A 57,671-nucleotide genomic window follows, 5' to 3' on the forward strand; every position below is an offset into this window, starting at 1 on the left:
ACCTGCGCCGGGTGGTGGAACACTTCCCGACACTCAAGGTGGTGTTCGAACACATCACCACCCGTGAAGCGGTGCAGTTCGTCAATGAGGCCCCGGCCAACGTTGGCGCGACCATCACTGCTCACCACCTGCTGTACAACCGCAACCACATGCTGGTTGGCGGGATTCGTCCGCACTTCTATTGCTTGCCGATTCTCAAACGCAATACCCACCAGCAAGCTTTGCTCGACGCCGCCACCAGTGGCAGCGAGAAGTTTTTCCTTGGCACCGATTCGGCCCCCCACGCCCAACACGCCAAAGAAGCGGCCTGTGGCTGTGCGGGTTGCTACACCGCTTATGCAGCGATCGAGATGTACGCCGAAGCCTTCGAACAGCGCAATGCACTGGATAAACTCGAAGGCTTTGCCAGTTTGCACGGCCCGCGCTTTTATGGCCTGCCGGTCAATACCGATCGCATTACCCTGGTTCGCGAAGAGTGGACCGCCCCTACCAGCCTGCCCTTCGGCGAGCTGTCTGTCATCCCGCTGCGCGCCGGTGAAAAACTGCGCTGGCGTCTGCTGGAGAAACACTTGTGAGTGAAGACCATTTCGACGACGAACAAGACGGCCACAACGGTGGCGGCGGTTCGCGCCATCCAATGGCAGCCCGGTTCCGTGGTTACCTGCCGGTAGTCGTCGACGTTGAAACCGGTGGTTTCAACTGTGCCACCGATGCCTTGCTGGAAATTGCCGCCGTCACCATCGGCATGGACGAAAAAGGCTTCGTGTTCCCTGAACACACCTATTTCTTCCGGGTCGAGCCTTTCGAAGGCGCGAACATCGAAGCGGCAGCCCTGGAGTTCACCGGGATCAAGCTTGATCATCCGCTGCGTATGGCGGTCAGCGAAGAGACAGCCCTGACTGATATCTTCCGTGGCGTACGCAAGGCCCTGAAGGCCAACGGCTGCAAACGGGCGATTCTGGTGGGGCATAACAGCAGCTTCGACCTGGGCTTCCTCAACGCCGCTGTCGCGCGCCTGGACATGAAGCGCAATCCGTTTCACCCGTTCTCCAGCTTCGACACCGCTACCCTGGCTGGCCTGGCTTACGGTCAAACCGTGCTGGCCAAGGCCTGCCAGACCGCCGATATCGATTTCGACGGTCGTGAGGCCCACTCGGCGCGCTACGACACCGAGAAGACCGCCGAGCTGTTCTGCGGCATCGTCAATCGCTGGAAACAAATGGGTGGCTGGGAAGACTTTCACGACTGATCAGGTCGCCTGACCAAATCGCGCCCATAAAAAAACCCGGCCTCTCAGCCGGGTTTTTTATGCCTTACGCGTGGCTTACAGCTTGCCAGCGTTTTCGGTCAGGTAAGCTGCGACGCCTTCGGTTGAAGCGGTCATGCCTTTGTCGCCTTTTTTCCAGTTGGCAGGGCAAACTTCGCCGTGCTCTTCGTGGAATTGCAGAGCGTCGACCAGACGGATCAGCTCTTCCATGTTACGGCCCAGCGGCAGGTCGTTGATGATCTGCGAGCGGACAACGCCTTTGTCGTCGATCAGGAACGCGCCACGGAAAGCCACGCCGCCTTCAGACTCAACGTCGTAGGCCTTGGCGATTTCGTGCTTCATGTCGGCAGCCATGGTGTATTGAACCTGGCCGATGCCGCCATTGTTCACCGGGGTGTTGCGCCATGCGTTGTGAGTGAAGTGCGAGTCGATCGACACCGCGACCACTTCAACGTTACGTGCCTTGAAGTCAGCCATGCGGTTGTCCAGAGCGATCAGCTCGGACGGGCAAACGAAGGTGAAGTCCAGTGGGTAGAAGAACACCAGGCCGTATTTGCCTTTGATGGCCGAGGACAGGGTAAAGCTGTCAACGATTTCGCCATTGCCGAGGACGGCCGGTACGGTGAAGTCAGGGGCTTGTTTGCCTACGAGTACGCTCATTGGATATCTCCTGGTGTAATAACGTGAAGAACTGGGTTCGCACCAGCCTGTCACCCTCAGGCGACAGCCCTGTGACACGAACCCGCTTCGCAAGGGCCGACCATCATACACCGCGTTTTTGACCTGGTCCTTAACGGTTTTTTCCAGGCGGGTAAAATGGCCATACTCAGTTTTCCTTACAAATTGAAGGGGAAACCATTCGTCAGTCACATGCCTCTCTGACCCCATGCTTGGCGAAACCACTTTGACAATAATTCTCGTTAACATTAAGATCCATCGCAAATGAGCCACAACCAGCGACGGTTCTCACTTATGTATGTATGCCTCTGCACAGGCGTCACCGACGGGCAAATCCGCGATGCGATCTTTGACGGTTGCTGCAGCTACCGTGACGTGCGCCAAGCCACCGGTGTTGCCAGCCAATGCGGTAAATGCGCCTGCCTTGCCAAGCAAGTGGTACGCGAAACCCTGACCGAACTGCAAAGCAGCCAGGCGTCGATCTCCTACCCCGTAGAATTTTCTGCCGCTTAAATAACGAATTTTAAAGAACCGGACTTAGTGTCCGGTTTTTTTATGTCTGGAAATCAATCGCTTAGCACCGCGATGCGGAACAAAAACATTCTTATTCCGATTAATTTTCATATATTATTCAATAACTTAGGTTTGACACTAGTAGTTACGCGGCTCAAACTATATTCATAAACCGCGAATATAGGGCAGGATTCCCACCATGAAAGGCGACGTTACAGTCATCCAGCATCTCAACAAGATCCTTGCCAATGAGCTGGTCGCGATCAATCAATACTTCCTGCATGCGCGCATGTATGAAGATTGGGGCCTGGCCAAGCTCGGCAAGCACGAATATAACGAATCCATCGACGAAATGAAGCATGCGGACAAACTGATCAAACGCATCCTGTTTCTCGAAGGCCTGCCGAACGTACAGGACCTCGGCAAGCTGCAGATCGGTGAACACACCAAGGAAATGCTCGAGTGCGACCTGCGCATCGAGAAGACCGGCCACGCCGATCTGAAGGCGGCCATCGCGCATTGTGAGACGACTGGCGATTTCGGCAGCCGTGAACTGCTCGAGGATATTCTCGAATCCGAAGAAGAACATATCGACTGGCTGGAAACGCAATTGGGCCTGATCGATAAAGTCGGCCTTGAGAACTACCTGCAATCGCAGATGGGCGAGTAAGCTGGCACCCTGATCTCGATGCAATAAAAAGCCCCGCCTTCTTTCGAGAGGCGGGGCTTTTTTACATCTTCAAGATCAAAAGATCGCAGCCTCCGGCAGCTCCTACGAGAGAAGCTGCGGCGGCAATCAGGCTTCTGTCTTGTTCGCTGCGGCTTTTTCGACAGCAGCTTTGATCGTGGCCTGCAATGAACCGTCGGCGGCCATTTCAGTCATGATGTCGCTACCGCCGACCAACTCACCACCGACCCACAGTTGCGGGAAGGTTGGCCAGTTGGCGTACTTTGGCAGGTTGGCGCGGATTTCCGGGTTCTGCAGGATGTCCACATAAGCGAACTTCTCACCACAGGCCATGACAGCTTGAGCGGCTTTCGCGGAGAAGCCACACTGCGGGGCATTCGGCGAGCCTTTCATGTAAAGCAGAATGGTGTTGTTGGCAATCTGCTCTTTAATAGTTTCGATGATATCCATGGAGCACCTCGGCTGAACTTTCCGACTCAGTTGTCGGCACGGTGGCGCATTGTAACGGAAAGCCGAGCGCCATGCTCGGTCTCACCGACAGAGACGCACTACCGCGCACTTTACCCCTTGGCGATCAGGCCGCCGCCACCTTGACCGGTACTCCATTCAACGCCGCATTGCCCGACAGCTCATCGAGTTGCAGCTCATCCGTCAGGTCATTGGCACTGGCACCCGGCTGGCCGCTGGCGATCCCCATCAGCACGCCTGGCCGCGCATGCCCCCAGCCATGCGGCAGGCTGACCACTCCCGGCATCATCTCGACACTGGCCTGCACCTCGACCTCGATCGCGCCAACCCGCGAGCTGACACGCACCCGCTGCCCATCGCTGAGACCACGGCGGGCCAGATCATCGGGGTGCATCAACAACTGATGACGCGGCTTGCCTTTCACCAGGCGATGATAGTTGTGCATCCAGGAGTTATTGCTGCGCACATGTCGACGGCCAATCATCAGCAACTCGTCAGCCACCGGAGCCTGCAACGCGGCAAACCGTGCCAGGTCCGCCATAATCGCCGCTGGCGCGGCCTGGATGCGCTGATTGGCGGTTTTCAAACGCGGCCCCAGGTTCGCCTTCAGCGGCCCCAGATCGACTCCATGAGGATGGTCGAACAAGGTCGCGACCGACAACTTATGTATCGAAGCATCGCCATACAGGCCCGCACGCAGCCCGCGATCGATCATTTGCGCCGGGGCAATGGTCGGCTTGAGCTCTTTGCCGGTCTTCACGGCAAAGGCTTGTGCGAGGCCGACAAAGATCTCCCAGTCGTGCAACGCACCCTCAGGCTTGGCCAGAATCGCCCGGTTGAAGCGAGTGACATTACGCACCGCGAACATATTGAAGGTGGTGTCGTAGTGATCGTTCTCCAGCGCCGAGGTCGACGGCAGGATCAGATCGGCGTAACGGGTGGTTTCATTGATGTACAAGTCGATACTGAGCATGAACTCCAGCCCGTCCAGCGCCTGCTCCAGTTGCCGGCCATTGGGCGTCGACAGCACGGGGTTGCCGGCCACGGTGATCAATGCGCGAACCTGCCCCTCCCCTTCAGTCAGCATTTCTTCGGCAAGGGCCGACACCGGCAACTCACCGCCATACTCCGGACGCCCCGAGACCCGGCTTTGCCAGAGATTGAAATGCCCACCCGAGGTGGAGGCCACCAGGTCCACCGCAGGTTCCGTGCACAAGGCGCCGCCTACTCGGTCGAGATTGCCGGTCAGCAGATTGATCAGCTGTACCAGCCAATGGCACAAGGTGCCGAACGCCTGGGTAGAAACGCCCATCCGGCCATAGCAGACGGCTTTGTCCGCCGCCGCGAAATCCCGCGCCAACTGACGGATCTGCTCGGCCGTTACGGCGCAGAGCGGGCTCATCGCCTCGGCACTGAACGCCGCGATTGCCAGACGAACCTCATCAAGCCCATCCACCGGCAAATGGCTCTCGCGAGTCAGACCTTCAGCGAACAAGGTATTGAGCAACCCGAACAACAGCGCCGCATCGCCACCCGGACGAACAAAAATGTGCTGATCGGCCATCGCCGCTGTTTCGCTACGCCGCGGATCGACCACGACCACCTTGCCGTCCCGCGCCTGGATCGCCTTCAAGCGTTTTTCCACATCCGGCACAGTCATGATGCTGCCGTTTGAAGCCAACGGATTGCCGCCCAGGATCAGCATGAAGTCGGTGTGATCGATGTCCGGAATAGGCAGCAACAGGCCGTGGCCGTACATCAGGTGGCTGGTCAGGTGATGAGGCAACTGGTCGACCGACGTGGCGGAAAAACGGTTGCGGGTTTTCAGCAGCCCGAGAAAGTAATTGCTGTGAGTCATCAGCCCATAGTTATGCACACTGGGGTTGCCCTGATAGACCGCCACTGCGTTCTGTCCATGACGCTCCTGAATCGCCCCAAGGCGCTCGGCGACCAAGGCAAACGCTGCGTCCCATTCGATCGGCTGCCACTCGTTGCCAACCCTGAGGATGGGCTGGCGCAGGCGATCCGGATCGTTCTGGATATCCTGCAGCGCTACCGCCTTGGGACAGATATGGCCGCGACTGAAGCTGTCCTGCGGATCACCCTTGATCGAGGTGATCTGCACGCCAGCGCCGTCGACCGCAGTGGTTTCGATGGTCAAGCCGCAGATGGCTTCACACAGGTGGCAGGCACGGTGGTGGAGAGTCTTGGTCATGGCCAGTCTCTTTTTATTCGGGCAGCCAGCGAGGCCGCGGGAACAAAACTATGGCGCCAGTCCGGCCACTGCGCCAGCGACGTTCGTCTTGTGAATCGAAGGGCATCAGGCCAACCGATGTCGACCCGCCAAGGCTCAGCCCAGTGACGGTCCCGGTGGTCTTTGCAACTGGATTTCCTGAATGGTTTCGATCTGCTCGTGAGCCATATGGACGCCGGTCAGTTCGCCGATCAGTCGCCAGTGCTCATCAAGCCCGGCACTGATGGTCGCCATGCGATCGATCATGCGGCGACCCGCGGCCTTGGTCACGCCGTCTTCGCTGCGCAGCAACTCGAAGGACATCGAGGTCATGGAGGCAGTGAGGTGGGTCAGGGCGCGAGCCGTGAGTCCCAGCAGTTCCATCAATTGCTGTTCTTTTGCTTCCATTGCAAAAACTCCCTGTTCGCTCGTGAGACCTTTATAGCCCAACACCTTGCATCAGGAAATGCTTGCGTTGGGTCAGCCGTAATCGATCCTGCACGCAAAAGTCTTGGCTGGCGAGCGCAAAACCGACTGTTTGCCTGCATTGTCGGTGCCGTTCGATTGCCAAGGCGCGCGAGGGCAGTGTACAAATGACGGGCTACTGTAAGGAAACAGGCTTCAAAAGCGCTACCGCGACATCCTCGTAGCCCCTCTGAACTCCCCTAAGAACCGTAGCCCTATTGGAAAGACGCGACATTTAATGTCAATATCGCGCCTTCCCCTATTTCGTCGCCCCGTGCGGCTTACGCCGCAGGTCTCGCCCGTTTTTCAGTTAAACAAGGCTTTGAGTATCTGCGGTCTGTTGCAAAAAGGTAGTCAATGATGAGCGCAAGGCACTTTCTCTCCCTGATGGATTGCACGCCCGAAGAGCTGGTCAGCGTGATCCGTCGAGGCGTTGAGCTCAAGGACCTGCGTAACCGCGGCGTACTGTTCGAGCCTTTGAAAAACCGCGTCCTGGGGATGATTTTCGAGAAGTCCTCGACCCGCACCCGGATCTCGTTCGAAGCTGGCATGATCCAGCTCGGCGGCCAGGCGATCTTCCTCTCGCCCCGTGATACCCAACTGGGCCGTGGCGAGCCGATCGGCGACTGCGCCATCGTCATGTCGAGCATGCTCGACGCAGTGATGATCCGTACCTTTGCCCACAGCACCCTGACCGAATTCGCTGCCAACTCCCGCGTGCCCGTGATCAATGGCCTGTCCGATGACCTGCATCCGTGCCAGTTGCTGGCCGACATGCAAACTTTCCTCGAGCACCGCGGTTCGATTCAAGGCAAGACCGTGGCCTGGATCGGCGACGGCAACAACATGTGCAACAGCTATATAGAAGCGGCGATCCAGTTCGACTTCCAGTTGCGCGTTGCCTGCCCGGAAGGCTTCGAGCCCAACCCTGAGTTCGTGGCCAAGGCCGGCGATCGGGTGACTATCGTCCGCGATCCGCAGGATGCCGTGCGCGGCGCCCACCTCGTGAGCACCGACGTCTGGACCTCCATGGGCCAGGAAGAGGAAACCGCCAAGCGCCTCAAGCTGTTCGCGCCGTTTCAAGTCAACCGCGCCCTGCTCGACCTGGCGGATCCGCAGGTATTGTTCATGCACTGCCTGCCGGCCCACCGTGGCGAAGAGATCAGCCTGGACCTGCTCGACGACCAGCGCTCCGTCGCCTGGGACCAGGCGGAAAACCGTCTTCACGCGCAAAAGGCCCTGCTCGAGTTTCTGGTCGAGCCGGCGTATCACCACGCATGAGCCAGACATTACTGCTCAACCTGCGAAACCTGGCCTGCGGTTACCACAACCAACGAGTCGTGCAGAACCTCAATCTGCACCTCAACACTGGGGATATCGGCTGCCTGCTCGGCTCGTCCGGTTGCGGCAAGACCACCACCCTGCGGGCGATTGCCGGTTTCGAACCGGTGCACGAAGGGGAAATCACACTGGCCGGCGAAGTCATTTCCAGCGCTGGTTTCACCTTGGCGCCGGAGAAGCGACGGATCGGCATGGTGTTCCAGGACTACGCACTGTTTCCGCACCTTAGCGTGGCCGAGAACATCGCCTTCGGGATCCGCAAGCATCCGCAAAAGGACCGCGTGACCGACGAGCTGCTCGAACTGGTCAACCTGAAAAGCCTCGGCAAGCGCTTTCCTCACGAGCTCTCAGGCGGCCAGCAGCAGCGTGTCGCACTGGCTCGGGCCCTGGCGCCGGAGCCGCAATTACTCTTGCTCGACGAACCCTTTTCCAATCTCGATGGCGAACTGCGCCGCAAGCTCAGCCATGAAGTGCGGGATATTCTAAAGCTGCGGGGCACCAGCGCGATTCTGGTGACCCACGATCAGGAAGAAGCCTTCGCGGTCAGCGACCATATCGGCGTATTCAAGGAAGGTCGACTGGAGCAGTGGGATACCCCCTACAACCTGTACCACGAGCCGTTTACACCCTTTGTCGCGAGCTTTATCGGCCAGGGTTATTTCATTCGCGGCCAATTGCAGAGCCCTGAATCGGTGCAAACCGAACTGGGTGTATTGCGCGGCAATCGCGCCTACACCTGGCCGACTGGCTGCGCGGTCGACGTGCTGCTGCGCCCGGACGATATCGTCTATGCGCCGGACAGCGAGTTGAAAGCGCGGATCATCGGCAAGACCTTCCTCGGCGCTTCGACCTTGTATCGCCTGCAGTTGCCAACCGGCAGCCTGCTGGAGTCGATCTTCCCGAGCCATGCCGATCATCTGGTGGGCGCCGATGTCGGCATTCGCGTGGCGGCGGAGCATCTGGTGTTGTTCCAGGCGTCCGGCAGCATCGCGGCGCAGATACCACCCGCGGATTCCGGGGTTCGGCGGTACAGCGCCGCCAGCTGAATTTACGCTAAAAGATCGCAGCCTGCGGCAGCTCCTACGCCGATCGAGTACATCCGAAAATTTTCGGGTGTACGCCTATCTTGGAGGAGCTGCCGCAGGCTGCGATCTTTTCAAGGTCTACGCAATATCACATCAACCCAACATCAACTTCCCACTCGCCACCAGCGTCGCATAACCGCCGATCTTCACCCGATCCCCTTCCAGGCGGCAGAACAACTCTCCACCCCGCGCCGAACATTGATACGCCGTCAGGCTCGTCTTGCCCAAACGCTGCGACCAGTAGGGGATCAGGCTGCAATGGGTCGAGCCGGTCACCGGGTCTTCATTGATCCCGATCGCCGGGGCGAAATAGCGCGAGACAAAATCATGCCGACTCCCCCGCGCCGTAACGATCGCACCCGGCCAAGGCAGCCTGGCCAAAGCCGCCATGTCCGGCTTGCAATCAAGCACTGCCTGCTCCGATTCGAGGACCACGAACAACTCGTTGGAACCTAATACATCCACCACTTCCAGACCCAGCGCCCGCTCCACATCCAGGGTCACGCCCACCTCGCGAGGCACCATCGCCGGAAAATCCAGCCACAGCCGATCACCTTCCTTGCTGACACTCAACGGGCCGGACTTGCTGATGAAGCTCAGTTGCTCGAGCGGCTCCTGATACACCTCGAACAAGACGTGGGCACTGGCCAGCGTGGCATGACCACAGAGCGGCACCTCAGTGGTCGGTGTGAACCAGCGGATATGCCAGCCGTGGCTTTCGCGCACCACAAAGGCGGTTTCGGCCAGATTGTGCTCGGCGGCGATTTTCTGCATCAGCTCATCGGCGAGCCACGCATCGAGCCGATAGACCATCGCCGGGTTGCCACTGAATGGCCGCTCACTGAACGCGTCGACCTGATGAAACTCAAGTTGCATGACCACACCTCTCCTTGAATATGCGACAGCGAGCATGCGCCCGGATACGGACCAGGGCTAGCTACAGAGCAGCATCATTTGCGCCATACAGAGCCAGCATCAGGCCCGACCAATATCGGTGAATCTGGCCTGGGTATATTCGGCCAACACCGCTGGTGCCAACTCGACCTCAAGGCCTCGACGCCCGGCGCTGACGAAAATGCTGGTGAAGGATTGCGCACTGTTATCGACGAAAGTCCGCAGGCGCTTCTTCTGCCCCAGCGGGCTGATGCCACCCAGCAGGTAGCCGGTCGCCCGTTGCGCGGCAGCCGGGTCGGCCATCTCGACTTTCTTGACCCCCGCCGCATGGGCCAGCGCCTTCAAATCCAGACTTCCGACGACCGGCACCACCGCGACCAACAATTCACCCTTTTCGCTGGCCGCCAGCAGCGTCTTGAATACCCGGGCTGGATCGAGCCCGAGCTTTTCCGCGGCCTCCAGACCGTAGGAAGCTGCCTTCGGATCATGTTCGTAACTGTGCACTTGATGTTCGGCACGAACTTTTTTCAACAAATCCAATGCAGGTGTCATGGCGGCTCCGACCGAGACCAATGGAGAAAAACGCTGATGCAGGATTCTAGGCCATCGGTAGGGAAAAGGCTCTATTGCGCAGTTGTTACGCGCGGTGACGCTTGTGTTCATGGGTCATCACGCCGCTCATCGAAAACCTTTACCCCCGCCTGGAACATGATCATTCACAGGACTAATAGTTAAAAAATGACCACCGGTTCACTTTCGACCTTTGACATCAGCGTTTCTTGTCTATATTTTTTCGAATCTGAATATGATTAACCCGTTCCAGTTTTGTAGCCCGCAGTAAGCCGACCCTTTCGAGAAGCACCACACAACAACAAAAAAGAGGTTTTCAATGACGACTGCTTTACAACAACCTTCGCTCTCGAGCCAATGCATGGCCGAGTTCCTGGGTACTGCCTTATTGATTTTCTTTGGTACCGGTTGCGTCGCCGCGCTCAAGGTCGCGGGTGCCAGCTTTGGCTTATGGGAAATCAGCATCATCTGGGGCATCGGCGTGAGCATGGCGATCTACCTGACCGCCGGCATTTCCGGCGCTCATCTCAACCCGGCCGTCAGTATCGCCCTGTGCATTTTTACCGATTTTGAAAAGCGCAAACTGCCGTTCTACATCTTCGCCCAGGTCGCTGGAGCCTTTTGCTCGGCGTTGTTGGTTTACACGCTTTACAGCAACCTGTTCTTCGATTACGAACAAACCCATCATATGATCCGGGGCACTCAGGCCAGCCTGGAACTGGCGTCGGTGTTCTCCACCTACCCGCACCCGGCCCTATCCACCGGCCAGGCGTTCCTGGTTGAGGTGATCATCACCGCGGTCCTGATGGGCGTGATCATGTCCCTGACCGATGACAACAATGGCCTGCCACGTGGCCCGTTGGCGCCCTTGCTGATCGGCCTGCTGATTGCTGTTATCGGCAGCTCGATGGGTCCGCTGACCGGTTTTGCGATGAACCCGGCGCGGGATTTCGGACCTAAACTGATGACCTTCGTCGCCGGCTGGGGTGAAATATCCTTCACCGGCGGGCGCGATATCCCGTACTTCCTGATTCCGGTTTTTGCACCGATCATGGGTGCTTGCCTCGGCGCTGCTGCCTATCGTGGGCTGATTGCCCGCCATCTACCCGACGCCACACCCGCGACAAAGGATGCCGAGCACGTCGTCAACGCAAAGATCCAGGCATCTTGAAACAGGCTGCGTGAACGCCGCTGCCCTCCCCGGCCTTTACGCTCGCTGAATTTAAACCCTATTTAGTCCAAGGCAATCGACATGACCGACGCTCAGAATAAGAACTACATCATTGCCCTCGATCAGGGTACGACCAGCTCCCGGGCGATCATTTTCGACCGCGACGCCAACGTGGTCTGTACCGCTCAGCGCGAATTCGCCCAGCATTACCCGCAAGCCGGCTGGGTCGAACACGACCCGATGGAAATCTTCGCCACCCAGAGCGCGGTGATGGTCGAGGCCCTGGCTCAAGCCGGCCTCCATCACGACCAGGTGGCCGCCATTGGCATCACCAACCAGCGTGAAACCACCGTGGTCTGGGACAAGACCACCGGCCGGCCGATCTACAACGCGATCGTCTGGCAGTGCCGGCGCAGCACCGAGATCTGCCAGCAGCTCAAACGCGACGGTCATGAGCAATACATCAGCGAAACCACTGGCCTGGTGACCGACCCGTACTTCTCCGGCACCAAGCTCAAGTGGATCCTCGACAACGTCGAAGGCAGCCGTGAACGCGCGCGCAATGGCGAACTGCTGTTCGGCACCGTCGACAGTTGGCTGATCTGGAAATTTACCGGCGGCAAGACCCACGTCACCGACTACACCAATGCCTCGCGCACCATGCTCTTCAACATCCACACCCTGGAGTGGGATGCGAAGATGCTGAAGGTGCTGGATATCCCGCGCGAGATGCTTCCTGAAGTGAAGTCCTCCTCGGAAATCTACGGCCACACCAAAAGCGGCATCGCCATCGCCGGTATTGCCGGCGACCAGCAGGCGGCACTGTTCGGCCAGATGTGCGTTGAACCCGGGCAGGCGAAAAACACCTACGGCACCGGCTGCTTCCTGTTGATGAACACCGGCGACAAAGCGGTGAAATCCAATCACGGCATGCTCACCACCATCGCATGCGGCCCACGCGGCGAAGTCGCTTATGCACTGGAAGGCGCGGTGTTCAACGGCGGCTCCACCGTTCAGTGGCTGCGCGATGAGTTGAAAATCATCAACGACGCTCACGACACCGAATACTTTGCCGGCAAGGTCAAGGACAGCAATGGCGTTTATCTGGTCCCGGCCTTCACCGGCCTGGGCGCTCCCTACTGGGACCCCTATGCCCGCGGCGCCCTGTTTGGCCTGACCCGTGGTGTACGCGTGGATCACATCATTCGCGCCGCCCTGGAGTCGATTGCCTATCAGACCCGCGACGTACTCGACGCCATGCAACAGGACTCCGGCGAACGTCTCAAAGCTTTGCGCGTTGACGGCGGCGCAGTGGCGAACAACTTCCTGATGCAGTTCCAAGCGGACATTCTCGGCACTCACGTCGAGCGCCCGCAAATGCGTGAAACCACGGCGCTGGGTGCAGCCTATCTGGCGGGCCTGGCCTGCGGCTTCTGGGGCAGCCTGGATGAGCTGCGTGGCAAGGCGGTGATCGAGCGCGAGTTTGAGCCGCAACTGGCGCAAGACGAAAAGGAAAAACTCTACGCCGGCTGGCTAAAAGCCGTGAGCCGCACCCGCGATTGGGAACCCCACGAAGAAGCCAAATAAGCTAGAGCAGGGACTCGTATCTGTATGTAACTGGCCGGGAGTAGATTCCTGCGGCATCATGGGCAAATTTTTGCACGGCAGCCCAAAGGACGCCCCATGAATCTGCCTCCCCGTCAGCAGCAAATCCTCGAACTGGTCCGCGAACGCGGCTATGTCAGCATCGAGGAAATGGCTACGCTGTTCGTCGTTACACCGCAAACCATCCGCCGCGATATCAATCAATTGGCGGAAGTAAACCTGCTGCGTCGCTATCACGGCGGCGCAGCTTACGATTCGAGCGTAGAAAACACCGCCTACGCCATGCGAGCCGATCAAATGCGCGATGAGAAACAACGCATCGCCGAAGCCATCGCCGCGCAGATCCCCGATCATGCCTCACTGTTTATCAACATCGGCACCACCACCGAATCCATCGCCCGGGCGCTGCTCAATCACACCCAGCTCAAGGTGATCACCAACAACCTGCACGTCGCCTCGATCCTCAGCGCCAAGGATGATTTTGAAGTCCTGCTGGCTGGCGGCAATGTGCGCCGCGACGGCGGGGTTGTCGGCCAGGCCAGCGTGGACTTCATCAACCAGTTCAAGGTCGACTTCGCCCTCGTTGGCATCAGTGGCATCGATGAAGACGGCAGCCTGCTGGATTTCGATTATCAGGAAGTCCGGGTTTCCCAGGCGATCATCGCCAATGCCCGACAAGTCATCCTGGCGGCCGACTCCAGTAAGTTTGGTCGCAACGCCATGGTGCGACTGGGACCGATCAGCCTGATCGATTGCCTGGTAACCGATCAGCCACCCGTGCCGGCGCTGGCGCAGTTGCTGAGCCAGCACAAGATTCGGCTGGAAGTGGTTTAACTCTCAAGCTGGACGCGCTCCCTTGTGGCAAGGGAGCTCAGGCGACGACGCGGTCCGTAGCAGCTGCCGAAGGCTGCGTCCGGCTGCGCAGCAGTCGCAAATCTGTAACCACGGTTACCTGTCACACCACAGACGTCTGATTTTACGACCGCTACGCGGCCGGACGCAGCCTTCGGCAGCTGCTACGGGGAATGTGCGAAGCCGGCCTCCCTCGCCACATAGACCGTGCGCCCTTCCTGCCCGCTAAAATGTTCGAAAATTTTCCTTTTGATGCTCTTCGATGAGTATTTTCAATCGAAGTTGGCTGGCCGTGCCCGTGTTTATGCGCTACTATTTTCGAAAATGAACACTAATGTTCGAATTCAAATATTATAAAGAACTCCGAGGCCAGCCGATGCCCACTTCTACCTTGCCTACGCCCCCTCTTGCCGAGGTCTACGATATCGCCGTCATCGGTGGCGGGATTAACGGCGTCGGGATTGCAGCTGATGCCGCCGGTCGCGGCCTGTCGGTGTTCCTTTGCGAAAAGGACGACCTGGCCAGCCACACCTCGTCGGCCAGCAGCAAGCTGATTCACGGCGGCCTGCGCTACCTCGAACATTACGAATTCCGCCTGGTGCGCGAAGCCCTGGCCGAACGCGAAGTGCTGTTGGCCAAAGCCCCGCACATCGTCAAACCGATGCGTTTCGTGCTGCCGCACCGCCCGCACCTGCGTCCGGCCTGGATGATCCGTGCCGGCCTGTTCCTTTATGACCACCTGGGCAAGCGGGAAAAACTCGCCGGTTCCAAGAGTGTGAAATTCGGTGCCGACAGCCCGCTCAAGGCAGAAATCAGCAAAGGCTTCGAATACTCCGATTGCTGGGTCGATGACGCCCGCCTGGTGGTTCTGAACGCCATGGCCGCCCGCGAAAAAGGCGCTCATGTTCACACCCAGACCCGCTGTGTCAGCGCCCGTCGCAGCAAAGGCATGTGGCAGCTGAACCTGGAACGCAGCGACGGCAGTCTGTTCTCGATCCGCGCCAAAGCGCTAGTGAATGCGGCCGGCCCTTGGGTCGCCAAATTCATCCGTGATGACCTGAAGCTGGAATCGCCGTACGGCATCCGCCTGATCCAGGGCAGCCACCTGATCGTGCCGAAACTCTATGACGCGCCGAATGCTTTCATTCTGCAGAACGAAGACCAGCGCATCGTGTTCGCTATTCCGTACCTGAACCATTTCACCCTGATTGGTACCACCGACCGCGAATACACCGGCGACCCGGCCAAAGTGACGATCACCGAAGGCGAAACCGATTACCTGCTCAAGGTGGTCAACGCACACTTCACGAAGCGACTGAGCCGCGAGGACATCCTGCACAGTTATTCCGGCGTTCGCCCCCTGTGTAACGACGAATCCGACAACCCTTCGGCCGTGACCCGCGACTACACCCTGGCCTTGTCCGGCAGTGCTACAGAAGCGCCGTTGCTGTCGGTATTCGGGGGCAAGCTGACGACTTATCGCAAACTGGCTGAATCGGCCCTGGCACAACTGGCGCCGTTCTTTAAAGGCATCAAGCCGAGCTGGACCGCGCAATCGACCCTGCCCGGTGGCGAAGACATGACCACCCCGCAGGCATTGAGCTCGCTGATCCGCGACAAATTCGACTGGGTGCCGACTGAAATCGCCAACCGTTGGGCCACCACTTATGGCAGCCGCACCTGGCGCATGCTGGAAGGCGTGCAAAAACTGAGCGATCTGGGCGAACACATCGGCGGCGGGCTCTATACCCGCGAAGTCGATTACCTGTGCAGCGAAGAGTGGGCGACCACAGCGCACGACATTCTGTGGCGTCGCAGCAAGCTGGGGTTGTTCACCACCCCGGCGGAGCAGGAAAAACTCAAGGATTACCTGAACAAGGTCATACAGAACCGCAGCAAGATCCAAGCGGCCTGATCGGGAATCCGGTTAAAGCCAAGCCCCTGAATCTCACGATTCAGGGGCTTTTTGCATTCTGTCATCCACCCCATATCCATGTGGGAGCGAACCTGCTCCGGGCGGCGTTCCGACGAAAGCGGAGTGTCAGGCAACATCAATGTTGGATCTGTTGGCCTCATCGCGAGCAGCCTCGCTCCCACAGGGGGTATGTGCCAGGCATGAGATTACATTCGGTTTTCCGAACACGACTTGCCGGTCGATTCGGTTAACCGGATTATCCAGAACCCATTTCTTCGCCATAAATATTTAATCCCCTAATAAATCAAGGCTTTGACCAAATACGCCTGGCCTGGCACGACTCATGCTCTACACTCTTGGACGAATGCCTGATGCGCCACCCCATCAGGAGCCTCAAGGCATTTGCAGTACAGAAGGGCCAATGAACTGGCCCCATATAAAAACAATGTCGAGGAAAATTTTGATGCGCATCGTTCCCCATCTTCTGGGCGCAGCTATCGCTGTTGCTCTGATCAGCACTCCAGTTTTCGCAGCCGAGCTCACCGGCACACTGAAGAAGATCAAAGAGTCCGGCACCATCACCCTCGGGCATCGTGACGCTTCCATTCCGTTTTCCTACATCGCGGACGCTTCCGGCAAACCGGTTGGTTACTCTCACGATATCCAGCTGAAAATCGTCGAAGCCATCAAGAAAGACCTGGGCATGCCGGACCTCAAGGTCAACTACAACCTGGTCACTTCGCAAACCCGTATCCCGCTGGTGCAGAACGGCACCGTGGACGTCGAGTGCGGCTCCACCACCAACAACGTCGAGCGTCAGCAGCAAGTTGCCTTCTCCGTCGGCATCTTCGAAATCGGTACCAAGCTGCTGGCGAAGAAAGACTCCCCATACAAAGACTTCGCCGACCTCAAAGGCAAGAACGTCGTGACCACCGCCGGCACCACGTCCGAGCGCATCCTCAAGTCGATGAACGCCGACAAGCAGATGGGCATGAACGTTATCTCGGCCAAGGACCACGGCGAATCCTTCCAGATGCTGGAAAGCGGCCGCGCGGTTGCCTTCATGATGGACGACGCACTGCTCGCCGGTGAAATGGCCAAGGCCAAGAAACCCACCGACTGGGTCGTGACCGGTACGCCACAGTCCTTTGAAGTCTACGGCTGCATGGTCCGCAAGGGCGACGAGCCGTTCAAGAAAGCCGTCGACGACGCCATCGTCGCGACCTACAAGTCTGGCGAAATCAACAAGATCTACGAAAAGTGGTTCATGCAGCCAATCCCGCCTAAGAACTTGAACCTGATGTTCCCGATGAGCGAAGAGCTCAAGGCCCTGATCGCCAATCCGACCGATAAAGCGGCTGACGAAAAGAAATCCTGATTTCTGACTAACCTTATCTCCTGAGAGGGCCACTGCCCTTTCAGGAGGTGGTCACTCCCTGCTGGCATTTTTGGAAACACTCGAACCGGTGATTGTCGAGCCGCTCGGGTGTGCCTGACCGTCAAGGTCGGGCGGGAATGGATCTTCCCCTGGCGGGTACTTGTACATCGATTGATCTGAGGGGAGACCCTATGAATTACAACTGGGACTGGAGCGTGTTCTTCAAGTCCACCGGCGTGGGCAGCGAGACCTATCTCGACTGGTACGTCACCGGTTTGGGCTGGACCATCGCCATCGCCATCGTGGCCTGGATCATTGCCTTGCTGCTGGGCTCGATTCTGGGCGTCATGCGCACCGTACCGAATCGTCTCGTATCGGGCATCGCGACCTGCTACGTGGAACTCTTCCGTAACGTGCCGCTGCTGGTTCAGCTGTTCATCTGGTACTTCCTGGTACCGGATCTGCTGCCGCAAAACCTGCAGGACTGGTACAAGCAGGACCTGAACCCGACCACCTCCGCCTACCTGAGCGTCGTCGTCTGCCTGGGCCTGTTCACCGCCGCACGGGTTTGCGAACAAGTGCGTACCGGTATCCAGGCGCTGCCGCGTGGCCAGGAATCAGCCGCCCGCGCCATGGGTTTCAAGCTGCCACAGGTCTACTGGAATGTGCTTCTGCCCCAGGCCTACCGGATCATCATTCCGCCGCTCACCTCGGAATTTCTCAACGTCTTCAAGAACTCCTCCGTGGCCTCGCTGATCGGCCTGATGGAGCTGCTCGCGCAGACCAAACAGACCGCCGAGTTCTCCGCCAACCTGTTCGAAGCCTTCACCCTGGCAACCCTGATCTACTTCACGCTGAACATGGGCCTGATGTTGCTGATGCGCATGGTCGAGAAGAAAGTCGCGGTACCGGGCCTGATTTCCCTGGGGGGTAAATAATGGACTTCGATTTCAGTGGAATCCTCCAGGCCACGCCGGGCCTGTGGAACGGCATGGTAATGACCCTCAAGCTGATGGCCATGGGCGTTGTCGGCGGGATCATCCTCGGCACGATCCTGGCGCTGATGCGCCTGTCTCACAACAAATGGCTGTCGAACATTGCCGGCGCCTACGTTAACTACTTCCGCTCGATCCCGCTGCTGCTGGTCATTACCTGGTTCTACCTGGCGGTGCCGTTCGTGCTGCGCTGGATCACCGGCGAAGACACCCCGATCGGCGCGTTCGCCTCGTGCATCGTGGCCTTCATGATGTTCGAAGCGGCGTACTTCTGCGAAATCGTCCGGGCCGGCGTGCAGTCGATTCCCAAGGGCCAGATGGGCGCTGCCCAGGCGTTGGGCATGAGCTACGGGCAGATGATGCGCCTGATCATCCTGCCGCAAGCGTTTCGCAAGATGACCCCGTTGCTGCTGCAACAGAGCATCATCCTGTTTCAGGACACCTCGTTGGTCTACGCGGTCGGCCTGGTGGATTTCCTCAATGCTTCGCGCGCCAGTGGCGACATTATCGGCCGCTCCAATGAGTTCCTGGTCTTCGCAGGTCTGGTGTATTTTATAATCAGCTTTGCCGCCTCGCAGCTGGTCAAGCGTCTGCAAAAAAGGTTTGCCGTATGATCTCTATCAAGAATATCAACAAGTGGTATGGCGACTTCCAGGTACTGACTGATTGCAGCACCGAGGTCAAAAAAGGCGAAGTGATTGTGGTGTGCGGGCCGTCCGGCTCCGGCAAATCCACCTTGATCAAGTGCGTCAACGCCCTGGAACCGTTCCAGAAAGGCGACGTGGTGGTCGACGGCACCTCCATTGCCGACCCGAAAACCGATCTGCCAAAGCTGCGTTCGCGGGTTGGCATGGTGTTCCAGCATTTCGAACTGTTCCCGCACCTGAGCATCATGGAAAACCTGACCATCGCACAGATCAAGGTGCTGGGTCGCAGCCAGGACGAAGCCAACAAGAAAGCCCTGCAGCTGCTCGAACGCGTGGGTCTTTCGGCCCATGCCAAAAAGCATCCCGGGCAACTCTCTGGTGGCCAGCAACAGCGTGTGGCGATTGCCCGCGCGCTGGCGATGGACCCGATCGTCATGCTGTTCGACGAACCGACCTCGGCGCTGGACCCGGAGATGGTCAACGAAGTACTCGACGTGATGGTGCAGCTGGCTCACGAAGGCATGACCATGATGTGCGTGACCCACGAAATGGGTTTCGCGCGCAAAGTGGCGGACCGGGTGATCTTCATGGACCAGGGCAAGATCATCGAAGACTGCAAGAAAGAAGAATTCTTCGGTGACATCAACGCCCGCTCCGAACGTGCCCAGCACTTCCTTGAGAAGATTCTGCAGCACTAAAAGCTACACGGCCGCCCCTGTAGGAGCTGCCGCAGGCTGCGATCTTTTGATGTTGGCGCCAGTTCAGGCAACGATTTGCCTGCTGAACAGATCAAAAGATCGCAGCCTGCGGCAGCTCCTACACGGGATTCTCGGGGCTTGTAGTTCTGGTTGACCCAAGGCATCTGTGATGAAATGCGACCCCACTCTTTATCGCGCCGCGCCGCCATCACTTGCCGTGAAACCCCGCCTGATTCGCCATCTGTTCCTGCCGCCACTGGTCATCGCGTTGATGATCGGCTTGGGTTATCTCGGCTTCTGGATCAGCGAACATTATGGAATCCGCACCCTCAGCGAGAACGGCGAGCGTCAACTGGAACTGCACGCCCGCGCCGTCGAAAGCGAAATCAGCAAGTACACCTACCTGCCCAGCCTGCTGGAACTTGAATCCAGTGTCTCGAAGCTGCTGGCCGACCCGTCCCCGGAACACCGGCAGACGGTCAATGATTACCTCGAAGGCCTGAACCGGCGCAGCCGCAGTCGGGCCATCTACGTTATGGATACCACCGGCCGGGTCATGGCCACGAGTAACTGGCGTGACTTCGACAGTTATCTGGGTGAAGACCTGTCCTTCCGCGCCTATTTCCAGAACGCCGTGCGCGGTCAGCCAGGGCGCTTCTATGGGATCGGCAGCACCAGTGGCGAACCCGGTTACTACCTGGCCCACGGCCTGGAAGAACAAGGCAAGATCATCGGCGTCGCAGTGGTCAAAGTGCGCCTCGAAGCCATGGAAGAACGCTGGCAACGGGCGCGTCTGGAGGCCTTCGTCAGTGACGAGAACGGTATCATCATCTTGTCCAGTGACCCGGCGCGAAGACTCAAGGCGGTCCGCCCGCTCAGTGACGATACCAAGGAGCGCCTGGCGCGTAGCCTGCAATACTACTGGTTCCCGCTTAACGAACTGCAGCCGTTGGCCCGCGAGCACTTGGCCGAAGGTGTCGAAAAGCTGACCTTTCCGGCCAACACCGAACTGGAGTCGGACGAACAGGCAATCAGCTACCTGTCGCAGACCCGACCGTTGAGAGATACACCCTGGAACTTCACCCTGCTGACGCCCCTGCAGGACCTGCGTCGCGAAGCCATCAATCAGGGCATCCTGGTGGCAGTGGCGTTTGCCCTGGTGGCGTTTTTGCTGATTGCCTGGAACGAACGGCGCAAGGTCATCGCCACCCGCCTCGCCGCCCGCGAAGCCCTGCAGGAAGCCAACAATCAACTGGAGCGCAAAATCGCCGACCGCACGGCCGACCTGCGCGCCAGCAACGAACGGCTCAAGGGGCAGATTCGCGAACGTCGGCAAGCCGAAGAAACCTTGCGCCGGGCCCAGGATGAACTGGTGCAGGCCGGCAAGTTGGCGGCCATCGGCCAAATGTCCACCAGCATCGCCCACGAACTGAACCAGCCACTGGCGGCCCTGCGCACGCTGTCGGGCAATACCGTGCGCTTTCTTGAGCGCGGCGCGCTGGACACCGCCAGTGCCAACCTCAAGACCATCAACGAGCTGATCGACCGCATGGGCCGCATCACCGCCAGCTTGCGCTCCTTTGCCCGCCGCGGCGATGACCAGGGCCAGGCCAGCCTCGGCAAGGCCATCGACGCCGCCTTGCAATTACTCGGCGGTCGTCTGGAGAGCAGCAAGCTGCAACTGCATCGCGATTTCAGTGACGTGCAGGTGCAGATCGATCAGACCCGGCTGGAACAGATTCTGGTCAACCTGATCGGCAACGCCCTGGATGCCATGCAGGCGCAACCATTGCCAGAGTTGTGGCTGGAAGGCGAAACCAGCGACGGCAAATACCGCCTGCGAGTGCGCGACAACGGCCACGGCATTGACGCCGAGACACGCAAGCATCTGTTCGAACCCTTCTTCACCACCAAGCCCGGCGAACAAGGGCTGGGCCTGGGCCTGACGCTATCGGCAAGCCTGGCCACGGCCACCGGCGGTAATCTGGGCGTCGAACACCCGGCCAGCGGTGGTACCGCCTTCGTCCTCAGTTTACCGTTGGTAAGCCCTACTCAAGTCGAGCCGCTATGAATACCGACCTCACCGTGCTGATCGTCGAAGATGATCCCCATGTCCTGCTCGGCTGCCAGCAAGCCCTGAGCCTGGAAGATATCCCCTGCGTGGGTGTCGGCAGCGCCGAGGAAGCCCTGGCGCAAGTCGGCGACAACTTTGCCGGGATCGTCATCAGCGACATTCGCTTGCCGGGCATCGATGGCCTGGAACTGCTGACCCGCCTCAAGGCCCGTGACCGTAGCTTGCCGGTGGTGTTGATCACCGGCCATGGCGATATTTCCATGGCGGTCGGGGCCATGCAGAAAGGCGCCTATGACTTCATGGAGAAACCCTTCTCTCCCGAGCGTCTGGTGGACGTCGCCCGGCGTGCCCTGGAACAACGCAGCCTGGCCCGCGAGGTCTGGTCGCTGCGTCGACAGCTGGCCGAGCGCGACTCGCTGGAAGGCCGCATCATCGGGCGCTCGCCGGCCATGCAAAACTTGCGTGAGCTGATCGCCAACGTCGCCGACACCTCGGCCAACGTACTGATCGAAGGCGAGACCGGCACCGGCAAGGAACTGGTCGCGCGCTGCCTGCATGATTTCAGCCGGCGTCAGTCCGCGCAATTCGTCGCATTGAACTGCGGCGGCCTGCCGGAAAATCTGTTCGAGAGTGAAATCTTCGGCCATGAAGCCAATGCCTTTACCGGCGCTGGCAAACGACGAATCGGCAAAATCGAGCACGCCCATGGCGGTACACTGTTCCTCGATGAAGTGGAAAGCATGCCGCTGAACCTGCAGATCAAACTGTTGCGGGTCTTGCAGGAAAGAACCCTGGAACGCCTCGGTTCGAACCAGAGCGTGGCCGTCGACTGCCGGGTGATTGCCGCGACAAAATCCGATCTGGATGAGTTGAGTAAAGCCAGCCAGTTCCGCAGCGACCTCTATTACCGACTGAACGTGGTAACCCTGGAACTGCCACCGCTGCGCGAACGCCGTGAAGATATCCTGCAATTGTTCGAACACTTCCTGCAGCAATCATCTCTGCGCTTTGACCGCACCGCGCCGGAACTGGACAACCAGACCCTGTCGAACCTGATGAGCCACGACTGGCCGGGCAACGTGCGTGAATTGCGTAACGTCGCCGAACGTTTTGCCCTCGGCCTGCCTGCTTTCAAAAAGTCCGGCAGCAATGCCAGCCAGGGTTTGGGTTTTGCCGAAGCGGTCGAGGCTTTCGAACGCAACCTGCTCAACGATGCCTTGCAGCGCAGCGGCGGCAACCTGACCCAAGCCAGCCTGGAACTGGGCATGGCCAAGACCACGCTGTTCGACAAGGTCAAAAAATACGGCTTGAACCACTAACCCTGTGCCTGCGAGAAGCCTGTGGATTTATTGTTGAAAGCTGCATTGGGCGCCGCCGTGGTGGTCATTCTGGCCGCCCTGGCGAAAACCAGAAACTATTACATCGCCGGGCTGGTGCCGCTGTTTCCGACCTTTGCGCTGATCGCCCACTACATCGTCGGCAAGGGTCGCTCGCTGGACGACCTGAAGACCACCATCGTGTTTGGCATGTGGTCGATCATTCCCTACTTCGTTTACCTGGCGACCTTGTATGTGATGGTCGATCGTTTGCGTCTGGAGCTATCGTTGGCGGTTGCCACCGTGGCGTGGTTGATGGCGGCGACGGTGTTGGTGACGGTTTGGGTGCGGTTGCACGCCTGACCTGGCCGCTCCGCAATCCCCCAGTGGCGAGGGAGCTTGCTCCCGCCGGCCGGTCCGCGCTCGGGCGCAGCAGTCGTAAAACCGTGGAATGCGGTGCGCCTTAAGAAATGGGATTGCAGGTTTTAGGGCCGCTGCGCGCCCCAGCGGGGCGGTGCGGCGTTCCGACAAGCTCCCTCGCCACAAAGTGCCCGCCAGGCCTCACAACATATTCGGCGCAACAACCGGATCAATCTGCGCCCAATGCGAAGTATCCTCGCGATGGCTCTGCAGGTACGGCAACACCGCCCCCAGCAACGGCGCCTTGAACGCCTCCTGAAAGCGATGGGCCAGGCCCGGAATCAGCTTCAACTGGCTGCCCTGGATATGCGCCGCCAGATGCACGCCATGCATCACCGGCAACAGCGGGTCGGCGGTGCCATGCACCACCAGGGTCGGCACCCGCAATTGATTGAGCAGCGTCACCCGGCTCGGTTCGGCGAGGATCGCCATGATCTGACGCTTCACGCCCTCGGGGTTGAATGCCCGGTCATAGGAAACCTGCGCCTGCTGCAGCAGTTCCTGGCGATCATCCACCACCTGCGGGCTGCCCAGCGCCGCCAGCAGATCCGCCTGCTGTTCAAGCGCCACCTCGCGATTCGGTGCACTGCGCCGTGAGAGCAATTGCACCAATGCCGCGTTGGGCGCGGGCAAGCCCTCTGCGCCGGAACTGGTCATGATCAGCGTCAGGCTTTCCACCCGTTGCGGCGCCATGGCCGCCATGTGCTGGGCAATCATCCCGCCCATGCTTGCGCCCAGCACGTGAAACTGCTGCACCTGCAAGGCATCCATCAGGCCCAGGGCATCATCGGCCATGTCAGTCAGGGTGTACGGCGCCGACACTGGCAAGCCGAGCTTATAGCGCAACACCTCAAAGGTCAGGTTGGCGTCGACGGGTGCCTGACGCCAGCTGGAGAGCCCGACATCCCGATTGTCATAGCGGATTACCCGAAACCCCTGCTGACACAACGCGACCACCACCTCATCCGGCCAATGAATCAACTGCCCGCCCAGGCCCATCACCAGCAGTAACGCTGGGTCCGAGGCACGGCCGATGCTCTGGTAGGCCAGGCTGACCTGATTCAGCTCGACCCGTTGGGTTGGCACATCGACATCGCATCGAGACGCCGCAAAAGACGCCGAGCCGAACACCAGCGAGAGCAACAAAAACGCCGTTTGAAAAAACAATGCATGCATGAAGAAACACCGAAACGCAGAACCCCAGTAGAGCGCGAGTCTGATGAACTTTGAGCAAGCGCGCTGCCACAGTTGTGTGACAGTTTGATGAAGATCGCCGAATGGTCGCTAATTTGGCTGAGCAGGCCAGAACCGCGTTTTCCTTCATCGCGAGCAGGCTCGCTCCCACAGGTTCTGTGTCGATCACGCAGAGCCCATGTGTGCGAGCCTGCTCGCGATAGCGGCCTCACGGCCAATACAAATCCTCCTGTTGCCCCCAAACAAAACCCGCCCCCCTCTCTCGAAGGGGGCGGGTTTGTTGTTCGGGCTGCTTTACGCCAACTGACTCCTCAACTGGCGCGCCGCCGCCACCATATTCACCAGGGCCGCCTCGGTTTCCGGCCAGGCCCGGGTTTTCAGGCCGCAGTCGGGGTTGACCCACAGCCGTTCAGCGGGGATGCGTTTGACCGCCTTGGTCATCAACTTGACCATCTCGGCGGTGCCCGGCACCCGTGGCGAGTGGATGTCGTAGACCCCCGGGCCGATGTCGTTCGGGTAATCGAACGCTTCGAAAGCCTCGAGCAATTCCATGTCCGAACGCGAGGTTTCGATGGTGATCACATCGGCGTCCATGGCCGCGATGGACTTGATCACGTCGTTGAACTCGCTGTAGCACATGTGGGTGTGGATCTGGGTTTCGTCACGCACCCCGGACGCGGTCAGGCGGAACGCTTCCACCGCCCAGTCCAGGTACTCCTGCCATTGCGCGCGGCGCAGTGGCAAGCCTTCGCGGAAAGCCGCTTCGTCGATCTGGACGATCTTGATTCCGGCCTGCTCCAGGTCGACCACTTCATCGCGCAAGGCCAGCGCGAGTTGTTGCGCCTGGACTTTTCGCGACACGTCTTCACGCGGGAAGGACCACATCAGCATGGTTACCGGGCCGGTCAGCATGCCTTTCATGACCTTGTCGGTCAGGCTCTGGGCGTACTGAATCCAGTCCACGGTCATGGCGTTCGGACGGCTCAGGTCGCCGAAGATAATCGCCGGCTTCACGCAACGCGAACCGTAGCTCTGGACCCAGCCGAAACGGGTGAAGAGGTAACCATCGAGTTGCTCGGCGAAGTACTCGACCATGTCGTTACGCTCGGCTTCACCATGGACCAGCACGTCCAGCCCCAGGCGTTCCTGGATTTGCACGGCGTGGCGGATCTCGCTGTGCATGGCGTCGGTGTAGTCGTTGGCCGACAGCTTGCCCTGTTTGAAGGCCTGACGCGCCAGGCGAATCGACGCAGTCTGCGGGAACGAACCGATAGTGGTGGTCGGGAACGCCGGCAGTTGCAGACGAGCGCGTTGCACCTCGATGCGCTGGGCGAACGCCGATTGGCGCTGGCTGTCGGCGGCGCTGATGGCGACGAGGCGTGCCTGGACATCGGCTTTGTGAATCCGCGGCGACTGGTTGCGGCTGGCCTGTACGGCGCGGCTTTCAGCCAGTGCGGTTTGCACGTTCGCCGCTTGTGGGTTGTTCAAGGCATCACGCAACACGGCGATTTCGCCACACTTTTGCACGGCAAAGGCCAGCCAGCTTTTCAGTTCAGCATCGAGCTTGTCTTCGCGGCCCAGGTCCACCGGGCTGTGCAGCAGCGAGCAGGAACCGGCGACCCAGAGGTTGTCGCCGAAGCGCTCTTGCGCAGTTTTCAGTTGTTCCAGCGCCTGTTCCAGTTCGCAGCGCCAGACGTTGCGGCCGTTGACCAGGCCTACCGAAAGTACTTTGTAGGTTGGCAGGCGGTCGAGTACCGCGGCCAGCTGTTCCGGTGCGCGCACCGCGTCGATGTGCAAGCCATCCACCGGCAGGCCGACGGCCAGCCCGAGGTTGTCCTCCAGGCCACCGAAGTAGGTCGCCACGAGCTTCTTCAGCGGCGAATATTGCAGGATATGGTAAGCGCGCTCGAAGGCGTTTTTCCATTCCTGGGGCAGGTCGAGGCTGAGGATCGGCTCGTCGATCTGCACCCATTCCACGCCCTGTGCCGCGAGGCGACCGAGGATTTCGCCGTAGATCGGCAGCAAGCGTTCCAACAGCTCGAGTTTGTCGAAGTCGTTACCCTTGGCCTTGCCCAGCCACAAGTAGGTCAGCGGACCGATGATCACCGGCTTGACCTTGTGACCCAGCGCCAGCGCTTCGTCGACCTCCTCGAATAGCTGTTCCCAGCTCAGTTTGAATTGCTGATCAACGCTGAATTCCGGGACCAGGTAGTGATAGTTGGTGTCGAACCACTTGGTCAGTTCCTGAGCGTATTGCGCCTTGGCATGCTCGCCGCCGCAGCAGCTGGCAGTGGCGCCGCGAGCCATCGCGAACAGCGTGTCGAGAGTCGGCAATCCACGGGCATCCCGGGCACTGTCGAAACGCTCGGGGATCACCCCGAAGGTCAACGAGTGGCTCAGCACCTGGTCGTACCAGGCGAAATCGCCGACCGGCAGCAAATCGATGCCTGCGTCTTTTTGCAGCTGCCAGTGTCTGGCCCGCAACTCACGACCCACAGCTTGCAGGGCGCTCTGGTCAAGGTCGCCTTTCCAGTAGGACTCGAGGGCTTTTTTAAGTTCGCGGTCGGCGCCGATACGCGGGAAACCAAGATTGTGGGCCAGGGCCATGACGACATTCCTCCATAAAAGATGGCGCTATTGTCGACACTCCGGGCTACATGAGACAAACTCAACCTTTTCGTGTTGATCACAAGTTTTCCTCATGGAGGCCCCGGTGCTGGAAATCCGTCACCTGAAGACCCTGCACGCCTTGCGCGAAGCAGACAGCTTGGTGGAAGCCGCCGAGCGCTTGCACCTGACCCAATCCGCGCTGTCCCACCAGTTCAAGGAACTGGAGGAGCGCATGGGTATGCAACTGTTCGTGCGCAAGAGCAAACCGGTGCGTTTTACCAGCGCCGGGCTGCGTCTGTTACAGCTGGCCGACGCCACCCTGCCGCTGCTGCGCGGTGCCGAGCGGGATATCGCGCGGTTGGCCGGCGGCACCGCCGGACGTCTGCACATGGCCATCGAATGCCACAGCTGCTTCCAATGGCTGATGCCCACCATCGACCAGTTCCGCGATGCCTGGCCGGAGGTCGAGCTGGACCTGGCCTCGGGATTCTCCTTCGCCCCGCTGCCGGCCCTGGCCCGTGGCGATCTGGATCTGGTGGTGACCTCCGATCCGCTGGAGCTGGCGGGCATTACTTACGTGCCGCTGTTCACTTACGAAGCGATGCTCGCGGTGGCCAATCAGCATCGACTGGCGGGCAAGCCGTACATCGTGCCGGAAGATTTGCTCAGCGAAACCCTGATCACTTATCCGGTGGAACGGGATCGGCTGGACATCTTCACGCGCTTCCTGGAACCAGCGGACATCGAACCGGCGCAAGTGCGCACCTCGGAACTGACGGTCATGATGATGCAACTGGTGGCCAGCGGCCGTGGCGTATGCGGCATGCCCCACTGGGCGCTGCATGAATACAGTTCACGGGGATACGTGAAGGCCAAGCGCCTGGGCGAGAAAGGCTTGTTTGCGACACTGTACGCCGGGATTCGCGCCGACATGCTGGATGCGCCCTACATGCGCGACTTCCTGCTGACGGCCAAAGACACCTCGTTCTCGACCCTGGATGGGGTGAGTGCGGTGCGCTGAAGAGTTGTGGCGAGGGGGCTTGACCGTTGCGCGAACCGTAGCAGCTGCCGAGCCTGCGAGGCTGCGTTCGGCTGCGAAGCAGTCGTAAAATCAGGCGCCGCGGTATTCCAGACAAACCGTGCAAGCAGGATTTACGACTGCTCCGCAGCCGAACGCAGCCTTCGGCAGCTGCTACGGGGGAAGTGCTGAACCTGTAAACCGCAGCGCCTGCTTCGCGGGCAAGCCCGGCTCCCACAGCAGCTCGTGTTACTCCAACCCCAATTCCCGCCACATATGAATCTTGTCGAGGTACTCCACCCCCACCCTCACCGCCAGCGGTTCCAGGCCGAACTGCACGAAACCGCAGCGTTGATACAGGGCAAGTGCCGCGTCATTGCCGGCGGTGACGGTCAGCTGGATCAGCTTCAAGCCTTTATGGCTCCGCGCTTCGGCGAGGGCGGTTTGCACCAGTTGATAGCCCAGCCCTCCATGGCGAGACCCGGCCGATACATACAGGCCAAACAGCGTGACCTTGTGCCGGGCTTTTTCGCGGGGTTCGAAGGCCAGTCCAGCGATGCCCACCAGATTGTCACCCTCGAACGCTCCGAGCACCCGATCCAGCGGGTCACTCAGACGTGACTCCCACCAGGTCAACGGCATCGCCGCACGCTCGGCGACGCTGGAGGTGAACGCCTCGGGATGCAGACCGTAGGCTTCAAGCATCAGCGCCCGATACTGGCTGGCGTGTTGCGAGGTGAGGCGTTGAATGGTCATAGCGTCTTCACGCTGGCAATGAAAAATGGCGCATGTGGGCTGTTTCCCGATCAAGCACTGCGACGTTGCTCAAGCATCAGACGCACCGCGAGCGCGGCCAGCACAAAGCCCATGAAGTAGCGCTGAACCGCCAGCCACAGCGGGTTATGCACGAACCACGCAGCGATCCCGGCGGCGAACAGCGCGATCAGCAGGTTGACCGAAAAGCTCACACCGATCTGGGTCAGGCCGAGGAGAATGCTCTGGGTGAACACCGAGCCATGTTCGGGGTTGATGAACTGCGGAAACACCGACAGATAAAACACCGCGATTTTCGGGTTCAGCGCACTGGTGAGAAAGCCCATCAGGATCAGTTTCCGGGAGGAGTCCGGCGGCAGTTGTTGAGCCTCGAACGGCGAGCGCGCCCCAGGCTTCAGCGCCTGCCAGGCCAGCCACAGCAGGTACAGCGCGCCGGCCCATTTCAGCACTTCATAGGCCATGGGCACGGCGAGAAATACCGCCGTCAAACCCGCTGCAGCGGCGAACATATGCACGAAGAAACCCGCCACGACTCCCAGCAACGAAGTGATGCCGGCCCTGCGACCCTGGCAGATCGATCGGGATATCAGGTAGATCATGTTCGGCCCTGGCGTCAGCACCATCAGCAGTGCGGCGGCGGCGAACAGCAATAAATCTTGAACGGGTATCATCGAGCAGTCCTTTGTCTTTTGAAGATCAGGCCGTCGTTAGTTGCGATGCTCGATAAAACGGCAGGATCAGGTCCCGTGTCAATGGCGCCAGTACCAGGCCGCCATCGCTGGCAGGGTCGATCCAGACCACCTCTTCGATCTCCGCGGCCGGCGCCACCTGGGAATCGATATTCAGCTGGAACAACTCGGCCTGCACCAAAAACCCCGGTTCGTTGGCGGCCGGGGCCGAGAAAATTCCAAGATAGTTCGCTTGAGTGATATCGATACGCAAGCCAAGTTCTTCTTCCAGCTCACGAGCCAGCGCCACGACCGGTTGTTCATGGGCTTCGATCTTGCCACCGGGCTGCATGAAGGCCTGGGTGCCGCGTTTACGCACCAGCAGGGTTCGACCGTCCGGGCCGATCAACAGCCCGGCGGCGATGCGGAGGATGGAGGAGCTGGGTGCGGCTGATGGAAAAGTCATGGAGGGAAAATGGCCTTGAATGCAAAGGCGCAAGGATCCCATGAGTTTCCGTTCGTCGGCAATTGAGGGATCGTGCACATGCTTCACACGCCCCCCGTCGTTGTCATTTTTTAGACTGCCGATTCCAGAAGCTCCACCTCCTGCGGCACTTTCACAAAAACGCTGTACTTGGCGCCCTCCATCGCTTCAAAGGCAATCAACTTATCCACCAATGGCCCGTTCAATGCCTTGCCGGCATTGAGTAGTAACATGCCGTTATCGGCGTTGAGATTGCGCGCCAGCACCATTCCTGGCGCCAGATCGTGGGTGCCCAGCACCTTGACCAATGGATCGCCGACCGTCACATCGCTCAGGTAGGCGGCGCAGACTTGAACGAAGTCCTCCACCATTTCCGGATCGTAAAGCTTGCCGGCGTACTTGCGGATGAACACCAGCGCTTCATCGCTGTTCATCTGCCGCTCGAGGATCAGCCCGCGCTGCAATTCGATAAAGTCCACCGCGAGTTTCAGCAGCCGCGAACCCAAAGGAATCGCCTCGCCCTTGAGGTGATCGGGAAACCCGCTGCCATCCCAGCGCTCCTGATGATGGAGGATCAAGCGAGCCGCATCCTTCATGGGTTCCAGGGTCATCAGCAGCGATTCGCTTTGCTTGGGATAGCCTCGGTAGCGCTCTCGATCCGTGTGGTAGAGCAAGTCGGCAGGCGCAGTCATCATGCTGTCGCTCCAGCTCAGCTTGCCGATGTTATAGAGTGCCGCGGCCATGGTCAGATCGCGACTGCTGGCCTCGTCCAGGTCATGGGATTGGCAGTAGACGCGCACCAGTTCGATGATCTGCCGATTGGTCTGCTTGGCCTTTGGCAGGCGCAGATTGGCCAACAGCGAAAACACCTCAGTGCCCGTGACATAACTGTGCTTGAGCTCTTCGTAGGCCAGGTCGAGCATGTCGGCTGTTTGCTGCAGTTCTGCGGTGCGGGCGACGACGCGCTTCTCCAGCGTGGTATTGAGCAGTTTCAGTTGATCGTTCTGCTGCCGGGTCAATTGCTCAAGACGCTGGCGTTCGCGCTCGGAATGCTGATGGGCCAGGGACTGGCGCAACGTCAGCAGCATTTCTTCGTCGTTCCAGGGTTTGCTGATATAACGATGGATCTGGCCTTCGTTGATCGCTTTGATGATCATCGCCAGATCGGCGTAGCCGGTCAGCAAAATACGCGTGGTCGAGGGATGACGCTGATGAATTTCCGCCAGCAAGGTGGCGCCATCCATACCCGCCATGCGCGCATCAGTCATGACCAGGTCAATCGACTGCTGCGCCATGATCTCCAGGGCCTGTGCGCCACTATTGGCCAACAGTACGTCGTAGGGCTGGCTGCGCAGCAAGCGGCGCAGGCTGTTGAGGATCGATTCTTCATCGTCGACGAGCAGCACCTTGGGTCTATAGTCGCAAATCATCGCAGGTTGCTCATCCATGGCACTACCTCATCTCACACTGGGACATTGATTCTTCCGGCGAAATCAAGGAAACATCTGGTACTCCTTGAGCCTGAACGACAGATTAGACGATTTCACTGTTCGATGGCGATTTGACGTCAAGCACTCGGCGAACCGTCGAGTGCCGGGCTATGCTCAAGCTGCGCGGACCCAGTACCCGCGTTTGCGTGATTCACACTCAGGAAGGGATGCCATATGAATTCAACGTCCATGACGGCCGTTTTCCTCGGTATGCACCGATGAAAGCATCGCAGGAGCGGGCAAACCGACGAATCCTGATCGTCGATGACACCGCTTCGATTCACCAGGACTTTGGGAAGATCCTCAGCCCGCCAGCGCTTGATGAGGATGAACTGAACAGCGCCGAAGAGGCCTTGTTTGGCTCCCCGGTGGCGGTTTCCCTGCAGAGCTTTGTCCTCGATTCGGCCTTTCAGGGTCTCGAAGCGCTGGTCAAGGTCGAGTTGGCACTGGCCAGCGATGCACCGTACGCCATGGCCTTCATCGATATGCGCATGCCGCCGGGGTGGGACGGGCTGGAAACCATCGAGCGGCTCTGGCAGGTCGACCCCAGGCTGCAAGTCGCGCTCTGCACGGCGTATTCCGACTACTCCTGGGATGACATCGCCGAGCGCCTGGACCTCGGTGACCGGTTACTGATTCTGAAAAAACCCTTCGATGCGATCGAAATTCGCCAGATGGCCAGTGCATTGACGGCCAAATGGCAGATGACCGAAGACGCCGCGCTGAAAATGAACCTGCTCGAACAGGCGGTCGAGGAGCGCACCCGGGAACTGTCCGATGCCAATATCATCGTGCAGAACAGTCCGACCATCCTTTATCGCCTGCGCGGTGAGCCTTCGTTTCCGTTGATGTACATCTCCCACAACATCACCAAGTTCGGTCACGTGGCGGCCGACCTGGTGGCGTCGGCCAACTGGGCCAGGGAACTGGTGCATATCGATGACCAGCGGAAGATCGACGCTGCCATGGCCCGGGTCCTGGACCGGCATGCCGCAGGCGCGTCCATCGAGTTCCGCATGCGTACCGGAGACGGTGGCTGGCGCTGGGTCGAAAACCGCTATATCCCGGTGCGTGATGCCGAGGGTCGGTTGCTGGAGGTCGAAGGGATCATCATCGACATCACCGAACGCAAGATAGCCGAGGAGAAAATCTTCCTGCTGGCGCGCACCGACGGACTGACCGGCCTGGTCAACCGCGCCACCCTGATCGAGCGCCTGCATCAGGCGTTCGCCGCGGCCCTACGCGGCGCAACCCCCTTTGCGATGTTCTATCTGGATCTGGATCACTTCAAACGGATCAACGACACGCTTGGCCACCCCGTGGGGGATCTGTTGTTGCAAGAAGTCTCCCGGCGCATCAAGGCCTGCGTGCGCGAAAACGATGTGGTGGCGCGCCTGGGTGGCGACGAGTTTGCAATACTGCAATTGGACGTGACCGATCCGACCCACTCCGCGGCCTTGGCCGCGAAGGTCCGCGATGAGTTGGTCTTGCCCTATTCACTCAACGGCAACGACGTTCGGGTCTCGGTCAGTATCGGGATCAGCACCTATACGCCCTCTACCGGCAGCGCCGACGACCTGCTGATCCAGGCCGATATGGCGCTGTACCGCTCCAAGGAAAAGGGTCGCAACCAGTACCACTTCCACTCCGAGGAGATCAATCAGGAGGTGGTTGAACGGATTACCCTGGCCAACGACTTGAAACAGGCAATCGAACAGGACGAGCTCGAATTGCACTATTTGCCTGAAGTCGATCTGGGCTCGGGAAAAATCCTCGGCATGGAAGCCCAGGTGCGCTGGAATCACCCCGAGCGTGGGCTGCTCGAAGCTGATGTGTTCCTGCCTGCCGCGGAAAAAACCGGAACCATCATTGCCCTTGGACATTGGCTTCTGGATAAGGCCTGCCAGCAAATGCGCCAATGGCGCGACCTGGACATGGCTCCCCCGCTGATCGCGATCAAGCTCTCCCTGGCCCAGCTCAAAAGCGGCCCGGAATTGATCTATGACGTTCTCAGGACCACTGCCCGCTGGAATCTGTGCCCTTGGGATCTGCGCTTTGACGTCACCGAAGCGACCCTGGCCCAGACCAAATGGACCCACAACGATGTGCTGCCACGCCTGCGCGAACTGGGGGTGAAGATCGCCATTGACGATTTCGGCACCGAGTACTCGTCGTTCGACTACCTCAAGACCTACCAGGTCAATCACTTGAAAATCGCCCAGGCGTTCATCGACAGCGCCACGCGCGATCCGGCCAGCGCCACCACCTTGCGCGCCATCATCAATTTCGCCCGCGATGTCGGCATCGGCATTATCGCCGAAGGTGTCGAAACCCAGGAGCAACGAAGCTCGCTGATGTCCACCGGTTCACCGATGAATGCTCAGGGTTACTACTTCAGCAAAGCCGTCAGCGGCCAGCAGGCCGCGCAGCTGTTGATGGCCGGCAGCATCGTGCCAACACCCGCTGCTGACGCCGCCAGTCCCTGGGTCGAGGGCGCGGACTGTCCACCGGGGGTTTCGCGATGAAGCCAGCTTTTGCCCTTACCAACCGGCGCATTCTGATCATTGACGACACGCCCTCGATCCATGAGGACTTCCGCAAGATCCTCAACCCCGAACCTGCCACTGTGCAGACGCTGGCCAGTACCGAAGAGGTGCTGTTCGGCACTCTGCAGCCCGCGCGGCCGACCTATAAGCTGGATTCGGCCTACCAGGGCCAGGAAGCCCTGGAACTGGTCAAGCGTGCCCAGGCCGAAGGCCGGCCTTACGCCATGGCCTTCACCGACATGCGCATGCCGCCAGGCTGGGATGGACTGGAAACCATCGAACACTTGTGGAAGGCCGACCCTCGCCTGCAGATCGCGCTGTGCACGGCGTACTCCGACTACTCCTGGGAAGCGATGGCCGAACGCCTGGAGTTCAGCGACCAGCTGCTGGTGCTGAAAAAGCCCTTCGACAGTCTGGAAATACTGCAGATGGCCAGCGCCATGACCTGGAAATGGCAGATGGCTCAGGATGCGGCGATAAAAATGCACAGCCTGGAGCGAACCATCGAGGACCGCGTCCAGGAATTGCTCAAGGTCTCTCACCTGTTGCAGTACGACGTGCTCACCGAATTGCCCAACAGCACCCTGCTCGGTGACCGGCTGACCCAGTCCCTCGCGCTTTCCCGGCGTCATGACAAACAGTTGGCAGTGATGTTTCTGGGGCTCGATCGCTTCAAGCGTATCAACAACGCGCTCGGCCATCCGATTGGCGATGAAATGCTCAAACAGGTCGGGCGGCGCCTGGTGGCGACGGTGCGTGAATCCGATTCGGTGTTTCGCTACGGTTCCGACGAGTTCGTGGTAATCCTCGCCGATGTCCATCACCCCCAGCAGACCAAAGGCATCGCCGAAAAACTCCTGAGCGCGGTGAGTACCCCGCAGCACATCGCCGGGCATGACCTGAGCGTGACCGCGAGCCTGGGTATCAGCATTTATCCCGACGATGGCTTCGATGCCCTGGCGTTGATCAAGAAAGCCGAAACCGCCATGCGCAACGTCAAGGAAAGTGCGCCGAATGATTTCGGCTTCTTCATCGACGACATGAATCAGCGCGCCCGTGAACAGCAAAGCATCGAGTCCGGCATTCGCCAAGCCCTGGAGCGCAAGGAGTTCGTCCTCCACTACCAACCCAAGCTCGACCTCAAGTCCGGTAAAGTGGTGGGTGCCGAAGCGTTGATCCGCTGGTTGAAACCGGGACACGGCTGGGTCTATCCGTCGGACTTCATTTGCGTCGCCGAAGACAGCGGCCTGATTGTCCCGTTGAGCAAATGGGTATTGGGCGAAGCCTGCCGGCAAGCCTGCGCCTGGCAGGCCGCAGGGTTGCCGCCGATCAGCATGTCGGTGAACGTTTCCGCGATCGATTTTCGTCAGCGCGGGTTTGTCGAGGGTATCGTGCAGATACTGGAACAAACCGGCTTCGATCCCAGGTTGCTGGAACTGGAAATCACCGAAAGCGTGTTGATGCAAAACGTCGATGCCACCGTGGCAACCCTGCGAACCATCAAGGCACTGGGGGTACGACTGGCCATCGATGATTTCGGCACCGGCTACTCCAGCTTGAGTTACCTGCGGCGGTTTCCCATCGATGTATTGAAGATCGACCAGTCCTTTGTTCGCGGCCTGAGCACCGACAGCAATGACGCCGCGCTGGTCAGTGCCATTATCAGCCTGGGTAAAAGCCTCAACCTGAACATCATTGCCGAAGGCGTGGAAACCCTCGAGCAGCTGGACTTCCTCAAGGCTCATCAGTGCGAGGAAGGCCAGGGATATTTCTTCAGCAAAGCCGTAGAGGCTCAGGCCTTCGCCAAACTCATGACCACAGCACAATTGCGTGCGCCGCCGGATGAGTAGACCCACACAACGCATCTTCAGGTTTCACGATGCTCAGGCACCCGGTCAAGGAATCATTAGATGTCGCCACACGCAACCCTGCCGCTCTTCGCGCTGTTACTCGGGATTTGCCTGACAGCGAGCGCCGAACCACTCAATGAGCCGCTAAAGCCACTGCCACCGGTACCTCATCAGGATCCCCGGCGTGTCGAACTGGGTCGGCAGTTGTTTAACGACACACGCTTATCCGTCAACAACAGGGTGTCCTGTGCCAGCTGCCATCTGCTGGAAAAAGGCGGTGCCGATGACAAACGGTTTTCCATTGGCTTCGACGGCAAGCCCCTGACGATCAATACCCCCAGTGTATTGAACGCCAGCCTGAACTTCAGGCAGTTCTGGAACGGTCGAGCCAATACCCTGGAGTCGCAATCCCACGAAGTCGTGCAAAGCCCCAACGAGATGGGCAGCAACTGGCCGCACGTGGTCCAGACCCTTTCCGCCGATCCGACCTACCACACAACCTTTGCTGCCGCGTACCCCGATGGCGTAACGGCAGCCAATATGCAGAACGCACTGGCGACCTACGAACGCACCCTGCTCAGCCGTAATTCACGCTTCGACCAATACCTGCTGGGCGACACCGACATCCTCACCCGGGATGAAAAATACGGTTACCAACGCTTCAAGGAATACGGCTGCATCGCCTGCCATCAGGGAGTGAACATTGGCGGCAACATGTTCCAGAAGTTCGGCGTGATGGGCGACTACTTTCAGGCCCGGGGCAACCCGACCGAGTCTGATCTGGGACGTTATCTGGTGACCAGGGATGAAGAGGACCGCAATGTGTTCAAGGTTCCCAGCCTGCGCAATGTCGCGGTGACCGCACCGTATTTTCACGATGGGTCGGCCAGGACACTCGAGGATGCGGTGGATGTGATGTTCAAGTATCAACTTGGACGCATCCCCTCGGAAAAGGACAAGGCCTTGATCACTCAATTCCTCAAAACCCTGACCGGTGAATGGGCAGGTAAACCGTTATGAGAAACTCCCGCCGCCTCAGCCAGGTGTTGCTCATGAGCATGAGCGTACTGCTTGCCTCAACCCTGGTGTTTCTCTACCTCAAATCCAACACCAATCAAACCGCGACCTATATCGAATCACGGGACTTGATCCGTCAGATAATTCAATTGGACGCGCGGTGGGAAACCGAAATCCTCAAGGCCAGGATCACTATCAGCCACAACTACGATCCCCTGGTTTCGCCGCTGACCGAAATGACCAGCCTTTGGGCCAGGTTCGAAACGATGGAGTCCGGTCATGGCCGCGATGACTCGCCGCAATGGCGGGCCAGTCATGACGCCTACCTGGATGCGATCAAGGAAAAGACCCGGCTGGTTGAGCAGTTCAAATCCCACAACGCGGTGTTGCGTAACTCCCTGGCATTCCTGCCGAGCGCCGAAGACGATATCCAGGGCCAGTTCGCCCGCCTCGAGGACGCTGACAAACTGCAGCTGCAAAACGTCGCCACCGACACTTACGACCTGATGCTCAGCAGCCTTGAGTTTGCACAAGTCACTTCCGACGACAGAGCCGCCGACATCCTGGTAGGCCTCAACAAACTGGCGGTGAACAAGGAGCGTCTACCGCAGGAGTTCCACAGCCCGGTGGAGATTCTCAGCAATCACATCGCCCTGGTGCTGCGCGAACAACCGGTGGTCAACGGCTTGCTGGAGCAGATTGCCGCGATTCCGGTAGCCGAGCGCCTGGACGACATCACCAACCTGCTTAATAGAGAACAGCAACAGGCCGAGGCCATCGAGCAGAAGTATCATTTTTCCCTGCTGGTGTTCTCGTCCCTGCTGGTGGCCTTGCTGTTGTACCTGGCCAGTCGGCTGATTCGCAGTTTTACGGAGATCAACCGCGTCAACAAGGCGTTGCACGCAGCCAATGAAGGCCTTGAACAACGCGTCGAAGAACGCACCCGCGAACTCAAGGACACCCAGAGTGAACTACTGGATACCGCGCGCCAGGCCGGGATGGCCGAGATCGCAACCAACGTCTTGCATAATGTCGGGAATGTGCTCAACAGTGTGAACATTTCTGCCGACCTGGTCACCCGCAAGCTGCGCACCAGCAAGGCGCTGGGGTTGGGCAAAGCCATGCAGCTGATCAACGCGCACCCACACGACCTCGGCGAATTCATCACCCAGGACGAAAAAGGCAAGTTGCTGCCGGGCTACCTGAACCAGTTGGTCGAGGCCATCGCCATTGAGCAATTGAGCATCACTGACGAACTGGCACAATTGAGTAAAAGCGTCGACCACATCAAGGACATCGTCGCCACCCAGCAGTCCTATGCCGGCGCCTCCAGTCTGGTGGAGCCGCTGCACGTCAGCGACCTGCTCGAGGATGCCTTGCGCATGAACTCCGGTGCCCTGACCCGGCACCATGTGACGGTGGTCAAGGACTACAGCGCTGTGCCGCGAGTGATGGGCGATAAACACCGGCTGCTGTTGATTCTGATCAATCTGATCAGCAACGCTAAATACGCGATGTCCGACCTCACTGATCGACCTCGACAAATGACCCTCGGGGTGAAGGTCGTCGACAACGCGACCTTACAGGTCAGTGTGAAGGATGAAGGTGAGGGGATCGCGCCGGAAAACATGACGCGGATCTTTGCCCACGGTTTCACCACTCGCAAGGAAGGTCACGGTTTCGGCCTGCACAGCTGTGCCCTCGCCGCCATCGAGATGAACGGCCATCTCGTCGCCTACAGCGACGGGCCGGGAAAAGGCGCGCTGTTCACCTTGCATATCCCCTTGATAACCGCAGAGGTCAAGCATGAACAACCTGTCGAACCGGCGTATTCTGCTGATCGATGACACGCCGTCGATCCATGATGACTTTCGCAAGATCCTCACCCCTGCGGTGCAACAAAACGTCGACCTGGACGACATGGAAGCGGCGTTGTTCGGCAGTGAGATCAAGCGTGCGAGCACGGCGTTCGAGCTGGATTCGGCCTATGGCGGCCAGGAAGGACTGAGCAAGCTCCGTGAAGCCCTGGACAGCAATCAGCCATACGCGCTGGCCTTCGTCGACATGCGTATGCCCGAGGGTTGGGACGGCGCGCAAACCATCGAGCATTTGTGGAATGCCGACCCGCGCCTGCAAGTCGTGGTCTGCACCGCCTATTCCGACTACTCCTGGGAGGAGCTGCTGGAGCGTTTGCACGCCCACGACCGGCTGCTGATCCTGAAAAAACCCTTCGATAATATCGAGGTTCAGCAGATGGCCAACACCCTCACCACCAAGTGGGAAATGACTGAGCGAGCGCAGATACAGATGAGCCATCTGGAACAGATGGTCGAGCAATGGACCCGGGAATTCAGACTGGCCAGCGCGGCCCTGCAGCGGGAAACCGATGAACGCAAACTATTGGAAAACCAGCTGATGCAATCGGAGAAGCTGGCCTCCCTGGGCCAGTTGGCAGCCGGCGTCGCCCATGAAATCAACAACCCCACCGGCTTTATTTCTTCAAACCTCGGCACGCTGGACGGCTACTTCAACAACTTGCAGCAAATGCTCAACGCCTATCAGGATGCCGAAGAGGCCATCGGCTCCCCAGAGCTCCTCGGCCACCTGAAAAGCCTGCGGGAGCGGATCGAACTGGATTTCCTCAAGGAAGATATCCCGCTGTTGATCAAGGAGTCCAAAGAGGGCATCGGCCGCGTCGGGCAGATCGTCAAAGACTTGAAGGACTTCTCCCGGGTCGATTCCAACCAGGAGTGGCAGTCGGCCAATCTGCAACAGGGCATCGAATCAACCCTGAATATCGTGGCCAATGAGCTCAAGTACAAGGCCAACGTCATCAAGGAGTACGTGGTGGTCCCTGAGGTCGAATGCCTGCCCTCGCAAATCAACCAGGTGTTCATGAACCTGATTGTCAACGCCGCCCAGGCCATGGGGCCGGAACGCGGCACCATCACCCTGCGCAATGGCGTTGTGGGGGATACTGTCTGGGTGGAAGTGGCCGATACCGGTTCAGGTATTGCGCCGGAAAATTTACAGAAAATCTTTGATCCGTTCTTCACTACCAAACCGGTCGGACAAGGGACCGGACTCGGCCTGTCGCTGTCCTACGGCATCGTGAAAAAGCACCGCGGGGATATTTCAGTGCGCAGTGAAGTCGGTGTGGGGACAACATTTCGGGTGGAGTTGCCGGTGAGGCAGTCGAACGCGAACGCCTGAATGGACCTCTCAAAAAGCATCGCGGGCACGGACTGGGCGTCCCCACTGCGCCTACGGATCAGTTATCTGTAGGTTGCATGAGCGTTATGGCACACCGGCCAACAGCATCCCGCTCTGTGCCGTGGTGGCCTTGCTGGATAGGGTTGAGGCGAAGGAAGAGGTAGCGGCTTAAGGGCAGGTTGAGCGCCGATTCTTTAACGGTATTGGCAGCCACTCAGCCCCTTTAAAAGAACGGGCCCTCATATTGCAATAATCCCGAACAAAGTTTTTTTTGAAATATAAAGTTTATTGCCAGTCATCCTCGGCATGGAAATAATCCCGTCAGAACTTCCATACTTAATACCGCTATGCAAGCAGGGGATGCTCATATGAAAACTGTAAAAAACACTTTAATGATCATAAGTATCTGCGCAGCGATAACCTCCTGCAGCCTTTTCAACCCACCCGATACAGCGCCAGATACTGAGATCCTTGATTTCGGAGACAACGGAAGTTACCCGTTTTCTGACGCTGCACGCGCGGGAAAAATACTATTTCTGTCTGGCTCACTTGGCATCGTTCCAGGTGAAGACAACCTTGTTCCGGGCGGTATCGTACCAGAGACCAAACAAGCCATGGACAACCTTAAGCTATACACCGAAGAATCGGGCTATCAGATGAAAGACATTCTAAAGTGCACTGTATTTTTAGCCGACATGAGCGAATGGTCAGCCTTCAATGACGTTTACGGGTCTTACTTCAAAAAACCATTCCCTGCACGCACGGCGGTTGCCGTCAAAAGCCTTGCATTGGATGCGCGCGTAGAAATCGAGTGCATAGCTTCCAGATAACTTAACCTGCACAAAGTACCGACTCATTTGCCTCATCCTGTATTCCGAGCGGCCGGGCATCGGCCAATTCCAATGCGAGGAGAACACCTTGAAAAACTTAAACATCGTCACCGCTTGCGTTTTTTTGGTTGGAGCCATTTCAACTTTCCAGGCAAAAGCCGCCTCACCCGCACACGGGCCAGCGTATGGCCAGAATCTGGAAGGTTTCAACTACACTTACTCGGTGAAAGAATTCGAATTTACTTCACAGGGCCAACGGCTGACAATGGCTTACATGGATGTATTACCTGACAAACCCAATAATCGTACGATTGTGCTGTTGCACGGCAAGCTATTTTGTGCGGACACATGGAGGGCAACCATAAAATCCCTATCCGATAGCGGATTCAGAGTTATCGCCCCAGATCAAATAGGATTTTGCAAATCCAGCAAGCCCGAACGCTATCAATACAGCTTTCAGCAACTGTCCAGCAACACACGGGCACTACTGGATAATTTAAAGATAAATGACAGCATTGTTATGGGGCACTCGATGGGGGGCATGTTAGCGATACGCTATGGGCTGATGTACCCACAAGCGACCACACAGTTGTTACTGATCAACCCTCTCGGCCTGGAGGACTGGAAAGCTCACGGTGTTCCTTACGTAAATATTGACACACACTATAAAGAAGAGCTCACAACCAATAAAGCTGATCTTAAAGAGTACCAAAGAATTGTCCACTACAACGGTGAATGGCGACCTGAATTTGACCGTTGGGTAGATATGCTGACCGGAATGTACAAGGGGGATGGATTACCGCTGGTTGCGCGTAATGCGGCATTGACTTCCGACATGATTTTCAACCAACCGGTTTTTTATGAGTTCGAGCAATTAAAAGTCCCCACTGTCTTGTTCGTGGGTCTGAAAGATAAAACTGCAATTACCAATGGAGCACCTCCACAGGTACTCTCACAACTGGCTAATTACAGCGCTCTTGGCAAAGCAGCCACGGCGAGAATCCCACAAGCCAAACTCATTGAGTTCGAAGATTTAGCCCATTCGCCACACCTCCAGCAGCCGGAACGATTTAATAAAACGCTCTTAAGCATCATTAACACTGAACAAACAAAAAAGTGAATGCTACACGGCATGGGAAGTATACCTGGATCAATGCTTTTCGATACGAGGCGGCTCTTTCATCACGATAAAACCATAGTCCCCGACCAGGTAGATGTTATAGAACTTGCTATCCACCACCGGTGGATAGCCTCGATAACCTACCCGCGTCGCGTTTCGCCGTTCCTTTTCGGTGACCACGTTGGTAATGCCTACCCTGGGCAGATTCTCACACAGCATGAAAAAATCCACGTTGAGGATGTACGCCAAAACCGGTATCAATTCAAAGGAGCCTGGGGCTCCCGGCAGCCAGTGATCGGAATAGCTAATCGACATATATATTCGCTTGGCTTCGCGCAGTTGCCGATGGGAAGCGATGTCGTGCCCCAGGGAAAACAGCGCACTGGTGGCGAATTCTTTCTGCACAGTCAGAACACGCCCATAGGCATAGGACAGCGAAAGCATGCTCAGCAGTGGAACCGCCAGCAGCATACCCAGTCGCGGATGAATCGCCCCCAGCCATAGATGACCCAGATAAAACAAAAACACCAACAGCACCGCAAACCCCATCAAGGTTCTCGCGCCTTCATTGAAATCCCTGAATACCAGCGCGGCTCCCGAAACCAGCAGCACCAGCGCCGGCAGGGTCAGCAGACAGATCAAGCCGAGCACTATTTTTTTCGGGACACTGTCTTTTCGTTTCCGCACCGTCAACCCGACCCGCACAGCCCCGGCTGCGGCGCACAGCAGCACAGCCCATAGCAACCAGAAATTTGCTCCATGGAACAGCAGTGCAATTTTACTGGTCAGAAGCCTGACGCTGGCTTCAACCTGGACAACTCCATTCATCCCCCACTCCAGCAGCGCCAGACGATCCTGAATGATGAATGGATAAGCGAGCAAATAATAAACAAGCCCGCCTACCAGCAACTGTGCAAGCTTGCACTTGATCAACGAACACAACGAATCCCATGACGCCCCATCATTGACCCCTCTGATCAGCTCTATACAGCAAAGTCCCAAAAAGACATTGATGCTCAACTGATAAAGCCCCACTCCCAACGCTATCAACATTCCCGGTAGCAGTACTTGCAGTAGCACAGACTTCCCACGAAAGGTAATCGCGTAAATAACCGCCACCAGACTCAAGGTCATGGCGGGGCCATCATATTGATAGGACAGGTTCTGTAGAAAGAACGGGTTATACCAAAGGGGCAGCAGCACAAAACAGCATGAAACAGTCGGTTCCTTGTAGTAATGCATCGTCAGGCGGGTCAACGCCAGGGCGATGGCCAGCGTTGCAATTAACAGGGGCAATGGAAAAATATTGGGTGCGCCCGCGGAAAACGTCAACGCATTGTAGAACACCTCGGTAAACAATCGCCCCTGGTTTGCCCAAGCCATTCCGGCGGACAAAGATCGCCAGTTATCATCGATATAGTAGTGGTCTGCCAACACCAGAGGCACGACGTAGATAAAAGTCGCAAATAAAAACAGCAGCAGTACTTCACGCTCTATCAGCTTCTTGTCGAAAAACCTCGCCAGCCTCATGTCAACGCCCCTTTCTCAGCCCTGGACCTCACTGAGTTTTTTTTAGTCCCGCCCTGCTTTTGCCTCCGACAATATCTTTCACCACATACCTTGGCCGATGTTTTGATTCAATGTAAATCCGCCCGATATATTCTCCCAGGATGCCGATTCCAATCAGCTGCACACCACCCAAAAACAGAATGGCAGTCATCAACGACGGATAACCCGGCACACTGTTACCAAAGAAAATCTTGTCCAACACCATATAAATCGCATACAGGATCGAAAACAACGAAATCAGGCTACCGACATACGTCCATAAGCGCAGCGGCACGGTACTGAAGGAGGTAATACCTTCAAGCGCCAGATTCCACAGTTTCCAGCCATTGAACTTGCTCTTCCCGGCCACGCGTACAGCCCGTTCATAGTCAATGACCACGGTATTGAATCCGGCCCACGACAGAACGCCCTTCATAAATAGCTGATGTTCCGGGAGCGTGCGGATGACATCCACGACCTTGCGGTCCATCAACCGGAAGTCGCCGACATTTTCTTCGATCCGGGTGTAGGCAATTCTATTCAGCAGGTGATAGAACAGCGCCGCGCCATGCCGTTTCAGGTAGCTATCGGCGGTGCGGTCACGGCGTTTGGCGAGGACCACATCAGCCCCGTTCCGCCATTCCTGGATCAACCGGGGAATCACGCTGATCGGGTCCTGCAAATCGACATCCATCGGAATGACCGCATCACCACTGGCATGCTCGAGCCCGGCAAACAACGCCGGTTCCTTGCCGAAGTTGCGTGAGAAATTGATCACCAGCACATCGTCATCGGCCAATGCCAGGGCCTTGGCCTGCTCAGCGGTCTGGTCGGAACTGCCGTCATTGACGAAAACGATCTCGACGTCGCAAGCATCAAGCGACAATTGCTGACGGACCGCCTGATAAAACAGGTTGATCGCCTGTTCCTCATTGAACACCGGAACGATCAGCGAGACTTTCACGTCTCCCGCTCCCGAAAAATGAAATACTTCGAGTAAAAGAAACCACAGACCAGACTGATAGCCGAGAAGACCGTCACGGTGATCAGCCCATGCAGCCGCAATCGATCCGCCGCGTAACCCACACCCAGGCTCAACAGGCCCATGAACCCGACAAATAGTAGATAACGCGAACCGGTAGCCTTGAGTTTGAAGGTGTAGCGCGCATTGGCATAAAAGGAGAAGGAAGCCGCCATCCCAAAGGCCGCAAGATTACCCGGCGCCTGACGAAAGCCCATGAGCGCGTGCAGGACAAAAAACGTCGACCCGTGAATCAATGTATTAACCAGGCCGACCGACACAAATCTGGAAAAACCGTGAAACACAGGTTTTATACCCATGGCGCTTACTTCCGGCCTGTCTGCTGATGCCTATCCAATTGAATACAATAATTAATACATCTCCACTCGAACAGCATCCTCTCGTTCGAAGTAGACATCACTGACGCACCGTTCCTTGCGAACACTGCTGCGGTTTTCAGACCGGGTGGGCTATATGCACGCTAGCACCCTTGATCCACTTGTCTAATTTCAGGTCTGCGAACAGACCGGTGGCAAAAAACGCCGGAATCAAAAGATCGCTGGCTGCGATCTTTTGATCTTGAAAACGCAAAAGCCCCGATCATCCGACCGGGGCTTTTGCTTTTCCAGCGCTACACCATTACGAAGCTGAACGCACCGCGCCTTGCACGGCATTGGTCGGTTGCAGCTTGAACGCGTAGAACACCACCGTCAGCAGCACCAGGAATGCCGGGCCGACATACAGGGCGATGCGGGTGTCCGGGAAGTAAGCCATCAGGCCCACCACCAGCGCCAGGAATGCCAGTGCCAGGTACGAGCTCACCGGGAACAGCCACATGCGGTACTTGAGTCCTGCACGTTCAGCCGGGCTCAGGCCGTTGCGGAACTTGAGCTGGGCCAGCAGGATCATTGCCCAGGTCCAGATCGCGCCGAAGGTGGCGATGGCGGTGACCCAGATGAAGACCTTCTCAGGCACCAGGTAGTTGAGCAACACGCCCAGCAGCAGTGCAGCAATCGACAGCAGCAAGGCGCGACGCGGCACGCCGTTGCTCGAGGTCGTGGCGAAGCCCGCCGGTGCCTGGCCGTTCTGCGCCAGGCTGTAGAGCATGCGACCGGTACTGAAGATGCCGCCGTTGCAGGACGACAGTGCCGCTGTGATCACCACGAAGTTGATGATGCCGGCGGCCGTCTTGATACCCAGGCGCTCGAAGGTCATCACGAACGGGCTGCCTTGGGTGCCGATTTCATTCCACGGGTAGATCGACAGGATCACGAACAGCGCGCCGACGTAGAACAGCAGGATGCGCCAGAACACCGAGCCGATGGCGTTCGGAATGGTCTTCTGCGGGTTCTTCGCTTCACCGGCGGTCAGGCCGATCATTTCGACGCCCAGGTAGGCGAACATCACCATTTGCAGGGACATCAACACGCCCTGCACGCCATTGGGCATGAAACCGCCGTGGCTCCACAGGTTGGCTATCCCCAGTGCCACGCCGTCGTTACCGAAGCCGAAGGCAATCACGCCGATACCGCCGACGACCATCGCGATGATGGTGACGATCTTGATCAGGGCGAACCAGAACTCGAACTCACCAAAGGCCTTGACCGCGATCAGGTTGATCGAGCCCATGCTCACCAGGGCCGCCAGCGCCCAGATCCAGCGCGGCACGTCGGGGAACCAGACGCCCATGTACACCGCCACCGCGGTAATTTCCGCGACGCAGGTCACCAGCCACAGGAACCAGTAGTTCCAGCCAGTGAGGAAGCCCGCCAACGGGCCGAGGTAGTCTTGCGCATAGCGGCTGAAGGAACCGGCTACCGGGTTATGCACGGCCATCTCGCCGAGGGCGCGCATGATCACCAGAATCGCCAGGCCGCCGATGATGTAGGACAGCATGATTGCCGGGCCAGCCATTTCGATGGCCTTGGCCGAGCCGAGGAACAGGCCGACACCGATACAGGCGCCGAGGGCCATCAAGCGAATATGCCGTTCGCCGAGTTCGCGTTTGAGCGGGCCGCCTTGAGCGGTCTCGCCTTGGGGCAAGTGGTTGCCAACTGGCATAGGGATACAACCTCATCTTATTATTGGATATGAACCACCGAGCATTCAACGTACAGACGGATAGCCGGTACGTGCTCAACCGGGCCGACCTTGTGGGTCGGCCAGTCCTGTAGGACAAAACCTACGAGATCAGCGGGGCGTGCAGTATAAAAAGCTCCGGATAGGGCTTTTCACTATATAAACGACTAGATTCAGCCAGAACTCGCGGTAAAAGCGCTTCTCACGGAGGGGCATTACCTGGGTTTCGAGCATTATCCCACCTTGAAAACGGCGCGAAGTATCGCACAGCAATGGTGCATCGTCATGTCCCTGGCTGTGCTGTATTTTCCACTGGATGGCTCTACTTCAATACTTTCAGACAGGCAGCGCTAATTCCTGTGGCGAGGGGGCTTGCCCCCGCCGACCGGTCCGCGCTCGGGCGCAGCAGTCGTAAAATCGGTGAATGTGGTTTGCCTGATACAACGTCTTCGCAGTTTTTAGGGCCGCTACGCGCCCCAGCGGGGGCAAGCCCCCTCGCCCCAATGAATTTCTCGCAGTTTTTGAAATATCCACACACCAGTCCGAACGTCAGCCCGGGCTTTGGGCTGCTAGCGTCAATTTACAAACCTATCCACTTCAAGGAAGCAACGGATTGCCTTCCAGACCAAACTCACACCGCCTACGCGTCGGCCGATACTCAGAACAAGGTCGGGCTTATCTGATCACCATCGTCGTTCACAACCGCCGGTCACTATTTTCCGATTGGCGGGTTGGGCGTCTGCTCGTCGCTGAACTGAAACATGCACACGACCAGGGCTGGGTCGACTCAATGGCCTGGGTGGTCATGCCGGATCACCTGCATTGGTTGTTTCAGCTGAGGGAAGGGACTCTGGCGCAGGTTATCGCAGGCACTAAGTCACGCAGCGCCTTGGCCGTCAACAGAGCAACGACCAACCAAGGGTCTTTGTGGCAAAGCGGATATCACGACAGAGCAGTGCGCGATGGCCAAGATCTGCGCCACATGGCCCGCTACATCGTCGCTAATCCCTTACGCGCAGGGCTGGTAAAGAAAATTGGCGACTATCCACTCTGGGATGCTTGCTGGCTGGGACAGCCCCGCACATTCCCGAGCCAAGACTCAAACCTGTGGCGAGGGGGCTTGCCCCCGCTCGGTTGCGCAGCAGCCGCAAAACCTGCATCCGCGGTTGGTCTGAAAGAAACGTATCAATCCGATTGGGACCGCTACGCGCTCCAGCGGGGGCAAGCCCCTTCGCCACCAATTACCCTCGTTCCTGGTATTCGTGCCAACCTGCAGGCCTTTGTCAAAAGACTACAGGCATCCTTCACAAATTTTTCACCGACCCCAACCACGGTCTAAGCTTCAAACAAGTCAGATCAATCTGCGTGAATGGATCAATTGACTATGGGCGCTTTGCGACAAACCGATTCGAGTACAACTGCAGTGCCTACCGATAATGTGGATGAAGCGCCTTTACCAAAAAAACCTCGAATTCGCCGGTATTGGTGGCGAATGTTCTGGTTGCTGTTGCTGATCACCTTGATTGCGCTGGGTTTCGCCGCAGCCAAGGAGATGCGCACCTCGAAATTGCAGGCCCGCGAGCTCAGCAGATTCGCCGCGTCCTTGAGTTACTCGATGCAGCCGGGCCCCAGCGACTCGATTTTCTATCCGGGCACCGGTCCGTTCGATAAACGCCTGGGCTACAGCTCCCTGGGTGAGTTCCTGCCACGGTTGATCAAACGCGATTACCTGATTCAGTCACAAACGCGCTTTTCCGAGGATTTGCTCGACTACAGCGAAAAAGGCTTTTTCGTGCCCTATGCGGAGAAAATCCAGGCTGGATTGTCGATCACTGATTGCCGCGCTGCGCCGTTGTACCAGTACCACTACCCACAACAGCTGTATTCGAGTTTTGCGGCAATCCCGCCACTGGTGGTGCACAGCCTGCTGTTTATCGAAAACCGTGAACTGCTCGACCCGCAACAGCCTTTGGCCAACCCCGCGGTGGATTGGCCGCGTTTTGGCATGGCGGCATGGTCGCAAGTGGCAAAACTGCTTCATCTGCCCGGACAGACGGCGGGTGGCAGCACCCTGGCCACCCAGCTTGAAAAGTATCGTCACTCACCCGATGGCCTGACGGTTTCCGGCGCCGAAAAGATCCGCCAGATGATTTCCGCCAGCGTGCGAGCCTACCAGGATGGCCCGCAAACCCTGGAGGCGAGGCAAAATATCGTCCGCGATTACCTCAACAGCGTGCCGCTGTCAGCGGTACCGGGCCATGGTGAAGTGCATGGCATGGCCGAGGGCCTGCGGGTCTGGTACGGCGCGGATTTCAATCAGGTCAACGAACACCTGGCCAGTACCGCCAATGACCCGCAAAGCCTGGCAAAACGTGGGTTGGCCTTGCGTGAGGTGTTGTCGCTGATGATCGCCCAGCGTCGGCCTTCGTATTATCTGACGCGGGGCCACAACGACCTGGCGCAGCTCACCGACAGCCACATTCGGTTGCTGGCGCAGAACAACGTGATCGATCCAGCCTTGTCCGCCGCGGCCCTGGCCAGCAAAGTGACGTACCGCGACTGGCAGCAACAACCGACCATCCAGCCGATCGAAACCAACAAAGGCATCAGTGTTGCCCGCAGTCGACTGGCCGGGCTGCTCAATCGCCCGCTCTATGATCTGGACCGCCTCGACCTGTCGGCCACCAGTACCTTGCAAGGCGAATTGCAAACCCAGGCCACCCAATACCTCAAGCGTCTGGCCGATCCGGCGTACGCCGCCGAAATCGGTCTGATCGGCGAACGCTTGCTGACGCCCACCAGCACCACCCAAGTGCGTTACAGCTTCACCCTCTTCGAACTGACTCCGGACGGTTCGCGGGTCCGGGTACAGACCGACAGCACCGATCAACCCTTTGATATCAACGAAGGCAGCAAGCTTGAGCTGGGTTCCACTGCCAAGTTGCGGGTGCTGACGACTTACCTGCAAATCATCGCGGAACTGCATGAGCGCTACGCCGCGCAGCCCGCGGCGGTACTGAAAAAAACCGAGATCGCCGACCAGGACCGACTCACCCTCTGGGCAGTTGATTACCTGATCCAAAACAAAGACCGCAGCCTGCCGAAAATGCTCGCCGCGGCCCTGGATCGCAAATACTCGGCAAGCCCCGGCGAAGCCTTTTTCACCGGTGGCGGACTGCACACATTCAACAACTTTCGCAAGGAAGACAACGGCCGCATGCCGACCTTGCGCGACGCCATACGCGAGTCGCTCAACCTGCCATTCATCCGGTTGATGCGTGATCTGGTGCGTTACACCACTTACTCGGGGCCCAATAACAGCGCCCTGTTGCTCAAGGACGATGGCCAGCCGCGGCGCCAGGAATACCTGGCCAGGTTCGCCGACCACGAGGGCACCTCGTTCCTCTTGCGGTTCTGGAAGAAGTATCAGAAAAAGGACACCCAGGCCCGCCTCGACACCTTCCTCGACGGCATGCGCCCGACGCCGATCCGTCTCGCCGCCGTGCACCGCTACCTGCTGCCGGATGCCAGTCAGGAGAGCTTCAACAGCTTCGTGCGCTCGCACCTCAAAGGCATGAAGCTCAACGAAAAACTCACCGATGAACGCCTGGAAAGGCTCTATCTGAGTTATGGCCCGGGTAGCTACGACCTACCCGACCAGGGCTTCATCGCCAAGGTCCACCCGCTGGATCTGTGGATGATCGGCTATTTGCTCAACAACCCCGATGCCAAGTTCAGCCAGATTGTCAAAGCCAGTGAATTCGAGCGCCAGGAAGTCTATAGCTGGCTGTTCAAAAGCCGCCACAAGGGCGCCCGCGACAGCCGTATCCGGACCATGCTGGAAATCGAAGCCTTCCTCGACATTCACCAGCGCTGGCAGAAAGTCGGCTATCCGTTCGACCACTTGGTGCCATCCCTGGCCACGGCCATCGGCAGCTCCGGCGATCGCCCCGCCGCGCTGGCCGAACTGATCGGCACCATCCTCAATGACGGCGTGCGCATGCCGACCCTGCGCATCGACAGCCTGCACTTCGCCGCTGGCACACCCTACGAAACCCGGCTGATCAACGATCCGGACAAAGGCAAACGAGTGATGCCTTCAGAGGTGGCGGCGGCAATGCGCGAAGCCCTGTCGCAAGTAGTGGATGCCGGCACCGCCAAGCGGCTCGCCGGCAGTTTCAAACTGCCAGACGGTACTCCGTTGGCCATGGGTGGCAAGACCGGTACCGGTGACAACCGCATCGAAGCCGTCGGTTCTGGCGGGCGGATTCTCAGCTCTAAATCGATCAACCGTACCGCGACCTTTGTGTTCTACATCGGCGACCATCACTTCGGTACGCTGACCGCTTTCGTTCCGGGTCGCACCGCCGAGGCCTTCAAATTCACCTCCGCTTTGCCGGTGCAGGTGCTCAAGGGCATGGCACCGATTCTTACACCGTATTTACAACCAGGGAGCAACACCTTGTGTGAGCCCGTTGAAGTATCGCGTCTATAAAATTTTTAGACGAAGCGGTATTTAAATATTGTTCCGACTCTAAGTGTCAGCGCTTTATAGGTACGCCTCATTATTTGCCCCTGATAGTCAGACGCTTGCTTTGAACGCCGCTCGACCACCAAGGTGGTAATTAATTACTATTGAATCCTTATTATTAAAAGCTTTTCAAGAATATTCAGCCGACTCACAACAATTTTTTGGTTTTTTTATTACCCCCTTACTGAGTAAGCTGAGAGCTCCTAAAACTGCTTAAAGGAAATTTGCAGTGTCTGAATCTCAAGGAACCAGCCCCGCGCCATTCACGCCCTACGAAAAGGGCATCAATTTTGAAACCATCAAGAACGCCATTCCAACGTGCCATATACAAGCCTCACCCGAAAGGCGGGCGGCACTGAAAGAAACAAAACCGGTGATTCCAGAATGGTACAACGCGGCTTCACAAGAGCAGAAAAAACAGTTAAAAGAAAACAGCGAACTCCTTTGCAAAGCGCAAAACGAGCAAGACAAACTATTCAGCAAGTTAAAAAGCATCGAGAATTTCTCTAAAAATCTGCTGCTGCCAGAACTAAAAAAACTCGACAACAAACTTGATGCTGACGACACGTGGCTGCGACTTTATACTCCAAAGAACCTCGGTATATTTGGATTGAAAAGCGGCGCCTTCCAGGTCAAAACGCTCTCATTGCTAAACGCCGCCCTGCATAACTTTGAAGAGGCCGAAACTAAAGAAAACCTCTATGACGACAGCTCCCGATTTATTACCAAACCGGACAACAATGGGCATTTCGAGCGTTTCTCGACCTCCGTCAAAATCGAGGAAGTGATACGTTTATGCCGAACGCTGGACATAGGCGGAAACTACCAGGAATACATAAAAAAATTTTTACGCCCCGACAGTTCGGTGGAGCAAGCGCTTCTGCACCATAGAGTTACCACTTATCAAAAAGAAGCGCTGAAAACGGCGTCGTACCTTGCCCTGTTAAAAAAAGACATCGATCAGGACGATTACAACCTCTTGATGAGAGTGGTCAGTGGCGAGCAAAACATCATGGACGGTGAAAAGCCTTTGTCCTACAGGAGTCTGAGTGTCATGGGCCTGCGCTTGTCCGGATGCATGCTTTTCATGCCCTGCGTCAAGCACCACTATCACCAGGGATACCTGATCGCCTGGATTCCCGATGACCCTGAACATCCAATAAAAAAATATGCCTCTTTCGCCGATTTTCAACGAGAGCTGACCCGACAGTTCATGTCCCGCCCGGCAGGAAGCTCCGAGGAACACACCGATTACCAACGCTTTTTCAGTCGATTCGTTGCCCAACGAGACAAACCCTATTACTTCCAGCGCTTCACCGAAAAAGTTACGGATGGCCCGGAAGAATCTTTTACTAGCCAGTGGCGGCGTCATGAACTGGTGCGGCTTGCCGAAAGCCTGTTATTGCCCTCATCTATTGCGCCGGCTCCGGATCGTGGAACGAGGCAAGACCCCAGCGAGGCCCCTCACTTCTACATCATTGACATCAACATGCACGGAAAAGGGCAGTGGGAAGATTTCGACCTCTGGCCCGTGCTTCTCGACGACAAGCTGGATAAATTAATCAAGGATGCCCGGATCATCGCCGTTCCCACCGCCGATGAAGATGCCAAGACCCGATCGAATCGATGGGCAAACTACCTGAACATCGGTTTCATCGCTGTCGGTGCATTGGCATTGGTCGTACCGGGGCTGGGTGAAGTCATGTTGGTCACCCTGGCAGGCCAGTTGTTATATGAGGTACTCGAGGGCGTTGTGGAGCTGAGTGAGGGCGACAAGGAAGCGGGTTGGGCGCACATCACCGATGTCATCGAAAACCTTGCGACAGCGGTCGCGCTGGCCCCGGTATTCCACTACACGGTTTCGCCTTTTATCGAAGGCCTGAAGTCCGTCAACTTACCCGGTGGCAAGACCAAATTATGGAAACCTGATCTTGAACCTTACCAGTACAAAGGTACATTGCCGGAAAACGCTGTTGCGGATAAATCGGGACTGTACCAACACGATGGCAAAACGATTCTGTCGCTAGGACAAAAACGCTACGAGGTCAAAAAAAACCCGCAAACGAACAAACAGACCATCCAGCATCCCGTTCGACTTGACGCCTACGAACCCGAGCTCATCGATAACGGCGCCGGGACATACGTAATTGAAGGCGAAGAGCCAAGGGCCTGGGACGATGTGACGTTGATGCGTCGCCTCGGGCCGCTCGTCAAGGACTATAGTGACCTCCAGTGTGAAGACATCCGCAAGATCAGTGGCACGGGTCGAGGTGAACTGCGCAGGATGTACGTCGAAAACGACCTGCCTCCCCCCTTGCTGGCCGACACTTTCAAGCGATTTTCTATCGATCAGGATATTCAGCGGTTCATTCATCAGATGAACAGTGATGAATCCAGGGTCTACGCAAAAGCCGATCCGAAAACCCAGCTCCACATCATGACCCGCTACGGCATGTGGCCGGATACCGTATCAATGCGAGTGATCGGCAGTCGGGCGCAGACGATTTGGGAATATGCCGCCCCGAACGTGCCGCCGAACAAAAAGCTGGTCGTACAGATCCATGATCAACAGATAAACAACGGAGAATTGCTGAAAACCGTTATGGAAACCCTGGACGCGAATGGCACGTCCATCATCCTCGACCAGGCGCCTGGTACTCCACGCGAACCTATTGAGGTGCGTACCAAAAAACTGCGCAAGCGCATTGTCAGCGTCGCCGAAAGCAAAAGAGTCGATCTTTTCAACGACGATTATGCCAGCCAGGAAGAGCTCGGCGATAAACCGACAGAACTGATCAAACGTCGTTATTCCGGCCTCCCCACGCAAGGGATTAAAAAACTGCTCACCAGCGCCAAACAGTCGGAACTGAAAATCATGACCGACGAAGACCGCCTGCCCTTGCGCCTGAAGAACACCGCCCGCGAACTGCAATTCGAGGCGCGCACAACCAGGGCCTATGAGGGCTTTTATCGGGACTCACTATTGACCCCCGATACCGAACGGCTGGCGCTCAACGCCTTGCGGATATATACCGATTCGCTGGCTGATCTGCGCATCGAAATCCGCGAGAACACCTACGACGGTAACCTGAGCGTCAGCGCTGGCCCGCAGGAGGCATCCACAGTCAGGATATTGGTCAAGGACAAGCAACTCACGTACGAGGTGCGTGACAGCGAAAACAAAAAGCTGCATAAGGCCGACGACCTCTACCAGTCGATCCTGCGAGCACTGCCTGATGACAAACGCGCAGCACTGGGCTACCAGGTTGGCGAAGGGGGGAAATTCAAGCAATGGCTCATGGTAAAAACCGAACCGCCTACCGAGCGCCGGACGATTCTTGCAGAACCGCCCATCCGCCGTACCCCTGATCGGGAAACACTCATCCTGCTACGTGGCCCCAGCCTTTCCAGAGCGGGAATGTCTCTGGAAGAGAAAGTTCAGGATCTGTACCCCCATTTGAGCGAACGCGAGGTAAATACCTTCATTCAATCATTACGCGCCGAAGGCGAACCGCTTCAGGCAATCGATCGACTTGAACAGGAGCTCGACGAACTGCGCGTGACGCTCAACAAGTGGCGATACCAACAGCCTGAATTCTGGGGCCCTGATCCTCAAGGGTTTGTAAATGGCGGCGGACAACACATTGCCAATCAGCTCATAAAGTGTTTCGAAAGAAAGGCGAAAGTATTCGGCGAGCGCAGTACAACCCTCGAAGGTGGCTATGCACTGGACCTGTCAACCGAGTTCAGGCAGTACAACCTCGAACTCTGGTGGAAAAAACTACCGGAGATCAGCAAGTACCTCGACCAGATCAGTGTCCTCAATCTGGACAACACGGGTTTTACCGCAGACGCCACAGGCCTGTTGAAAAAATTCCCCCACTTGCGCCAACTGAGTGCACGTAACTGTGAACTGACACGCCTGCCCGAAGGCATCGGCAGGATGCGTCTGCTTGAAGTCCTGCGCCTGACCGATAACCGGATTCAGTTGACAGCCGCCGACGTTGAGCAACTAAGAAACCTGACCCGTCTGGAAACCCTGAGGCTGGATGACAACCCATTAGGGGCTCTTGTGAATGTCGCACGCATGCCTGGACTGAGCGTGTTGAGCTTAAGCAATACCGGCATAAACACTTGGCCGTTGGGCATCTTTAGCAAACCCCGGCCTCGAGGGTTGTTTCTCGATTTGCAGCGCAATCCAATCTCCGAAATTCCCGAGGTTGTCCTTCGCTCGGATGATGCATTCATCGTGGCGCGCACTCGCCTCAGCGCGTCGGACCTCTCGGATGCGAACCGGGTAATTTACCAGGGCTACAGAAGGTCTGTCGGAATAAGCCCCGAGCAGATCTATGATCCCGTCAACCAATCCGCGATCGATAAATGGCGCATACCCGATGACTCTCAATGGTGGAGCAAACCATCTGGACTAGAGGTCTTCAGGAAGGAAGCTTGGTCCGACCTGAGAGCCGAGCCTACCTCCGATGGTTTCTTTAAGGTACTCGACAAGCTGACAACCTCCGCTGATTACAAGGCCGGAGGTCAATCGCGCCAACAGCTGTCCGCACGAGTATGGCGAATGATCGATGCCATCGACCTCGATACCGCCTTGCGTGAGGATCTGTTTACCATGGCCACCTCTCCCGCTACCTGCGCCGATGCAGGTGCCCAGCTCTTCAACACTATGGGAATCAAAGTACTCGCATCGGAGGCTTACTCTCTTTCGACCTCGGCCGCCTCCCTTGAGAAAAAGCTGGTAACCCTGGCAAAAGGCTCCGCGCGCCTGGAGCGGGTGAATGACATCGCACGTGCCGATCTCGAAGCTCGAGGGGGAACGCCTGATGAGGTTGAGGTGTACCTGGCCTACCAGACCGGGCTTGCTCAACGCCTGGATTTGCCCTGGCAGTCCGACCAAATGCTCTTCCAGGCAGTGTCAGGCGTTGAGAAAAGCAGCATCGATCAAGCCTTCGACACGATTATTTCGTTCGAGGAAGGCGACGGACTAGTGAATAAAATGATCGAGCAGCCGTTCTGGAACAAGTATTTGCTTGATACCCACCCTACCGAATTCAAGAACAATGCGCTGCTCTACGAGGGCAAGTCCGGACTGCTGGATGAATTGCGCCGGGCACAAAACGCCTGGGCAGATTCCAAAGATCTGCCGGAGGCGCAAAGAAACCCGCTGAAAGAGCAGTTGAAGGACCTGGCAGACAAACTTTCCGTCCCGCAAAGCGTGGTCTTCACGGATGAAGCAATGACCGAAGAGGTCTATGGACGGTTGTACAACGACCTTGGTTACGATGAGCAGGAGCTGAGCAGAAGGCTGACCCGTGCAGCATTGAAAAAAGCCGGGCTCTGAGGGCCATGATGTACGCCTGATCACCATTTGAAACGGCCCTGAGAACTGAACTCTCAGGGCCTCAGGGCAGGGTTAAACTTCCGAATCCCAGATAACCGTGATATTCCCCGCGAACGCGCGACCTTTAGCGTTCTGTATCAGCCAACTGACATCCTTTTGGGGCACTTCAAAATGCAGCGTTCCCGGCGTGCGGTCTACTGAAAAGCCAGGCTGGAATGGCCCTGCTGCATCCCGGCCCAACAGGACACGACTAACCGGTTGCCCGTGGCTATCGGTCAAACCATTGGGCAGGCTGACGTAGACATTAACCAGCCCTCCATATCCTGACACTGGATCGGCTATCCCACAGCCTTCACTCAGGTCGTTCTGGCATTCCAGCTTCATTTTGAAGCGTGTCGAAGCCGAGATAGTGAACGTTTGATCCCTGAACAAGCGCACGGGTTTACGTCCTTGCTGCAACCAGGCTTGCCAGCCACCCTGGGGAATCAGTTCGATCCTGTGCCCTCCAGGTGGGATGTCGACCTTGAATATGTGTTGAACATGCAAGTTGAAATCGAGCGTGATCAGCGCATCGTCGGGCAGCATGACGTCACCCATGTCGAAATCCTGACCGGGTCCTACGGTGTAACTGATAGCGCCTGAATAAAGGCCCGCCGACATGGTCAACGGGTTGGGTGTGCGAAGCTCATAAGAAAAATCCATATGATCATAAGAAATGCCCGGGATCAGATAACTCGATCGCTTGGAACAATGGTTTTCGACCGGCGTTTTCCAGAAAAAACCATAATATTGGTGATGGTAGTAACCTACTCCGACGGACAAACAAGGCGCGGGGGCATTTACCCAGTCACTGAGGCCCCCACCCCACAACTTACGGTGTGCTTCACCCGCGTTCTCGGCCCCACCAACAATATTTATCGCGGTGTCACTCAGGGTGTATTCACTACCGAAACCGGCGATGCGTATCTCGACCACTTCGTGCTCCCCGGTTGCCAGATTCCTGACAGTCAGCGCTCGCCAATTGGCGGGTACTTTGAACGTCGGCCCTT

Annotated in this window: 44 protein-coding genes and 1 pseudogene (2 of these 45 only partly in view); 28 read left to right on the forward strand and 17 right to left on the reverse strand. The window is 57.7% G+C overall.

Features of this window, described 5'->3' with window-relative positions; translation table 11 throughout:
• A protein-coding gene (gene pyrC / locus F8N85_RS12850; RefSeq protein ID WP_150803979.1) for a dihydroorotase crosses the window boundary here: on the forward strand, nucleotides 1-575 show its 3' portion. It extends 472 nt beyond the left edge of the window; the window shows 575 of its 1,047 coding nt (coding positions 473-1,047); its start codon lies off the left edge, out of view; it ends in the stop codon at nucleotides 573-575.
• Nucleotides 572-1,249: a ribonuclease T gene (rnt, locus tag F8N85_RS12855; protein ID WP_150803980.1), complete on the forward strand. Its 678-nt coding sequence runs from the start codon at nucleotides 572-574 to the stop codon at nucleotides 1,247-1,249. The genes pyrC and rnt overlap by 4 nt, the downstream gene beginning before the upstream one ends.
• A 75-nt stretch (nucleotides 1,250-1,324) precedes the next feature.
• Here the strand turns inward: rnt and F8N85_RS12860 are convergent, their stop codons facing one another.
• Entirely contained in the window at nucleotides 1,325-1,927 is a 603-nt protein-coding gene (locus F8N85_RS12860) for a peroxiredoxin (protein ID WP_150643660.1), read from the reverse strand.
• Nucleotides 1,928-2,239: 312 nt separating this feature from the next.
• Between F8N85_RS12860 and F8N85_RS12865 the strand changes: the two genes are divergently transcribed.
• Together F8N85_RS12865 and bfr are read left to right on the forward strand one after the other, a co-directional pair.
• A complete protein-coding gene (locus F8N85_RS12865; protein ID WP_150803981.1) occupies nucleotides 2,240-2,458 on the forward strand; it encodes a bacterioferritin-associated ferredoxin in 219 nt (72 codons plus the stop codon).
• A 199-nt stretch (nucleotides 2,459-2,657) separates the two neighbouring features.
• Nucleotides 2,658-3,128, forward strand: a complete 471-nt coding sequence (gene bfr, locus F8N85_RS12870; RefSeq protein WP_150803982.1) for a bacterioferritin — start codon at nucleotides 2,658-2,660, stop codon at nucleotides 3,126-3,128.
• Nucleotides 3,129-3,254: 126 nt separating this feature from the next.
• Here the strand turns inward: bfr and grxD are convergent, their stop codons facing one another.
• From grxD to F8N85_RS12890, 3 genes are all read right to left on the reverse strand, one after another.
• A complete protein-coding gene (gene grxD, locus F8N85_RS12875) occupies nucleotides 3,255-3,596 on the reverse strand; it encodes a Grx4 family monothiol glutaredoxin (protein WP_116641440.1) in 342 nt (113 codons plus the stop codon).
• A 124-nt stretch (nucleotides 3,597-3,720) separates the two neighbouring features.
• Nucleotides 3,721-5,829: a molybdopterin oxidoreductase family protein gene (locus F8N85_RS12885; RefSeq protein WP_150803983.1), complete on the reverse strand. Its 2,109-nt coding sequence runs from the start codon at nucleotides 5,827-5,829 to the stop codon at nucleotides 3,721-3,723.
• A gap of 135 nt (nucleotides 5,830-5,964) precedes the next feature.
• A complete protein-coding gene (locus F8N85_RS12890) occupies nucleotides 5,965-6,255 on the reverse strand; it encodes a hypothetical protein (protein ID WP_150803984.1) in 291 nt (96 codons plus the stop codon).
• Between the two features lie 417 nt (nucleotides 6,256-6,672).
• Between F8N85_RS12890 and argF the strand changes: the two genes are divergently transcribed.
• Nucleotides 6,673-7,593 (forward strand): ornithine carbamoyltransferase, encoded by a 921-nt coding sequence (gene argF, locus F8N85_RS12895; RefSeq protein WP_150803985.1) that lies wholly within the window; start codon nucleotides 6,673-6,675, stop codon nucleotides 7,591-7,593.
• Entirely contained in the window at nucleotides 7,590-8,699 is a 1,110-nt protein-coding gene (locus F8N85_RS12900) for an ABC transporter ATP-binding protein (RefSeq protein ID WP_150803986.1), read from the forward strand. The genes argF and F8N85_RS12900 overlap by 4 nt, the downstream gene beginning before the upstream one ends.
• Nucleotides 8,700-8,831: 132 nt before the next feature.
• On the opposite strand, the gene F8N85_RS12905 is transcribed toward F8N85_RS12900, so the two are convergent.
• The gene (locus F8N85_RS12905; RefSeq protein WP_150803987.1) at nucleotides 8,832-9,614 is read right to left on the reverse strand and encodes a PhzF family phenazine biosynthesis protein; all 783 of its coding nucleotides are present in this window, start codon (nucleotides 9,612-9,614) and stop codon (nucleotides 8,832-8,834) included.
• 99 nt (nucleotides 9,615-9,713) lie between these two features.
• Complete coding sequence (ybaK, locus tag F8N85_RS12910) at nucleotides 9,714-10,184, reverse strand: Cys-tRNA(Pro) deacylase (protein ID WP_150803988.1); 471 nt, start codon at nucleotides 10,182-10,184, stop codon at nucleotides 9,714-9,716.
• A 337-nt stretch (nucleotides 10,185-10,521) separates the two neighbouring features.
• On the opposite strand from ybaK, the gene F8N85_RS12915 reads away from it, so the two are divergent.
• From F8N85_RS12915 to F8N85_RS12965, 11 genes are all read left to right on the forward strand, one after another.
• Nucleotides 10,522-11,373, forward strand: coding sequence for an MIP/aquaporin family protein (locus F8N85_RS12915; RefSeq protein ID WP_150803989.1), 852 nt, complete (start codon nucleotides 10,522-10,524; stop codon nucleotides 11,371-11,373).
• An 81-nt stretch (nucleotides 11,374-11,454) separates the two neighbouring features.
• Nucleotides 11,455-12,960, forward strand: a complete 1,506-nt coding sequence (gene glpK / locus F8N85_RS12920; RefSeq protein ID WP_150803990.1) for a glycerol kinase GlpK — start codon at nucleotides 11,455-11,457, stop codon at nucleotides 12,958-12,960.
• Nucleotides 12,961-13,056: 96 nt separating this feature from the next.
• On the forward strand, nucleotides 13,057-13,812 hold the full coding sequence (locus tag F8N85_RS12925; RefSeq protein WP_150643648.1) for a DeoR/GlpR family transcriptional regulator: 756 nt from the start codon (nucleotides 13,057-13,059) through the stop codon (nucleotides 13,810-13,812).
• A 394-nt stretch (nucleotides 13,813-14,206) separates the two neighbouring features.
• A complete protein-coding gene (gene glpD / locus F8N85_RS12930) occupies nucleotides 14,207-15,745 on the forward strand; it encodes a glycerol-3-phosphate dehydrogenase (protein WP_150803991.1) in 1,539 nt (512 codons plus the stop codon).
• Nucleotides 15,746-16,208: 463 nt separating this feature from the next.
• A complete protein-coding gene (locus F8N85_RS12935) occupies nucleotides 16,209-17,123 on the forward strand; it encodes a glutamate/aspartate ABC transporter substrate-binding protein (RefSeq protein WP_150803992.1) in 915 nt (304 codons plus the stop codon).
• Nucleotides 17,124-17,314: 191 nt separating this feature from the next.
• Nucleotides 17,315-18,061: an amino acid ABC transporter permease gene (locus F8N85_RS12940; RefSeq protein WP_150803993.1), complete on the forward strand. Its 747-nt coding sequence runs from the start codon at nucleotides 17,315-17,317 to the stop codon at nucleotides 18,059-18,061.
• Nucleotides 18,061-18,732 (forward strand): amino acid ABC transporter permease, encoded by a 672-nt coding sequence (locus F8N85_RS12945; RefSeq protein ID WP_150803994.1) that lies wholly within the window; start codon nucleotides 18,061-18,063, stop codon nucleotides 18,730-18,732. Before F8N85_RS12940 ends, F8N85_RS12945 begins: the two co-directional genes overlap by 1 nt.
• Nucleotides 18,729-19,463: an amino acid ABC transporter ATP-binding protein gene (locus F8N85_RS12950; protein WP_150803995.1), complete on the forward strand. Its 735-nt coding sequence runs from the start codon at nucleotides 18,729-18,731 to the stop codon at nucleotides 19,461-19,463. The genes F8N85_RS12945 and F8N85_RS12950 overlap by 4 nt, the downstream gene beginning before the upstream one ends.
• A 169-nt stretch (nucleotides 19,464-19,632) precedes the next feature.
• Nucleotides 19,633-21,534 (forward strand): sensor histidine kinase, encoded by a 1,902-nt coding sequence (locus F8N85_RS12955; protein ID WP_150803996.1) that lies wholly within the window; start codon nucleotides 19,633-19,635, stop codon nucleotides 21,532-21,534.
• The gene (locus F8N85_RS12960; RefSeq protein ID WP_150803997.1) at nucleotides 21,531-22,856 is read left to right on the forward strand and encodes a sigma-54-dependent transcriptional regulator; all 1,326 of its coding nucleotides are present in this window, start codon (nucleotides 21,531-21,533) and stop codon (nucleotides 22,854-22,856) included. Before F8N85_RS12955 ends, F8N85_RS12960 begins: the two co-directional genes overlap by 4 nt.
• A gap of 30 nt (nucleotides 22,857-22,886) precedes the next feature.
• Nucleotides 22,887-23,216 (forward strand): GlpM family protein, encoded by a 330-nt coding sequence (locus F8N85_RS12965; RefSeq protein WP_191636174.1) that lies wholly within the window; start codon nucleotides 22,887-22,889, stop codon nucleotides 23,214-23,216.
• 198 nt (nucleotides 23,217-23,414) lie between these two features.
• Here the strand turns inward: F8N85_RS12965 and F8N85_RS12970 are convergent, their stop codons facing one another.
• The gene (locus F8N85_RS12970; protein ID WP_150803999.1) at nucleotides 23,415-24,449 is read right to left on the reverse strand and encodes an alpha/beta fold hydrolase; all 1,035 of its coding nucleotides are present in this window, start codon (nucleotides 24,447-24,449) and stop codon (nucleotides 23,415-23,417) included.
• 312 nt (nucleotides 24,450-24,761) lie between these two features.
• On the reverse strand, nucleotides 24,762-27,074 hold the full coding sequence (metE, locus tag F8N85_RS12975; protein ID WP_150804000.1) for a 5-methyltetrahydropteroyltriglutamate--homocysteine S-methyltransferase: 2,313 nt from the start codon (nucleotides 27,072-27,074) through the stop codon (nucleotides 24,762-24,764).
• A 106-nt stretch (nucleotides 27,075-27,180) separates the two neighbouring features.
• Here metE and metR point away from each other — a divergent pair, with 106 nt between their 5' ends.
• Complete coding sequence (metR, locus tag F8N85_RS12980; RefSeq protein ID WP_150804097.1) at nucleotides 27,181-28,098, forward strand: transcriptional regulator MetR; 918 nt, start codon at nucleotides 27,181-27,183, stop codon at nucleotides 28,096-28,098.
• Nucleotides 28,099-28,344: 246 nt separating this feature from the next.
• Here the strand turns inward: metR and F8N85_RS12985 are convergent, their stop codons facing one another.
• The 4 genes from F8N85_RS12985 to F8N85_RS13000 form a co-directional block, all read right to left on the reverse strand.
• Nucleotides 28,345-28,851: a GNAT family N-acetyltransferase gene (locus tag F8N85_RS12985; RefSeq protein ID WP_150804001.1), complete on the reverse strand. Its 507-nt coding sequence runs from the start codon at nucleotides 28,849-28,851 to the stop codon at nucleotides 28,345-28,347.
• Nucleotides 28,852-28,901: 50 nt separating this feature from the next.
• Entirely contained in the window at nucleotides 28,902-29,540 is a 639-nt protein-coding gene (locus F8N85_RS12990) for a LysE family translocator (protein ID WP_150804002.1), read from the reverse strand.
• 25 nt (nucleotides 29,541-29,565) lie between these two features.
• A complete protein-coding gene (locus F8N85_RS12995) occupies nucleotides 29,566-30,003 on the reverse strand; it encodes an NUDIX hydrolase (RefSeq protein WP_150804003.1) in 438 nt (145 codons plus the stop codon).
• A 110-nt stretch (nucleotides 30,004-30,113) separates the two neighbouring features.
• Nucleotides 30,114-31,469, reverse strand: coding sequence for an HD domain-containing phosphohydrolase (locus F8N85_RS13000; protein WP_150804004.1), 1,356 nt, complete (start codon nucleotides 31,467-31,469; stop codon nucleotides 30,114-30,116).
• A 260-nt stretch (nucleotides 31,470-31,729) separates the two neighbouring features.
• Here F8N85_RS13000 and F8N85_RS13005 point away from each other — a divergent pair, with 260 nt between their 5' ends.
• The 7 genes from F8N85_RS13005 to F8N85_RS13035 all read left to right on the forward strand — a co-directional run bounded on the left by F8N85_RS13005 (nucleotide 31,730) and on the right by F8N85_RS13035 (nucleotide 42,087).
• The gene (locus F8N85_RS13005; protein ID WP_150804005.1) at nucleotides 31,730-34,036 is read left to right on the forward strand and encodes a putative bifunctional diguanylate cyclase/phosphodiesterase; all 2,307 of its coding nucleotides are present in this window, start codon (nucleotides 31,730-31,732) and stop codon (nucleotides 34,034-34,036) included.
• Complete coding sequence (locus F8N85_RS13010) at nucleotides 34,033-35,907, forward strand: EAL domain-containing protein (RefSeq protein ID WP_150804006.1); 1,875 nt, start codon at nucleotides 34,033-34,035, stop codon at nucleotides 35,905-35,907. The genes F8N85_RS13005 and F8N85_RS13010 overlap by 4 nt, the downstream gene beginning before the upstream one ends.
• Nucleotides 35,908-35,967: 60 nt before the next feature.
• Complete coding sequence (locus F8N85_RS13015; protein ID WP_150804007.1) at nucleotides 35,968-36,927, forward strand: cytochrome-c peroxidase; 960 nt, start codon at nucleotides 35,968-35,970, stop codon at nucleotides 36,925-36,927.
• Nucleotides 36,924-38,771, forward strand: a complete 1,848-nt coding sequence (locus tag F8N85_RS13020; RefSeq protein ID WP_150804008.1) for a DAHL domain-containing protein — start codon at nucleotides 36,924-36,926, stop codon at nucleotides 38,769-38,771. Before F8N85_RS13015 ends, F8N85_RS13020 begins: the two co-directional genes overlap by 4 nt.
• Entirely contained in the window at nucleotides 38,731-40,137 is a 1,407-nt protein-coding gene (locus F8N85_RS13025; protein ID WP_150804009.1) for an ATP-binding protein, read from the forward strand. The genes F8N85_RS13020 and F8N85_RS13025 overlap by 41 nt, the downstream gene beginning before the upstream one ends.
• Before the next feature lie 368 nt (nucleotides 40,138-40,505).
• Nucleotides 40,506-40,967 carry a Rid family detoxifying hydrolase gene (locus F8N85_RS13030; RefSeq protein WP_224795681.1) on the forward strand — a complete coding sequence of 154 codons (462 nt, stop codon included), beginning with the start codon at nucleotides 40,506-40,508 and terminating at the stop codon, nucleotides 40,965-40,967.
• An 88-nt stretch (nucleotides 40,968-41,055) separates the two neighbouring features.
• On the forward strand, nucleotides 41,056-42,087 hold the full coding sequence (locus tag F8N85_RS13035) for an alpha/beta fold hydrolase (protein WP_224795682.1): 1,032 nt from the start codon (nucleotides 41,056-41,058) through the stop codon (nucleotides 42,085-42,087).
• Nucleotides 42,088-42,117: 30 nt separating this feature from the next.
• Here F8N85_RS13035 and F8N85_RS13040 read toward each other — a convergent pair whose 3' ends face one another.
• The 4 genes from F8N85_RS13040 to F8N85_RS13055 all read right to left on the reverse strand — a co-directional run bounded on the left by F8N85_RS13040 (nucleotide 42,118) and on the right by F8N85_RS13055 (nucleotide 46,717).
• Nucleotides 42,118-43,617, reverse strand: a complete 1,500-nt coding sequence (locus tag F8N85_RS13040; protein WP_150804010.1) for a glucosyltransferase domain-containing protein — start codon at nucleotides 43,615-43,617, stop codon at nucleotides 42,118-42,120.
• 28 nt (nucleotides 43,618-43,645) lie between these two features.
• Nucleotides 43,646-44,599 carry a glycosyltransferase family 2 protein gene (locus F8N85_RS13045; protein WP_150804011.1) on the reverse strand — a complete coding sequence of 318 codons (954 nt, stop codon included), beginning with the start codon at nucleotides 44,597-44,599 and terminating at the stop codon, nucleotides 43,646-43,648.
• Nucleotides 44,596-44,976 (reverse strand): GtrA family protein, encoded by a 381-nt coding sequence (locus F8N85_RS13050; RefSeq protein ID WP_318183218.1) that lies wholly within the window; start codon nucleotides 44,974-44,976, stop codon nucleotides 44,596-44,598. Before F8N85_RS13050 ends, F8N85_RS13045 begins: the two co-directional genes overlap by 4 nt.
• A gap of 319 nt (nucleotides 44,977-45,295) precedes the next feature.
• Complete coding sequence (locus tag F8N85_RS13055) at nucleotides 45,296-46,717, reverse strand: amino acid permease (RefSeq protein WP_150804012.1); 1,422 nt, start codon at nucleotides 46,715-46,717, stop codon at nucleotides 45,296-45,298.
• A 631-nt stretch (nucleotides 46,718-47,348) separates the two neighbouring features.
• Between F8N85_RS13055 and F8N85_RS13060 the strand changes: the two are divergent.
• The 3 genes and pseudogenes from F8N85_RS13060 to F8N85_RS13070 form a co-directional block, all read left to right on the forward strand.
• Nucleotides 47,349-47,804 (forward strand): annotated as a pseudogene (locus tag F8N85_RS13060) (REP-associated tyrosine transposase); the annotation flags it as partial.
• 315 nt (nucleotides 47,805-48,119) lie between these two features.
• On the forward strand, nucleotides 48,120-51,230 hold the full coding sequence (locus F8N85_RS13065) for a transglycosylase domain-containing protein (RefSeq protein ID WP_150804013.1): 3,111 nt from the start codon (nucleotides 48,120-48,122) through the stop codon (nucleotides 51,228-51,230).
• A gap of 265 nt (nucleotides 51,231-51,495) precedes the next feature.
• Nucleotides 51,496-56,622, forward strand: a complete 5,127-nt coding sequence (locus F8N85_RS13070) for an NEL-type E3 ubiquitin ligase domain-containing protein (protein ID WP_150804014.1) — start codon at nucleotides 51,496-51,498, stop codon at nucleotides 56,620-56,622.
• Between the two features lie 72 nt (nucleotides 56,623-56,694).
• Here the strand turns inward: F8N85_RS13070 and F8N85_RS13075 are convergent, their stop codons facing one another.
• Nucleotides 56,695-57,671, reverse strand: the 3' portion of a protein-coding gene (locus F8N85_RS13075; RefSeq protein ID WP_150804015.1) for a hypothetical protein. 244 nt of this gene lie beyond the right edge of the window; only the last 977 of its 1,221 coding nucleotides appear in the window; its start codon lies beyond the right edge, outside the window; its stop codon occupies nucleotides 56,695-56,697.

Origin of the sequence: Pseudomonas fluorescens (assembly GCF_902497875.1) — a bacterium.
GTDB lineage: Bacteria > Pseudomonadota > Gammaproteobacteria > Pseudomonadales > Pseudomonadaceae > Aquipseudomonas > Aquipseudomonas fluorescens_BR.

Bases quoted from the DNA above. Each gene is read 5' to 3' on its own strand.
- F8N85_RS12860 (WP_150643660.1), bottom strand. From the start codon at position 1,927: ATGAGCGTACTCGTAGGCAAACAAGCCCCTGACTTCACCGTACCGGCC.
- F8N85_RS12865 (WP_150803981.1), top strand. From the start codon at position 2,240: ATGTATGTATGCCTCTGCACAGGCGTCACCGACGGGCAAATCCGCGAT.
- bfr (WP_150803982.1), top strand. From the start codon at position 2,658: ATGAAAGGCGACGTTACAGTCATCCAGCATCTCAACAAGATCCTTGCC.
- grxD (WP_116641440.1), bottom strand. From the start codon at position 3,596: ATGGATATCATCGAAACTATTAAAGAGCAGATTGCCAACAACACCATT.
- F8N85_RS12885 (WP_150803983.1), bottom strand. From the start codon at position 5,829: ATGACCAAGACTCTCCACCACCGTGCCTGCCACCTGTGTGAAGCCATC.
- F8N85_RS12890 (WP_150803984.1), bottom strand. From the start codon at position 6,255: ATGGAAGCAAAAGAACAGCAATTGATGGAACTGCTGGGACTCACGGCT.
- argF (WP_150803985.1), top strand. From the start codon at position 6,673: ATGAGCGCAAGGCACTTTCTCTCCCTGATGGATTGCACGCCCGAAGAG.
- F8N85_RS12900 (WP_150803986.1), top strand. From the start codon at position 7,590: ATGAGCCAGACATTACTGCTCAACCTGCGAAACCTGGCCTGCGGTTAC.
- F8N85_RS12905 (WP_150803987.1), bottom strand. From the start codon at position 9,614: ATGCAACTTGAGTTTCATCAGGTCGACGCGTTCAGTGAGCGGCCATTC.
- ybaK (WP_150803988.1), bottom strand. From the start codon at position 10,184: ATGACACCTGCATTGGATTTGTTGAAAAAAGTTCGTGCCGAACATCAA.
- F8N85_RS12915 (WP_150803989.1), top strand. From the start codon at position 10,522: ATGACGACTGCTTTACAACAACCTTCGCTCTCGAGCCAATGCATGGCC.
- glpK (WP_150803990.1), top strand. From the start codon at position 11,455: ATGACCGACGCTCAGAATAAGAACTACATCATTGCCCTCGATCAGGGT.
- F8N85_RS12925 (WP_150643648.1), top strand. From the start codon at position 13,057: ATGAATCTGCCTCCCCGTCAGCAGCAAATCCTCGAACTGGTCCGCGAA.
- glpD (WP_150803991.1), top strand. From the start codon at position 14,207: ATGCCCACTTCTACCTTGCCTACGCCCCCTCTTGCCGAGGTCTACGAT.
- F8N85_RS12935 (WP_150803992.1), top strand. From the start codon at position 16,209: ATGCGCATCGTTCCCCATCTTCTGGGCGCAGCTATCGCTGTTGCTCTG.
- F8N85_RS12940 (WP_150803993.1), top strand. From the start codon at position 17,315: ATGAATTACAACTGGGACTGGAGCGTGTTCTTCAAGTCCACCGGCGTG.
- F8N85_RS12945 (WP_150803994.1), top strand. From the start codon at position 18,061: ATGGACTTCGATTTCAGTGGAATCCTCCAGGCCACGCCGGGCCTGTGG.
- F8N85_RS12950 (WP_150803995.1), top strand. From the start codon at position 18,729: ATGATCTCTATCAAGAATATCAACAAGTGGTATGGCGACTTCCAGGTA.
- F8N85_RS12955 (WP_150803996.1), top strand. From the start codon at position 19,633: ATGAAATGCGACCCCACTCTTTATCGCGCCGCGCCGCCATCACTTGCC.
- F8N85_RS12960 (WP_150803997.1), top strand. From the start codon at position 21,531: ATGAATACCGACCTCACCGTGCTGATCGTCGAAGATGATCCCCATGTC.
- F8N85_RS12970 (WP_150803999.1), bottom strand. From the start codon at position 24,449: ATGCATGCATTGTTTTTTCAAACGGCGTTTTTGTTGCTCTCGCTGGTG.
- metE (WP_150804000.1), bottom strand. From the start codon at position 27,074: ATGGCCCTGGCCCACAATCTTGGTTTCCCGCGTATCGGCGCCGACCGC.
- F8N85_RS12985 (WP_150804001.1), bottom strand. From the start codon at position 28,851: ATGACCATTCAACGCCTCACCTCGCAACACGCCAGCCAGTATCGGGCG.
- F8N85_RS12990 (WP_150804002.1), bottom strand. From the start codon at position 29,540: ATGATACCCGTTCAAGATTTATTGCTGTTCGCCGCCGCCGCACTGCTG.
- F8N85_RS12995 (WP_150804003.1), bottom strand. From the start codon at position 30,003: ATGACTTTTCCATCAGCCGCACCCAGCTCCTCCATCCTCCGCATCGCC.
- F8N85_RS13000 (WP_150804004.1), bottom strand. From the start codon at position 31,469: ATGGATGAGCAACCTGCGATGATTTGCGACTATAGACCCAAGGTGCTG.
- F8N85_RS13005 (WP_150804005.1), top strand. From the start codon at position 31,730: ATGAAAGCATCGCAGGAGCGGGCAAACCGACGAATCCTGATCGTCGAT.
- F8N85_RS13010 (WP_150804006.1), top strand. From the start codon at position 34,033: ATGAAGCCAGCTTTTGCCCTTACCAACCGGCGCATTCTGATCATTGAC.
- F8N85_RS13015 (WP_150804007.1), top strand. From the start codon at position 35,968: ATGTCGCCACACGCAACCCTGCCGCTCTTCGCGCTGTTACTCGGGATT.
- F8N85_RS13020 (WP_150804008.1), top strand. From the start codon at position 36,924: ATGAGAAACTCCCGCCGCCTCAGCCAGGTGTTGCTCATGAGCATGAGC.
- F8N85_RS13025 (WP_150804009.1), top strand. From the start codon at position 38,731: ATGAACAACCTGTCGAACCGGCGTATTCTGCTGATCGATGACACGCCG.
- F8N85_RS13030 (WP_224795681.1), top strand. From the start codon at position 40,506: ATGAAAACTGTAAAAAACACTTTAATGATCATAAGTATCTGCGCAGCG.
- F8N85_RS13040 (WP_150804010.1), bottom strand. From the start codon at position 43,617: ATGAGGCTGGCGAGGTTTTTCGACAAGAAGCTGATAGAGCGTGAAGTA.
- F8N85_RS13050 (WP_318183218.1), bottom strand. From the start codon at position 44,976: ATGGGTATAAAACCTGTGTTTCACGGTTTTTCCAGATTTGTGTCGGTC.
- F8N85_RS13055 (WP_150804012.1), bottom strand. From the start codon at position 46,717: ATGCCAGTTGGCAACCACTTGCCCCAAGGCGAGACCGCTCAAGGCGGC.
- F8N85_RS13065 (WP_150804013.1), top strand. From the start codon at position 48,120: ATGGGCGCTTTGCGACAAACCGATTCGAGTACAACTGCAGTGCCTACC.